The 57671-nt window shown below is 52.7% G+C and carries 40 protein-coding genes and 5 tRNA genes (1 of these 45 running past the window's edge); 18 read left to right on the forward strand and 27 right to left on the reverse strand.

Annotation, left to right across the window (positions count from 1 at the left end; genetic code table 11):
- Window positions 1–485 precede the first annotated feature (485 nt).
- Window positions 486–560 (reverse strand) — tRNA-Arg (locus BMX22_RS05325).
- 147 nt (window positions 561–707) lie between these two features.
- Here BMX22_RS05325 and BMX22_RS05330 point away from each other — a divergent pair.
- On the forward strand, window positions 708–1292 hold the full coding sequence (locus BMX22_RS05330) for a hypothetical protein (RefSeq protein ID WP_074741358.1): 585 nt from the start codon (window positions 708–710) through the stop codon (window positions 1290–1292).
- Here the strand turns inward: BMX22_RS05330 and BMX22_RS05335 are convergent.
- Window positions 1289–1591, reverse strand: a complete 303-nt coding sequence (locus BMX22_RS05335) for a hypothetical protein (RefSeq protein ID WP_074741360.1) — start codon at window positions 1589–1591, stop codon at window positions 1289–1291. The two genes, BMX22_RS05330 and BMX22_RS05335, sit on opposite strands and share 4 nt — an antisense overlap.
- Before the next feature lies 1 nt (window position 1592).
- The gene (gene spoIIP, locus BMX22_RS05340) at window positions 1593–2750 is read right to left on the reverse strand and encodes a stage II sporulation protein P (RefSeq protein WP_074741362.1); all 1158 of its coding nucleotides are present in this window, start codon (window positions 2748–2750) and stop codon (window positions 1593–1595) included.
- Between the two features lie 190 nt (window positions 2751–2940).
- On the opposite strand from spoIIP, the gene BMX22_RS05345 reads away from it, so the two are divergent.
- Window positions 2941–3816 carry a polysaccharide deacetylase family protein gene (locus BMX22_RS05345; protein ID WP_074741364.1) on the forward strand — a complete coding sequence of 292 codons (876 nt, stop codon included), beginning with the start codon at window positions 2941–2943 and terminating at the stop codon, window positions 3814–3816.
- A 40-nt stretch (window positions 3817–3856) separates the two neighbouring features.
- Here BMX22_RS05345 and BMX22_RS05350 read toward each other — a convergent pair whose 3' ends face one another.
- From BMX22_RS05350 to BMX22_RS05385, 8 genes are all read right to left on the reverse strand, one after another.
- Window positions 3857–5167: a GHKL domain-containing protein gene (locus BMX22_RS05350; RefSeq protein ID WP_074741366.1), complete on the reverse strand. Its 1311-nt coding sequence runs from the start codon at window positions 5165–5167 to the stop codon at window positions 3857–3859.
- A complete protein-coding gene (locus tag BMX22_RS05355; protein ID WP_074741368.1) occupies window positions 5164–5871 on the reverse strand; it encodes a LytR/AlgR family response regulator transcription factor in 708 nt (235 codons plus the stop codon). Before BMX22_RS05355 ends, BMX22_RS05350 begins: the two co-directional genes overlap by 4 nt.
- Window positions 5849–6790, reverse strand: a complete 942-nt coding sequence (locus BMX22_RS05360; protein WP_074741370.1) for a hypothetical protein — start codon at window positions 6788–6790, stop codon at window positions 5849–5851. Before BMX22_RS05360 ends, BMX22_RS05355 begins: the two co-directional genes overlap by 23 nt.
- 221 nt (window positions 6791–7011) lie before the next feature.
- A complete protein-coding gene (locus BMX22_RS05365) occupies window positions 7012–12195 on the reverse strand; it encodes an InlB B-repeat-containing protein (protein WP_081349095.1) in 5184 nt (1727 codons plus the stop codon).
- A gap of 19 nt (window positions 12196–12214) precedes the next feature.
- Window positions 12215–15013 carry a dockerin type I domain-containing protein gene (locus tag BMX22_RS05370; protein WP_074741373.1) on the reverse strand — a complete coding sequence of 933 codons (2799 nt, stop codon included), beginning with the start codon at window positions 15011–15013 and terminating at the stop codon, window positions 12215–12217.
- Complete coding sequence (locus BMX22_RS05375; protein ID WP_143055477.1) at window positions 15000–16055, reverse strand: hypothetical protein; 1056 nt, start codon at window positions 16053–16055, stop codon at window positions 15000–15002. Before BMX22_RS05375 ends, BMX22_RS05370 begins: the two co-directional genes overlap by 14 nt.
- Before the next feature lie 210 nt (window positions 16056–16265).
- The gene (locus BMX22_RS05380) at window positions 16266–17942 is read right to left on the reverse strand and encodes an AMP-binding protein (RefSeq protein WP_074741377.1); all 1677 of its coding nucleotides are present in this window, start codon (window positions 17940–17942) and stop codon (window positions 16266–16268) included.
- Window positions 17943–17959: 17 nt separating this feature from the next.
- Window positions 17960–18505, reverse strand: coding sequence for a helix-turn-helix domain-containing protein (locus BMX22_RS05385; RefSeq protein WP_074741379.1), 546 nt, complete (start codon window positions 18503–18505; stop codon window positions 17960–17962).
- Between the two features lie 216 nt (window positions 18506–18721).
- Here BMX22_RS05385 and BMX22_RS05390 point away from each other — a divergent pair, with 216 nt between their 5' ends.
- Together BMX22_RS05390 and BMX22_RS16355 are read left to right on the forward strand one after the other, a co-directional pair.
- On the forward strand, window positions 18722–20392 hold the full coding sequence (locus BMX22_RS05390; protein ID WP_074741381.1) for a putative bifunctional diguanylate cyclase/phosphodiesterase: 1671 nt from the start codon (window positions 18722–18724) through the stop codon (window positions 20390–20392).
- A gap of 43 nt (window positions 20393–20435) precedes the next feature.
- Window positions 20436–21572 carry a tocopherol cyclase family protein gene (locus BMX22_RS16355; protein WP_177172973.1) on the forward strand — a complete coding sequence of 379 codons (1137 nt, stop codon included), beginning with the start codon at window positions 20436–20438 and terminating at the stop codon, window positions 21570–21572.
- A 314-nt stretch (window positions 21573–21886) separates the two neighbouring features.
- Here the strand turns inward: BMX22_RS16355 and BMX22_RS05400 are convergent, their stop codons facing one another.
- The 9 genes from BMX22_RS05400 to BMX22_RS05440 form a co-directional block, all read right to left on the reverse strand.
- Window positions 21887–22537, reverse strand: coding sequence for a V-type ATP synthase subunit D (locus BMX22_RS05400; RefSeq protein ID WP_074741383.1), 651 nt, complete (start codon window positions 22535–22537; stop codon window positions 21887–21889).
- An 11-nt stretch (window positions 22538–22548) separates the two neighbouring features.
- Complete coding sequence (locus tag BMX22_RS05405; RefSeq protein ID WP_074741385.1) at window positions 22549–23925, reverse strand: V-type ATP synthase subunit B; 1377 nt, start codon at window positions 23923–23925, stop codon at window positions 22549–22551.
- The gene (locus BMX22_RS05410) at window positions 23925–25637 is read right to left on the reverse strand and encodes a V-type ATP synthase subunit A (protein WP_413777956.1); all 1713 of its coding nucleotides are present in this window, start codon (window positions 25635–25637) and stop codon (window positions 23925–23927) included. Before BMX22_RS05410 ends, BMX22_RS05405 begins: the two co-directional genes overlap by 1 nt.
- Window positions 25638–25710: 73 nt before the next feature.
- On the reverse strand, window positions 25711–26034 hold the full coding sequence (locus tag BMX22_RS05415; RefSeq protein WP_074741389.1) for a V-type ATP synthase subunit F: 324 nt from the start codon (window positions 26032–26034) through the stop codon (window positions 25711–25713).
- Window positions 26027–26971 (reverse strand): V0D/AC39 family V-type ATPase subunit, encoded by a 945-nt coding sequence (locus BMX22_RS05420; protein WP_074741391.1) that lies wholly within the window; start codon window positions 26969–26971, stop codon window positions 26027–26029. Before BMX22_RS05420 ends, BMX22_RS05415 begins: the two co-directional genes overlap by 8 nt.
- Window positions 26971–27570, reverse strand: coding sequence for a V-type ATP synthase subunit E (locus BMX22_RS05425; protein ID WP_074741393.1), 600 nt, complete (start codon window positions 27568–27570; stop codon window positions 26971–26973). The genes BMX22_RS05420 and BMX22_RS05425 overlap by 1 nt, the downstream gene beginning before the upstream one ends.
- Window positions 27571–27587: 17 nt before the next feature.
- Entirely contained in the window at window positions 27588–28061 is a 474-nt protein-coding gene (locus BMX22_RS05430; RefSeq protein ID WP_074741395.1) for a V-type ATP synthase subunit K, read from the reverse strand.
- On the reverse strand, window positions 28054–30027 hold the full coding sequence (locus BMX22_RS05435) for a V-type ATP synthase subunit I (protein ID WP_074741397.1): 1974 nt from the start codon (window positions 30025–30027) through the stop codon (window positions 28054–28056). Before BMX22_RS05435 ends, BMX22_RS05430 begins: the two co-directional genes overlap by 8 nt.
- A gap of 36 nt (window positions 30028–30063) precedes the next feature.
- The gene (locus BMX22_RS05440) at window positions 30064–30375 is read right to left on the reverse strand and encodes a hypothetical protein (RefSeq protein ID WP_074741399.1); all 312 of its coding nucleotides are present in this window, start codon (window positions 30373–30375) and stop codon (window positions 30064–30066) included.
- A 394-nt stretch (window positions 30376–30769) separates the two neighbouring features.
- Between BMX22_RS05440 and BMX22_RS05445 the strand changes: the two genes are divergently transcribed.
- From BMX22_RS05445 to BMX22_RS05505, 13 genes are all read left to right on the forward strand, one after another.
- Window positions 30770–32089, forward strand: a complete 1320-nt coding sequence (locus tag BMX22_RS05445) for a CCA tRNA nucleotidyltransferase (protein ID WP_074741401.1) — start codon at window positions 30770–30772, stop codon at window positions 32087–32089.
- On the forward strand, window positions 32086–32835 hold the full coding sequence (gene pflA / locus BMX22_RS05450) for a pyruvate formate-lyase-activating protein (protein ID WP_074741403.1): 750 nt from the start codon (window positions 32086–32088) through the stop codon (window positions 32833–32835). The genes BMX22_RS05445 and pflA overlap by 4 nt, the downstream gene beginning before the upstream one ends.
- A gap of 86 nt (window positions 32836–32921) precedes the next feature.
- Window positions 32922–33875 (forward strand): L-lactate dehydrogenase, encoded by a 954-nt coding sequence (locus BMX22_RS05455; RefSeq protein WP_074741405.1) that lies wholly within the window; start codon window positions 32922–32924, stop codon window positions 33873–33875.
- A 58-nt stretch (window positions 33876–33933) separates the two neighbouring features.
- Complete coding sequence (locus tag BMX22_RS05460) at window positions 33934–35019, forward strand: transglutaminase domain-containing protein (RefSeq protein ID WP_074741407.1); 1086 nt, start codon at window positions 33934–33936, stop codon at window positions 35017–35019.
- 1 nt (window position 35020) lies between these two features.
- The gene (locus BMX22_RS05465; RefSeq protein WP_074741409.1) at window positions 35021–36118 is read left to right on the forward strand and encodes a transglutaminase domain-containing protein; all 1098 of its coding nucleotides are present in this window, start codon (window positions 35021–35023) and stop codon (window positions 36116–36118) included.
- Window positions 36119–36280: 162 nt separating this feature from the next.
- Window positions 36281–38260, forward strand: a complete 1980-nt coding sequence (locus BMX22_RS05470; protein ID WP_074741411.1) for a DNA gyrase/topoisomerase IV subunit B — start codon at window positions 36281–36283, stop codon at window positions 38258–38260.
- Between the two features lie 54 nt (window positions 38261–38314).
- Complete coding sequence (locus tag BMX22_RS05475; protein WP_074741413.1) at window positions 38315–40558, forward strand: DNA gyrase/topoisomerase IV subunit A; 2244 nt, start codon at window positions 38315–38317, stop codon at window positions 40556–40558.
- An 86-nt stretch (window positions 40559–40644) separates the two neighbouring features.
- The gene (glmS, locus tag BMX22_RS05480; RefSeq protein WP_074741415.1) at window positions 40645–42483 is read left to right on the forward strand and encodes a glutamine--fructose-6-phosphate transaminase (isomerizing); all 1839 of its coding nucleotides are present in this window, start codon (window positions 40645–40647) and stop codon (window positions 42481–42483) included.
- A 288-nt stretch (window positions 42484–42771) separates the two neighbouring features.
- The gene (locus BMX22_RS16360) at window positions 42772–46230 is read left to right on the forward strand and encodes a pectinesterase family protein (protein ID WP_074741417.1); all 3459 of its coding nucleotides are present in this window, start codon (window positions 42772–42774) and stop codon (window positions 46228–46230) included.
- Window positions 46231–46435: 205 nt separating this feature from the next.
- Window positions 46436–46511 (forward strand) — tRNA-Val (locus BMX22_RS05490).
- Window positions 46512–46513: 2 nt separating this feature from the next.
- Window positions 46514–46590, forward strand: a tRNA-Asp gene (locus BMX22_RS05495).
- A 2-nt stretch (window positions 46591–46592) separates the two neighbouring features.
- Window positions 46593–46668 (forward strand) — tRNA-Gly (locus BMX22_RS05500).
- A gap of 2 nt (window positions 46669–46670) precedes the next feature.
- Window positions 46671–46745: transfer RNA gene (locus BMX22_RS05505), tRNA-Cys, on the forward strand.
- A 155-nt stretch (window positions 46746–46900) separates the two neighbouring features.
- Here the strand turns inward: BMX22_RS05505 and BMX22_RS05510 are convergent.
- Window positions 46901–49771 carry an endo-1,4-beta-xylanase gene (locus BMX22_RS05510; protein ID WP_074741419.1) on the reverse strand — a complete coding sequence of 957 codons (2871 nt, stop codon included), beginning with the start codon at window positions 49769–49771 and terminating at the stop codon, window positions 46901–46903.
- A 406-nt stretch (window positions 49772–50177) separates the two neighbouring features.
- Between BMX22_RS05510 and epsC the strand changes: the two genes are divergently transcribed.
- A complete protein-coding gene (gene epsC / locus BMX22_RS05515) occupies window positions 50178–51137 on the forward strand; it encodes a serine O-acetyltransferase EpsC (RefSeq protein ID WP_074741421.1) in 960 nt (319 codons plus the stop codon).
- Window positions 51138–51173: 36 nt separating this feature from the next.
- Here epsC and BMX22_RS05520 read toward each other — a convergent pair whose 3' ends face one another.
- The 6 genes from BMX22_RS05520 to BMX22_RS05545 form a co-directional block, all read right to left on the reverse strand.
- Complete coding sequence (locus BMX22_RS05520; protein WP_074741423.1) at window positions 51174–52484, reverse strand: ABC transporter permease; 1311 nt, start codon at window positions 52482–52484, stop codon at window positions 51174–51176.
- Window positions 52481–53227, reverse strand: coding sequence for an ABC transporter ATP-binding protein (locus tag BMX22_RS05525; RefSeq protein WP_074741425.1), 747 nt, complete (start codon window positions 53225–53227; stop codon window positions 52481–52483). The genes BMX22_RS05520 and BMX22_RS05525 overlap by 4 nt, the downstream gene beginning before the upstream one ends.
- Before the next feature lies 1 nt (window position 53228).
- Window positions 53229–54653, reverse strand: a complete 1425-nt coding sequence (locus tag BMX22_RS05530) for an efflux RND transporter periplasmic adaptor subunit (protein WP_074741427.1) — start codon at window positions 54651–54653, stop codon at window positions 53229–53231.
- A gap of 269 nt (window positions 54654–54922) precedes the next feature.
- On the reverse strand, window positions 54923–56185 hold the full coding sequence (locus BMX22_RS05535; RefSeq protein ID WP_074741429.1) for a DUF1015 domain-containing protein: 1263 nt from the start codon (window positions 56183–56185) through the stop codon (window positions 54923–54925).
- Between the two features lie 4 nt (window positions 56186–56189).
- Window positions 56190–56759 (reverse strand): Maf family protein, encoded by a 570-nt coding sequence (locus BMX22_RS05540; protein ID WP_074741431.1) that lies wholly within the window; start codon window positions 56757–56759, stop codon window positions 56190–56192.
- A gap of 136 nt (window positions 56760–56895) precedes the next feature.
- Window positions 56896–57671, reverse strand: the 3' portion of a protein-coding gene (locus BMX22_RS05545) for a leucine-rich repeat protein (RefSeq protein WP_074741433.1). It continues 670 nt past the right edge of the window; 776 of the gene's 1446 nt are visible here — the last part of the coding sequence; the start codon falls outside the window, past its right edge; it ends in the stop codon at window positions 56896–56898.

Raw genomic sequence — 57671 nt, forward strand, 5'->3', positions numbered from 1 at the left:
TCATATCTTTTCCTCCTGACATTATTATTCCATAGACAGCAGGCGTGATCTGCTTTCTATGTATCTGCCACAGGAGGCTCACAAATCGTTCACAGCGCCTTTTGCTGTCATCGGTGGTGTAGTTTCTCGACCTGCTGCCGATGCCGTCGAAAACGGCTCACAAATCGCTGATAGGCATTCTATCATTTGTTTTGGGGAAAATAAAAAAAGGACTCGATTCCAGAGTTTTCACAATTAGTGAAAACCACTAAAACCGAGTCCGAAACTTTGTGTACTATTTTTAGCTGAAAAATCTGAGATTAGCCGGTATATCGACCGTTGAAGAGCTCCAAAACTACCTTTGTGGGGGTTCAACTCCCTAAAAAGCCTTAAAACGCCCCAATGTCATCCCTCATTTTTTCAATAACTTTTCTGAAATTTGGGTAGCAAAAAAGCCCGAATATTCGGGCTTTTTTGGGCATGTCATCAATTTTGTTATGCCATCATGGTACGCCTGACAGGAGTCGAACCTGCGCACATGGCGTCGGAGGCCACTGCTCTATCCACTGAGCTACAGGCGCATTTTTTTAGCATTACCTATGATAACAAAATTACAAATACTATTATATCAAAAACTCTTGAATTTTGCAAGTGTTTGTGGTATAATTTATAGAGAAATTTTTCGGAGTCCCAAAAACAGGCTCGAAAATGTTGACGGAGGTGATAATTTGGAGGATTATATCTACGTGATCGTCGCGCAGACCGGAACCGGTCCTGCAAGATTTTTCAGATTTATAACCAAAAAGCCGTTCAATCATGTTTCTCTTTCGGGAGATGTGACACTCTCCGAAATGTACAGCTTCTGCCGCACCTACTGCCCCGTACCGCTTCCCGCAACTTTCAATAAAGAAATTGTCGGCAAGGGCACGCTTGGCAAGTTCGGATATATCCCATGCGAGATCTACCGCATCCCCGTCACAAAAGAGCAAAAGGCTGAGTACAACCGCATTATCCGCCATTTCGTGGATAACCGCAATATCTACTCGTACAATATCCTCGGCCTCCTTGCCGTGTATATGAACATAGAATGGAAGCGCAAAAAGAACTTCGTCTGTTCGCAATTCGTGGCGTATACACTTGATAAGATCGGCATTCCGCTCGAGAAGTCGTTCTGTCTGTATACTCCCGACGATTTCCGCAAATTCCCGAATGCGACCCTCTACTATGCAGGCGAGCTCAACAGCTTCTACGACGATGTGATGTCCCGCCCCGAGAGCAGATACCCGAGAACTTTTACCTCAAAGGCTAACTAACGCCTGTCCGAGAGCGCGGAGGCAAGCAGCGCCGCCGCCCGTAACTCGTCAGGCGTGAGCAGATATGCCGCAAGGAGACTTCTGCTGTCGCTCCCGACGATATAACCGAGGTCAACACTGTGCCCGAGGATAACGAGCTGTGCGGACGCCTCCCCGACTGTGAGGCTCACCGATGATATGCTCTCTTCGCTTAGCTTGTTGTGGGAATTGGCGCACGACAATAAAAACATTTGCAGGCCGCCTGTCAGTACGACGTACGCGAGTACGATACTGACTGCGGTCTTATTTTTTTTCCTCATTTTACTGCTCCTTGACAGAATCGAGCAGGCGGCTGAGCGACTGCCCGATAAGTTGTCCGCTGTATTGTGCCTGCTCAAGGGTATTGCAGTGCGAGCCTACCTCTATGAGCAGACTGCCCGTGGTCAGATCCTGATTGTAATGGCGGTAATCGAATAGTATAGGTCGGGTCAGACCCGGATAGTCCGACTCGAGCTGCTGCTGAAGACAGCAGGCAAAATGAAAATTCTTCATATAGTCGGGCATATCGAGAGTCCCGTCGTCACAGCCCGATATTATCATCACCTGTGCCGCTTCTCTGCCGTTTATGCCGATATACGGCTGGGCAGCTGTCCCCTCGCCCGAAATGGCATCGCGGTGGATGTCAAGAGCGACCTTAATGCTCGGGTACTGTTCGAGGATAGGCAGTATAGTCTCGCGCGAGCGCCCGTACGAGCCGTTATATGACGGATAATCGTGGATATCTGTCGCGTGTATCACACTGTAGCCTGCCGCCTCGAGCTCCGCCTGTATCGCGTTCCCGACCATCACCATATTCTTGGTATCGTCTGTGGTGCGGTAGTTGAAATCAGCGTCATACTTATCACGGACGTACGGCTCGAAGCTCTCGGTCGTGTGTGTGTGGTATATCAGTATCTGCGGCTCGTCGGTGTCCGTAACCGTGAAGTTAGGCAGGCAGCGGCTCTCCGCGATGAGTGTGTCATTCGCGAGCTCTGTCTTGTTGTTGACCTGTCCGCCGTTAGGAAGGTCAAAAAACGAAGTGCCGCTGTATACTCCGTAGGTAGTACGTATGATATCTCCGCCCTCCGTGTAGTCGGTGTCTGACGGATAAGGCTTCGGTCCCGCATTGCGAGAGACCATGTCCCGCGGACTTATTAGCTTCACAAGGGTATCCTCCTCATCCGCGAGGCCATATCCCTCCGAGAGCGTGATGCTGCTGCGGAGTATGTCGGCTTTGGCGTCCGAGTCACTGAAACTGCGTGTGGTCTGCTCCGTCCTGACAGTGCTGTCAGAGCTGCCGACGTGCAGGCTGCCTACACTCACTACTGCCTCTTTCATGGCGGGTAAAGCCTTTGCGGAGACAGCCGCCCCGAGCGGCAGCGACAGCAGAAGCAGCAGCCTTATCGCAGAGGCTGCTTTCCTGCGCTTGTATCTTGTCATACACTCACCTCGTCCGATGAGCTGTGCTCATCCTTATTGCTTCGGCAATACTGTATCAATACTGTCTGCGGTATTGCCTTAATAGTATTTCCATTAATCACATCATATTCGCGAAGTTTTGAAAAAATGCTCCCCGCCCGATGTGATAATCGCGAAATATGACGAATAAGATATTCTGAGGTGATGACAGATGTACAGGTCATACAGTGTATCGAGATTCCTTTGGCTGCTGCTCGCGGACGCTGTGATATTCACGCTCTGTGCGGGCTCCTTCCTCGTGGGCAGGAACTTTCTCACGTCTGCGGACAGCAGCCCCGAGGCTCCCGTAAGGCTGCCCGTGATAATGTATCACAGCATATACGACGGTACGCCGTCCGAATATGTGGTGACGCCCGCTCAGGTCGAGAACGACCTGCGCCTGCTCTGCGAAAACGGCTATAAGTCAGTGACTGCACAGCAGCTGATTGACTATACTCAGGGCAGAGGCGGTCTTCCTCTCAAGCCCGTGATGATAACCCTCGATGACGGCTACTACAACAACCTGACATACCTGCTCCCGCTGCTTGAGAAGTACGATATGACAGCCGTTATTTCCGTCGTGGGTGCTTATACCGACAACGACGCTGCCCGCGACCCGCACATTCCCTCCTATTCGTACCTGACATGGGACGATATCGTACTTCTCGCAGGCTCGGGCAGAGTTGAACTCGGGAACCATACTTACGATATGCATTCCCTCTACAGCGGGAGAATCGGCTGCAAGCGCACGGACGGTGAATCCGAGGAGGAGTACCGTCAGGCGCTCGGTGAAGACATCTCCCGCCTGCAATCCGAATTTTCGGCAAATCTCGGCATGGCGCCGCGCATATTCACTTACCCGTTCGGAGCTGTCAGCCGAGAGAGCCTGCCCGTCATCCGCGAGAACGGATTCCTGATGACCCTGACCTGCCGCGAGCGTCCGAACTACATCTCCCGCGACCCCGACTGCCTCTACGGTATAGGCCGCTATAACAGGAACGGTCTGCTCTCTTCTGCCGAGTTTATGCGGAAAATAGAGGAGGAATGAAAAAGTGCAGAGTATCGCTGCCGATACCCTGCACTTTCTTTTACGTTTGCCCTGTGAGCGATACCGCGGCTGTAGCTATCGCCATTCCGTCTGCATAGCGCAGCGTGAACTCGCCGTCGTACTTCTCGCACAGCCTTTCGAGTATTTTCAGTCCGTAGCCGTGTCCCTCGCGGACATCCGTCTTTTCGGCTGCGGCGTCCTCCGCGCACGTATTCTCGCAGCGCACTATAAAATAACCGTTTTTTGCTGCGCTTTTCAGCCTGATGTACTTCTCCGCCGTGTCGGGGAGCTTCTTGCAGCTGTTTACCGCGTTGTCGAAAACATTCACGATTATGGAGCAGAGCTCATACTCATCGAACGGCACCGAATCACAGTCACGAAGGTCTATCTCGGTGTCTATCGACTTCATCGCCTTGTCCTCAAGCTTTATCGTCAGCACGGAATTGACCGTCTGACTTGCACAGTAGTTGACTGCGCGTATCTCGTTGAGCTTCGCTCTTATACCGCCGATTATGCTCGAGACCTCGTCTGTGCCTTCCGCGTCAAGCGATTCTTCGACCCTGACGAGCTGCTCGGAAAGGTGCTCCTGCAAGGAGGTTATCGCCTCGTACTTATTCTGTGCGAGCTCGTAGTAGCGCTTGTTGCTCTCGGCTTCACCTGCTTCGTTTTCAAGCTTCGCCTCGGTGTTGATAAGGTCTATGGCTTTCTCGGAATTGAAGTATTGCAGGTATATCATGATTATCAGCAGAAGCTGAAAAATAAGGTGGCACCATACAGTCCTGTATGTGAGGTCGTCCTTGTTGACCGAGAAGAACACAAATATGAATACGATGTGCAGGAGCGTGAACAGTATGATGCCCCACAGCCCCTTCATCCGCACGCGGTCGTGCTCTTTCCGCTTGACTACCATACAAAGCATCGTGGTCAGCGGCAGCATGATATCTACAATGATTATCTTGCCGCTTATCAGTACGACATTCATATCGTTCTGCGAATAGTAGACTGTTGTCGGCAGCCTGAACGCAAGACTGGTCAGGAGCATGGTCAGCGGCTCGGCGATGATCGCTACAAAGGTAAAGTATATCGATAGCCTCAACTTTGTCTTTATACTGTCATTGAAGAATGCGAGTACAAAAACAAAGGTCAGGAACTTTGCCGTTGTCTGCAATATCTCCTCGACGGCACTGGTCTCGAAAAAGATAAAGACCCTGTGAACTGCGTAGAACAGGGCTGTCCACAGCACGCTGATAAAGAAGAATCCGCGCTTGGGGTGTCCGAGCTCGAAGAATATGAAGGTGCCGATAGAGAGCTGCAAATACAGATTTGCGATATACATCAACTGGTCGTTCATATCTCACTCCCCAAAAAGTCAATGTAGCGCTGCTTGGACTCGCGGTATCGGCTCTGGCTTATCGGGAGCTCTGTACCGCATTTGAGCGTCAGCGAGAAGCGCCGCAGCGTCATTATCTGTTTCATATTTATGTAGATGCTCTGGTGACAGTGAAGGAAAAACTCGGGGAGCTGCTCCTGAATGTCGGCAAGCGATATCCCGTAGTATTCGCCTATGCATTTTCCGCTGAGGTCAAATACGGCAAGTCTGCGGCGGATGCTCTCGATATAGGAGATGTCGCTCAGCGGGAGCGCTATCATCTTCCGTCCCGAATTTATCTTCAGCACTCCCCCGCTCTGCTGCTTATACTCAATTATCTGCATAACGCGCCGCACCTTTTCAAGTGTGAACGGCTTCAGAAGGAATGCGTCGGGACTGGTAGCGAATATGTCCTCGCAGTATCTGATATGCGCTGTTATGAATACGAGGCTCATACCCGAATACTGCTTCTGAAGTCTGTCGGCAAAGGTGATGCCGTTATTCTCGTTTTCAAGCTCGATATCAAGAAACACTGCCGTAAAGCTCTCACGCGAGAGCAGCCGTTCAGCCTCCGCTGCATTTACCGCCACGCTCACCTTCGGAGACGGCTCGCCGAGCTCCTCCAAAAGCTTTTTGAGCTCATTGCAGTGCTCTATCCTGTCATCATATATCAGTATTCTCTGCATATGCTTCTCCTGCCTTCTTCTCATTTTCGTTCCCAGGCACCTTTATGGCATAGGTGCGCCTCTTTATCTCATTCAGCAGCTTTCGTGCTTCTGCCCTGCACTCGGGCTGTCCCGCAAGAGCCTCGACCGCAGTAAGGTGGTTCACGAGGTCGTGGCGTATCATGGATATCTCCGTGTACTTCTCCTCTGCTGCCTTGTAATAGTCGATCTCACGCTCGCGCTCCTTCCTGATGACCTCAAGCTTCTTTTTGGCTTTCTCGAGCTGTCTCACCTCGCGGCCTTTGTAGAACTGGTGGAACATCATCGCTATCAGCAGGGTCTGCATACCGAACTGTATGATGTTGTTTGCCTCACTGTAGCGGTTCGCAGGGTCGGTGTAGAATATGAAAAGGTATATCATATGGATCAGATCAAAGCCGATTATGAGAAGAACATCGCGTATGAGGAACTCCTCCTTTATATGGCGGAAGGCAAATACCAGACAGGTCACAAATGTGAAAAGGAACAGCGTATCTATGGCGTAGACCCTTCCGATCGCGACGATCACGTTCTCGTCCTGAAATACATAGAATTCCGTCGGAGACATATCGAAAACGAGGCACAGGATGCCGAGCGTCAGCAGCTCTGCTGCTCCGCCCAGAATTATGAACAGACAGGCTGTGCAGAAGCGCTTGAATCTGCTCCCCTCAAAGAAGAAGAGCACAGCTGTCTGGTACAGCATACAAATGATCATCTGCACATACGGCGAAGGGGCTTTTTCTCCGAGCAGATGAAACAGAATGAATGAAACAGAATAAGTCGTGAACCACACCGAGCACGGAATGATGAAGTGCGTTTTCAGGCGCAAAAACTGTGAGTAGAAAAACACGCCGAGTATGGTCTGGTCTATCAGAGTCAAAAAATATACGATATAATTCATATTTCGTCTCCTGACATTTTGGATGTATCCATATTATACTACATTTTCCGCGTTAAGACAAGTACCGTCAGCGCCGTACAACATGATAACGGGCTGCTTGTGACACAAGCTTCACGGGATAGTCCGAACTTCAATGATAATCAGCAAAAGTCGGCTTCGGATACCCCGAAGCCGACTTCCTGCCTGTCAGCGTTCATGCATCATTAACTGCTCAATCGCTCTTATATCTCCTCTTTGCCTACAAGATAGCGTGAGAGAAGTGCGCAGTCGCGGTTGTTGATGCTTCCGTCTCCATTAACATCAAGTGCTGTCATCTGCATATCGTCAGCCTCTACGGTCCCTGTCTTTGCTACGTATGCATTCAGCTTGGCAAGGTCCTTGTTGTTGACATTGCCGTCGCCTGTGTAATCGCCCGAGATTATGATGATAGCAGAGTCGATGACTGTACCGTCCGAGTCTGTGAGATTTACCCTCGCTCCTGTTCCGACAACTGCGTCGTCAGCTGCAACGGTGCCGTCTGCTGCGGTTATAGTGACTTCATCGTTGGCAAACTGCGCCTTTATCTGTGCGGCTGTATTCTCGCCTGCCTTGATGCCTCTGAGGTTCCTTGCACTGTCAAATCCCGCTGTAGCCTTGCCGCTGAGCGTCAGACCCGTAACGTGTACCTTTACGGAAGCGGACGAGCCTGTCTCGACGATAGTAACCGTGATCTCGGTATCACCTACGCCGTTAGCCGTTATCTTGCCTTCCTCGTCAACGTCAGCTGCGGACGGATTGCTCGATGTCCACCTGAGCTCGTATGCCGAGAGCTCTGACGGTGTTATCGTTGCTGCAAGCTTGTTGTAGGCGCCGTCAACCGTGATATAGATGTCCTTCCTGCGGTTGAGGGATACCTCGGCATATGCCTCCTTGGCGATGTACTTTGCTGTTATTGTAGTGTCTGCGGAGATGCCCTCGCCTGACTTGTCCCAGCCGACAAATACCATGCCCTCGTGCTCGGGAGCCTTCGGAGCCTCTGCGTTGTTGAGGTATGCTACCTCCTGCTCCGAAATGACCTTTCCTGCGTCGTCAACATATGTAACCTTGTACTTCTTTGATACGTACTTGGCAAAGAGAGTCTGGGTCTCGCCTATGACCTCTTCATTCTCGAAATACTGCTCCTTGAACTCCTCATCGAAGTAGAGTGAATCGTACTCATAGCCCTCGAACTCGTCGGATGTGAAATCCTTGAGCTTTGCTCCGTGTGCAACGAGGTATACCTTTGTAGAGCCGTCGATACCAGTATCAACATCAAATACATTTGTGACTGTAACGATGTGATATACCGTTTCGCCATTGTTGATAACGTAGATATAGCTTGATTCGGAGCTGTCGTTGTGGTTCACTGCTCCCGCATACATCCTGAGAGTGCAGGACTTGCTTATCTCAACGGGCTCCTTGTACTCGGCTGCTGTTGAGGATGTTCTCGGGTCGCTGCCGTCAAGTGTGTACCAGATGACAGCGTTCTCCGTATCGCTGCTGAGAGTGACCTTCTGAGGAGTTGTGTACTCGCCTGTAGCAATGTCGGATACAGGGTCCTCTGTGGTCTCGTTGAAGGAATATACAGGATAGAGCACTGCCGACTCGTATGCGGTGGTATCACCGACTGCCTCGCCTGTCTCTGCGTTTATCCAGCCGAGGAACACGATGTCGGGGTTTTCCTCGACCTTCTCCTGAGCCTCTTCAAAATTGATGTTCTCGCCGTTCTCAACGACTACCTCGGAAGCTACCTTGTAGTCCTCGATGTCCAGTGTCTCGGATGCCTCTATCTTTTCGGCTATCTTTACCTGTGAGTCGCTTGCGAGGAATGTGACTGTGTACTTCTTGGGGGTGCTTCTTGTAACGATTATCATATCGGATGTGACTGTCTTGCCCGACGCGTTGAACTCGTCGATGGTCATTTCATCCTTGCCGTCCTGAACGACCCATTCGGTGATGAATCCGTCCTTGCCTTCTGGCATACTGTCTGCAACGAGCTGCTCGCCGTAGCTGAACTTCCTGAGCTCGACGCTCTTGACTTCCCAGTTTACGAATGCAGCGGTATAGACCTCTGCCTCGCTCTCGGGCTTAACGACCATATCGCTTCTGATGTTTACGACCGATTCAGACCAGTTAGTGAATCTGCGTCCTGCGGGAACTGTGAGCTTGGCTCTGTCGGGAAGCTCTGCATTCTCGCCTTCCTTGACCTTCTGCTCGCTGATAACGGTCTCGCCGTCGAAGTCAACGAACTTGACTGTGTACTCGGGCTTGGGTGCCTTTATCGTTCCGAGACTTACTGACTGTGTCTGTCCGTCTATCGAAAGAACGATGCTGAAATCTCCCGTATCAACGGAAGGAGCCTCGAGAAGTGCTGCCTTCTCGACCTTGACCGTTCCGTCTTCGCCGACCTTTGTATCCTTTACGAACTCGGTCGTGTAGTCGGATGCCTGGTCGTACTTGTATACCCAAACAGTTGCGTCCTTGCCTGCGGAGGCAGCATCGACCCTGCCGCTGATGTCAATTATTCTCTCAGCCGATACAACGGGCTCTTCAAGAGCTATCTCCTTATCGGACTTCGCTCTGTAGCGGTACTGCTTCTCGGTCACTGTCTTTGTCTCGACGCCTGCGTATGTCTTGTTCTTGTCGTCGCCTGTTGCAGCGCCCTCAACGGGAAGGGATTCGCCCTCCTTGAGCTCTGTCCATTCGGTGTATGCGCCGACCTTGCTGTAGTTGTAAAGCTTCTTGTAGGTGGTGTAGTTCTGCCTTGTGACGTTTATCCTGCCCCACCAGTATGTGTCTGCACAATGGTCGATGTCAGAATACTTGTAAGCGTCCTTCTGGGGGGACATCTCTGTCACGTTCTTTGTGGAATAGAATGCGTGGAAAGTTGTGTGTGTGCCTGTCTTGCTGTAGTCGATAGTCCTGTTGTAGGGCTTTTCGAGCTTCTTGCCCGAGCACCAGTGCCAGTAGATATAGCCGACCGTCGAGGTCGAATCTACCTTCACGAGGCTCGTTGCATTCTCGGAAGCCTTGACAGGCGTCTTGTTATACTTGGTATAAACTGCATTGGACTTGTTGAATCCCGACGGCCACGATGATACGTAGTCGATAGTACCCGTGCTGTCCTTTACGGCTGTGTAGCCGTCCTGAGTGTATCCGTCAAGTGTGGTAGCATAGTTTGTCGTGCTCTCCTTGACCTGATAGCGGTAGTATGTCTTCTCAACGGGATTGAGACCGCTCTCTACCTCGAGCGTATCACTGCTCTGGGGCACCTCGGAATCATCGGTGTATGTTATATAGTCTGTCCAGTCTGTGAGCGTGCTGTTGTCAGCAGCGGCATAGGCTGTCTTGGAGAGCTTGCCGAGACTGTCGTAGCTGTCCACTGCGTAGACCTCTATCTTGGAGGCAAGATTGGGATAGAGGACCGTGAAGCTGACTTCCTTGTCAACAGGTGCGCCGTCAGCTGCTCTGTCGACCGCGAATGCCGCAGACTCCGCCTTGGCAAGGATAGTGCCGTTCTCGGAGAGGAGCACTGCCACAAGTCTGCCGCTGATTATTTCGTCAGTTCTGTTTGTAACGGTCGCTGTAACGTCATAGCCCTTGTCAGTGATGTTCTTGCGTGCCTTGTCGATCTTTACGGTAGCGGAATGGTCCTCGTCCGCCCACTTGTAAACAGTGCTTACGCTGAGGTCGGACTTTACGTTGGAGAAGTCCTTGTTCCACGATGTGAAGATGTAGCCCTCGGGAGCTGTTACCTCGGGAGCTGTCGCGGAAGCGCTGTATCTTATCCTCTGTGTGCTGAGCACGGTGTTTGTGAAGCTGTCGATGAACTTTACCGTGTAGTATGCGCAGTCGTACTCTGCAACCACTTCAGAATCGGCTGTTACTGCCTCGTATGTGCCGTTCCACTTCGAGAACGTGCAGCCCTCGTGCGCGGGAGACTTGGGCAGGTCAGCATTATGACCGTAGTGAACGCTTACAGTCTCGATGAGGGTTTTGATGTCCTTGCCCTCGGCGTCTATGGAATCATAAAAGCTCACCTTTACGTCGGGCTTGACTGTGATATCAGCAGAAACGCCCTCCGTCTTACCTGCTGTATTGATAGCGGTGATTCCTACTGTATATACGCCCTCCTTTGCAAAGCCGTCGAGCGCATAGGAAAGACCTGTGATGCCTGTCTTGGTCTGGACTGTGTTGCCCTCGCTGTCCTTGACGATGATATCATAGCTCTTGGCGTTGGAAGCCTCGTCCCAGAGGATACCCGCCTGGTCGCCGATACCGATGATATCGCTACCCTTGGATACCTTGACTGTTGTCTTGCCTGGAACGCTGTTGGAGGTCGTTACGCTGCCGACGCCCGTTGAATACCACTGACCGTATACCTTTACCGCAACCTTGTAGTAGTATGTGGTATTAGCCTGTAATTCCTTTTTCTTATAGGTCTTTACGTTGATGTTGACGCTCTTCTGACTTTTCAGATTCGAGCCGTAGTCATATGCTCTGACATATTCAACGCTTCCGTTGTTCTTATGGTTCTTGCAGTTGGTTGCGTCAGTCTTGGATATAGCGCTCTTGTCCGTACTTATGAAGTAAGACCATGTCTGAACGCCGAAGTTTCTGTCCATAGTAGGCTTGAGCGTTACTGCTGTATTGCTTGAAGCAGGTGAAGCGCTGCTTGAAAGCTTCGGGAAGTATACGGGAGATACCTTGTCATAGTTCTTGGCACGGTATCTCTTCAGATAGTAGACCGTATAATCGCCCTTCATGAACCATTTGTGTCCGTATCCATGATTATAGTTTGTCGAACACTCTCCGCGCATATTGTTATCGTAGCAATACATTGTCTTAGACTTAGCATCATAACTAAGGAAGATAACATAATGATGTCCTCCCTTATACTTGTACCCCCATTCAATAAGGTCACCCTTTCTGCATTGAGAAAAGAATGATGACATTCCATTATCAGTGATAGAGGTTGTCTTTTCCTCTATAGAATTAGTTTTAAAATTCTTTCCAAATATGTATCCATATAAAAAACTTGCAAATGAATAACATGAATAACCGTCTGAGTATACCGCAGGGTCGTATTTCAATCCAAGCGATTTTATCTTCGGATTACTCTTCATTATATTCGGCAGATAACAGTTAGAATTTGCATTGGCGTTTTTATCTTTAGGATTATTCTTATATCCGTTTGCAGTAAATGCTGTACCTGTCGGGAACAAACCTTTGATAATATTAATCTTATCAGTTATCGGGTCGCTTGCAGCATCCGCTGTTATAGCCGAATCTCTGAAAATATTCTCAGGGAACGACTGAACTACCGTAAACATCATCAGCAGCGAAAGAACCACTGCCAACAAACGTTTTGGTGTACTGTGTCTCATGTGTTTATTCCTCCTTTATTCATTGGCTGTTTGCCATGTATTCCTTCATGCTGCCGCTTCCGCCCGTCTGTAGGAACGAGTAGAACGCGAGTATCGCGGAAGCGTCCTTGGCGTCGACCTTGCCTTCACCGTTTACGTCTGCAACTCTGCGCTGCTTATCGGTGAGACCGTCATCCGCGCCCGTGGACAGCTTAGCGTATGCCATCAGCACAACGGAAGCGTCCTTGGCGTCAACTCTTCCGTCCTCGTTCACATCTCCGATGTCGTCGTCGGGAACAGCGGGCGCTGTAGCTGTAGTTGCCGCCGTAGTCCCGCCCGATGTCTCTGCTGTAGTCTGAGTTTCGGTAGCTGTAGTCTCGACTGACGTTGTGCTGGACGACGTCTCAGCCGCAGACACCGTAGTGCTCGCCGCGCTTGAAGTCGTCTCCGTCTCGGTGGTGACTGCCGACTCCGATGCAGCAGTTGTCACGGTCTCGGATGAAGTCGTTGTGCTCTCGGAAGCTGTTGTGTTCTCGGAAGCGGAAACCGTTGTTGTGGAGCTTGCCGCGGACGAGGTCGTCTCGGTAGATGCGGCTGTCTCCGCAGAGGCAGTTGTCTCTGACGAGGTCGCTGTCTCGCTCTCAGTCGTTGTCTCGGCGGAGGTGCTGACTGCGGCTGTAGTCTCGGATACAGTGCTTGAAGCCGAAGTCGTGCTCTCGGATGAAGAAGCAGTTGTTGTCTCGGACACAGCAGTCGTCACGGACTCGGTCGCAGCTGTCGTTGTGAGCGTTGTTGCTGCGGAAGTCGTTGAAGTCTCCTTCTCGTCGACCATATCCACGCTCTCGGCGTCCGCGCCGCTGACAGTCACCTTTCCGCCGCTGACAACAAAGACGATATCGTCAGCTAAGAGATAGCCTGCGGGAGCTGCTTCCTCGTGGAGAGTGTATGTACCGTCCTCGGCGAGAACGATGGTCGCCTCTGCGCCGCATATCCACACGAGCGAGCTGCCTACGCCGTTTATGAGCTGACCGTCTGCTACCTGTATGCTCTCGGAACTGAACTCTACAGCCGAGCCGTCGTTCTTCACGCCCGTGAGACTGAGCTTAGCCCCTGCGAGCTGTGTACCGTCCGTGCCGAGCTTGCTTATCTTCACGCTTGCAGTAACAGCAGAAGTGGTCGCAGCTGTCGACTCCGAAGCTATCGCTGTCGTGGAAGCTGTGGTGGCAGTCGTTGTGGTCTCCGACTCGCTCACTGTCGTGCTCGATGTTGCAGTTGTTGAAGCTGCAGTCTCGCTCGCTGTCGTGCTCGATGTTGCAGTTGTTGAAGCTGCGGTCTCGCTCGCTGTTGTGCTCGACGTTGCAGTTGTCGAAGCTGCGGTCTCGCTCGCTGTCGTGCTCGATGTTGCGGTTGTTGAAGCTGCGGTCTCGCTCGCTGTCGTGCTCGACGTTGCAGTTGTTGAAGCTGCGGTCTCGCTCGCTGTCGTGCTCGATGCCGTAGTGGTAGTCTCCGACTTGTTCAGCGCGACTGTGATGTCCTTGCAGATGAGAGCAACGTCGTTATAAGCCTCATCGAATGTGTCTTCGGGACTGTAGCTTATGCCGATGACGGTATCCGCCTCAGCCTCGCCGATTACGTTGAATCTCAGCGTGATGAAATCGCCCTCGGCATCGGTGTTCTCGGTGTTAGACCACCTTATGATGAACTTGCCCTTCTCGACACCTACGTTATTGTTCATCGAACCTGGAAGCAGCTTCGTCGATTCAGCGCTCACGATCTCGAGCACCGTATCGTCGAAACTGAACTCAGTGATGAAGCCCATCAGTCCCGTATTCCTGCCGACAGCGACAGGTACCGTGAGCTCCTCGCCCTTCCTTGCGGAAAGACCTTCGGGACCGCTTATTATCGGAGAAGCGCCCTTTATCTCGGAGCTTATCTCTGCCTTGCAGCCTGTAAGACTGAAGGCTGTCTCACCTGCGCTGCCTTTGCCCTTGAATGTGTATGAGCCCTCGGCAGCTGCTTCGTCCACCTTGAAAGTGACGGCGAATGGCTGAGAAGCCTTGCCCTCCGCACCTGTGATAGTGAAAGCGAGCCTGCCGTCTTCGTCAATGACGTCGGAGACAGTGCCCTCAAACGCTGATACCTCGGGAGCCGAGAACGTCCATTTGTCGTAAGTGAGCTCAAAGCTCATATCTCCGAAACTCTCGGGCTTCCTTGCATAAGCTGCGGCAAGGGTAAGACTGCCGCCTGCCTCGGACGGCTCAGCCGACAGCACAGCGCACGGCAGGCTGTCCAGAGCCTCATTTGTGATAGTCAGCTCCACGTCCGTGCAGTTCATAGCTACCGCCTCATCGTCGGCATTGAACGTGATATCGGGGTTGGGATCATAGCTGAGCCTGACTGCCGTCGAGCCCTGAGCCTCCTCGCTTATGCCGCAGACAAGATCAAACATCAGTCCGTCGGCGTCTGCATTGGTATAGTCCGACGATGTGAAGGTCACCTGAACGGTATTCTCAGGGAGATTTTTCAGATGTCCGCCTATCGAATCGTTCACATCGCCCTTGCCCGTGAGGACACTGCCCTCCGTGGAGACCGACATCGGCGTCAATACGTCGGGGTCGTACGAAAGGTAAATGTTGAAGCTCACAAAGCCCGTATTGTTCTCGATAAATATGGGAATGTGAGCCTCCTCACCTGCCGCCGCTGTCTGCGCAGTCGAGTAGACGTGATTCTCAGCCGCAGCAGAAGCGGGCGCAAGCTGTCCGAACATTGTCAGAGCAGCCAGTGAGAATGCTGTATATCCCGAGACCATGCGTCTCAGCAGCTTTTTACTTTTGTGCATTTTTCCTCCTCCTAACATAGTATAATAATATACCTGAACCCGCCACCGCAGCCGCAATGCACGCCGCAGCCGCGATATACGGCAGGTTATCAGCTTTACCATGCTCGGAGGGAGCTGTCTTGGGCATCTCCGCGCCGCTCTCCTCCAGTATCTCCTCGTACGCTTTTGCGATATCATCCTTGTTTATATATCTGCCGTAGTCGCTGTCGAGTCCCTCTGCTTCGAGGCGTTCCGTGACTGCACCTGCATTATCGGCAGTGACCTCAGCCTCGCCGCGTTCGGTCAGCACTTCGGCAATTATCTCCCCCGCCGACAGGTCTGTCGGGAGCTTCTCCGCCTCCTCGGGCAGCTTCCCGAGCAGCAGAGCTCCGTACTCGCCGCATAGCTCGTCAAAGTCCGCGAAGTGGTCTTTCTCGCCCGTTGCGCGCTCTATACCGTCATTTGCCCTGTCAAGCAGCTCCTGCTTCCGAGCGTCTGTTAGTTCGCCCTCGGGAGCCGACTTCATCACGCTCTCGGTCATCAGTGCAGCAGCGGAGCTCCCCGCGTCGGTCACGGAGCTGCCTGTTTCGGCTTTATCAGCCGTATTTACGGGCTCGCATACGAACACGACGTCCTCGTATTTTTCGTTGAAAGTGTCCTCCTGCGAGAAACTGACGTCCACGGTGAAAGGCTCGCCTGCTCTCAGTATCTCCGCAGTTATCACCGCGAGCTCGCCCTCCGCGGGTACCTCCTCGGTGTTGTTCCAGAGGATATCAAAGCTCCCTTCCTCAACGCCGATATTGTCTGTGAACGTACCATTTGCGGTGATGCTGCCCTTGCCTGCGGCTGACGGACGGAGCTTGTCCGCGGGATAGTCAAAATGCAGGCGGAAGCCCATTATGCCGCTTCCGCCGTGTGCATAAACGCGGAACACGCAGTCCCCCGCAGATGAGTTGTCGATGCTGTCGGAGACTATGCTAACGCTGTCGGCAGCACGGGAATCCATGATCGGCAAACACATCAGCACAGCCGCCGCAATTATCAGCCGACACAGTCTTTTCATCGCATATTCCCTCGCTTTTTATTTGGTTTTATATATAAATTTATATTTATTCTATATACTACAGCCTAATTTTAACATATGCAGGTACAACATTCAATTTTCACCGACAAATCCAACCACTTTACCGACATTTCCAATCCCCTGCTTTTTACGGGAATAAGCAAAAAAGGCACCCTTCCGAAAAAAGGTGCCTCATACAGCTGTATTCGGTTATTTCGCGGCTGCTTCCTCGTCGGTGTGACGTATCTGCGCACGCTTTATCTTGCCTCCGAGCGTCTTGGGGAGCTCGTCCACGTACTCGATAACGCGGGGGTACTTGTAGGGCGCAGTCTCATGCTTTACGTGGTCCTGCAACTCCTTGGTGAGCTCGGGAGACGGAGTGTAGCCCTTCGCAAGCACTACGGTAGCCTTTACTACCTGACCTCTTATCGGGTCGGGAGCGCCTGTTATCGCGGACTCTACTACGGCGGGGTGAGTGAGCAGAGCACTCTCTACCTCGAAAGGTCCGATACGGTAGCCCGAACACTTGATAACGTCGTCATTGCGTCCGACGAACCAGTAATAGCCGTGGGAATCACGCCATGCAACGTCACCCGTATCGTAATTCTCGCCGCCGAGAACTGCCTTGGTGAGGTCGGGGTCCTTATAGTAGCCGCAGAACAGACCCGTGGGGTGCTGCTTGTCTATGCCGCACGCCATGATGCTGCCCTCTTCACCGTCGTCACACTCGGTGCCGTCGGGACGGAGAAGGTGGATATTGTAGAGCGGCGAAGGCTTGCCCGTTGAGCCAGGCTTGGGGTCTATCCACGGGAAGTTCGCGATGAGGACCGTTCCCTCGGTCTGACCGAAGCCCTCGCGCATCTTCTTGCCCGTAAGCTCGTAGATGCGGTTGAATACCTCGGGGTTGAGCGGCTCGCCCGCATTGCAGAAGTTCTGTATGGAAGAGAGGTCGTACTGCGTCATATCCTCCTGAAGCATGAATCTGTACATTGTAGGAGGAGCGCAGAATGTGGTCAGCTTGTAGTGGCTGATGACCTCAAGGATATCCTTTGCGTTGAATCTGCCCGTGAAGTCGTAGGCGAACTGTATCGCGCCGCATATCCACTGTCCGTAAAGCTTGCCCCAGCCGAACTTCGCCCAGCCCGAGTCCGAGATGGACATATGCAGCTTGTTCTCCTGTACCTGATGCCAGTATTTTGCGGTAACGATGTGACCGAGCGGGTGTGCGAAGTTGTGGCACACCATTTTCGGCATTCCCGTAGAGCCCGATGTGAAGTATATGAGCATGGTATCGGTCGCCTTTGTTGCCTCATCGCCTGTGGGACGCTCGAACGTATCGGGGTACTTTGCTATCTCGTCCTCGAAGAAGTCCCAGCCCTCACGGGGTTCGGCTACAGCTATCTTGCGGCGGAGCGTCTTTATCTCGGGAGCCGCCGCATCTATCTGACCGCGTATGTACTCGTCGTCGCAGGCGATGATCGCGGATATCTCCGCCATATTGCCGCGGTATGCGATGTCATGGGTAGTGAAAAGGAGGTTTCCAGGGATGAGTATGACTCCGAGCTTGTGGAGCGCGGTGGCAATTACCCAGTACTCCCAGCGGCGGCGGAGGATAAGCAGCACTACATCGCCCTTTTTGAGCCCGAGGCTGCGGAAATAATGGCAGGTCTGATTCGAGAGCTTCGAGATGTCGGTGAAGGTGAAGGTGCGCTCCTTCTTATCGTGGCTGAGCCATACAAGAGCCTTCTTTTCGGGCTCCTGCTTTGCCCACTCGTCCACGATGTCCCAGCCGAAGTTGAAGTCCTCGGGAACGTTTACGCGGTAATTCTGTACGAAATCCTCGTATGAATCAAATTCGATACGGGGCAGATATCGGTCTAAAAGCATCTATATTAACTCCTTTGTTATTCTGCTATCATTGTGAGAAAGCGCGCTTTGGTATCACCGTTGCAGCGCTGTCCGTGCGGATACTGAGGGTTGAAATAAATGGAATCGCCCTCGTTGAGGACTATCTCCTTGTCCTCGAATATAACGACGATGCTGCCCTTGAGCACGAGGTTGAACTCCTGACCCGTGTGAGTAACGAGCTTTGCAGGCTCGTCCGAGGGCTCGAGAGTAACAAGAAGGGGCTGCATTATCTTGTCCGCATAACGGAATGCCAGATCCTTGAATCTGTATCCCGGGAAGCGGCTCACACTCTTGCCGTGTCCGCGGCGGACGACGTGATAGGTGTCGATACGGCTGGGCTCACCCGTGATGAGCTCGTTGAAGTCCACCTTGAACTTGTTTGCTATCTCATAGATGACGCTTATGGGGAAGTCTCCGTTCTGCTCATAGCCCGCGTACTGCTCGGTGCTGAGCCCGAGCTCCTGCGCAAGCTGTTCCTGTGAATAGTCGCATACTTCGCGAAGCTCGCGGATACGAGCAGCTATCTCGTTAATGCTTTCCATACTGCAACCTCCGATAATGTGAATATTTCCGCAGAGCACCTTTGGTCTCCGCTTATCATACAACTTTTATTATATCATAAAGCATTTGCACTTGTCAAGCTTTTGCAACGACAACTCCCGTCAAAAAAATTTCCCGCGCTGCTTGATATTTCCGCGGAGATGTGCTATAATTAATTAATAGTTTTTTTCGACATCTGCCGCAGAAAGGGTGAAATTATGGAGAATGACAAGCTGATACGCTACTATGAACTGCTCGAAAAGCTGATCGCGACTATGTCCGACAGCGAGCACTTCACGCCGGAAAGGCTCAACGAGCCACTTGCCGGCATCTGCAAGCTTTTCCGCGTGTGCAAGGGCGTGACCGAATTCTACAAAAGCACGAGCCATGAAAAATCAGGACGCGGCGAGGTTTTTGTCTGCTATGACAGCGGCGAGAACGGAAGCGAGGTCATGGGCAGGAGGATCGTTACCAAGTCTATGGCTGTCGCGAAGTGCAGGGTATATATGCCCGCGGGCGCCGAGCCTCTTAACGACGAGGAGCGCGAGAAAGTCGACCTGATAATGAAGACTGTGCTGAGCTTCGTCGGAAATATCAAGCTTCAGAAGATCGTTGAGCGCCTGACCTTCTACGACGACAGCGGCTACCGCAATATGCGCTCGTTTGTGCGCTATCTTGAGCAGCTCAACGATAAAAAGATCCTCGGCACACACACCGCCGCCTACTTCAACCTCCGCCATTTCTCGCAGATAAATCAGGAGATAGGCAGGAACGCAGGCGATATGGTCATGAGGAACTATTTCACCATGCTTGAAGAAGTCATCGGCGACGACGGTATCGTGTGCCGCGTCGGAGGCGACAACTTCGTTGCCATATTCGATGACGGACTGCTCATAGATGTCCTCGAGATTCTGAAAGGCGTGCCCGTATCCTACGACGCAGGCAATTCCAAGCGCGTGACGGTCTCCGCGAGCACTGGCGTTTTCCGTATCCCCGACGGCTTTGTTTACGATGACCCCGGCGATATCATGGACAAGATAGTCGCCTCTACAAAAACCGCCAAGAACAGCGATTCCGAGAACATCGTCTTCTTCGACAGCAAGACCGAGGCAGGAAAAGAACAGCTCGCCAATATACGCAAACTGTTCCCACAGGCGCTCGAAAACGGCGAATTCAAGGTATACTACCAGCCAAAGACCGACATTCAGTCCGAGGAGATAATAGGCGCGGAGGCTCTCTGCCGCTGGGAGCACGACGGCGGAGTAATAATGCCGTCCGACTTCATCCCCGTACTGGAGCAGAGCTCGGATATATGCAAGCTCGATTTCTTCATGCTCGAACGCGTCTGTCAGGATATCCGCCGACGCATAGATGAGGGAAAACCCGTGGTGCGCATATCCGTCAACCTCTCCCGCAAACATATGCTGGACGCTGACCTCCCCGAACACATTATCGAGATAGTCGACAGGAACCGCATACCGCATAACCTCATAGAGATAGAGCTCACCGAATCCACGACGGATGTGGAGTTCAAGGAAGTCAAGCGCGTGGTGAGCGAGCTGCAGCAGGACGGGATATGTACTTCGGTGGACGACTTCGGCATGGGTCAGTCCTCACTGAACCTCATACGCGAGATACCGTGGAGCGTGCTGAAGCTGGACAGGAGCCTTCTCCCCGCGGACGAGGAGAACCCTCACAGCACCCGCAGCGTAATGTTCAAGTATCTGGTAGCTATGGCAAAGGAGCTTGGACTGGAATGTATCGCGGAGGGCGTAGAGACGGAGAATCAGGTGCAGATGCTGAGAAACAACAGCTGTTCTCTCGCTCAGGGCTACTATTTCGACAAGCCCCTCCCCAACGAGGAATTCGAGAAAAAACTGGATGAATAATATTAGGAACGGACCTGCGGGTCTGCTCTGTCAGGAGAAAACAATGGAACTGTTCAATAAACACGATATCACACGAAACGCCTGTATGCTCAAGGGCAGACTGGCGAAAAAGGGCTACGACTGGTGGTGGCACTCGTTCACGGGCATCGACGAGGAAACGGGCGAGGAAAAAGCATTCTTCATCGAATTCTTCGTCTGCAACCCCGACCTTGCCGAACCCGTGCCCGTCCTCGGACAGCTCCCCGAGAACCAGTTTGCGGGGAAGAAGCCCTCATACCTCATGGTAAAGGCAGGCTGCTGGGGAAAAGGCGCAAAACAGCTCCACCGCTTCTTTTCGTGGAACGACATCAGCGTGTCCGAGGGCGTTCCCTTCTCGATAATCGCCGACGACTGCTGGTGCTCGGAGGATAAGCTCTGCGGAAGCGTCAGGGTTACTCCCGAGGACGCCGCCGCTCACCCCGAGTATATGTGCGACAGCGGCGAGATGTCATGGGAACTGAAATTAGACAAGCAGGTAGCCTTCAACGTGGGCTACGGCGCGGGAAACACCATGCGCTCGCTGAACGCCTTCGAGATGTACTGGCACGCCGAGGGTATGAAGACGCTCTATTCGGGCACAGTCACCATAGACGGCAGGCGCTATGCCGTCACACCCGAGACAAGCTTCGGCTATGCGGACAAGAACTGGGGAGCAGACTTCACCTCGCCGTGGATATGGCTGTCGTCATGCTGCATGGAGAGCCGTATCACAGGCAAAAAGCTCGAGAACAGCGTATTCGACATCGGCGGCGGCAGACCGAGAGTGTTCGGCGTATCCCTCGACCGTATCCTCCTCGGAGCATTCTATTACGAGGGCAGAGAGATAGAATTCAACTTCTCGAAATTCTGGACTCAGCCCAAGACCAAATTCAGATGCTTCGAGACTGACAAGGAGATTGTGTGGCAGATAGAACAGTCGAATCAGAAGTATATTATGAGGACGTGCATACACTGCCTCAAAGAGGAAATGCTGTTCGTGAACTACGAAGCTCCCGACGGCTCGAAGCAGCACAACCGCCTCTGGAACGGCGGCACAGGCAAAGGCAGGATAAAGCTGTTCGAGAAGAAGCACGGTTCGGCGGAGCTCATAGACGATATAAACGTATCGCACGTTGGCTGCGAATACGGAGAATTCTGCTAAAAAAAGAGCAGACCGTAAGGACTGTATTCATACAGAAGCAATACGGATATTTATTGAGGGAAACCCTTTTGAAAAAGGGTTCTCCCTCAAACTCCCTTCCTAAAACTTTCAATTTAAATTTTGCCCCTATGGGGTACTCTCCTGATATGAAAAGAGTTAGTCTTTCTTTTCAATGAGAGTACCCCATAGGGGCAAAATTTGGACTAAAAGTCTTTGGAAAGGGGTTCGGGGGAGAACCTTTCTTCAGAAAGGTTTCCCCCGATATATGTCCCGTAATACTTCCGTATAGGTACAGCCCTTATGGTCTGCCCTTTTCATTTGAAATCGTGGCTCTGCTTGAGCACCATATCCTTGACCTTCATCAGCGATGTGGTCGTGGAGCGCTCGTTCTCGGAGAGCTTCATCGTGATGAACTTGATAGTCTCCTGATAGTCGGGTATCATGATGTGCTCGAGTGCATTTACGCGGCGGCGGGTCTTTTCTATCTCGTCCGCCATTAGCTGGCACGCCTTCTCGACCTCTGCGAGCCTTATCATCTTAGGGAAGATGTCGCTCAGTGCGCTGACTGCACCGTCGAGGTCGGTGGAGGTGAATGCCGTTCCGTAGGAGTAGATGTCGTTTGAATCCGCTGTACGGTACTTCGGGCTGAATACGGGGATATACACGCTCATTACGTTCTTTTCCCCGACCTCGAGCTCTACCTCCTGCTTCGGGAGCATAAGCGCCGTCTCGAGCGCCTCCCTCTGCATTACTGAGCCCGCGACCGCCATATATCGGTCAGCCTCGGCAATTGCCGCCTCGACCTCTGTGCGGAGCTGTCTGTTCTCCTTTATCATTATCATGAACTGACGCATCAGCTCGTCGCGCTTGTCCTTGAGGAGCTTGTGCCCGCGCTGTGCGGAGACGAGCTTCTTTTTGAGCTTGCTCAGCTCCATACGCGTAGGATTTACGTTTAGTCTTGCCAACTGCGCTCACCTCAGTCCTTCTTGTCGTAGTACTCTGCAAGGTACTCCTCTCTGATACGTCTCAGCTCGCTTCTCGGGAGGAGCTTCAGGAGCTCCCAGCCGATAGAGAGGGTCTCCTCGATAGAGCGGTTGTTGTCGAAGCCCTGCGAAACGTAGCGCTTCTCGAACTCGTCCGCGAACTTGGCATACAGCAGGTCTGTCGGAGTAAGTGCCGCCTCACCGAGTACGACCATGAGCTCCTTCGCGTCTTTTCCGCGTGCATAGGCTGAGAAGAGCTGGTTCATGGTGTCGGAGTGGTCGGCGCGGGTCTTGCCCTTGCCGATACCCTTGTCTTTGAGTCGCGAGAGCGACGGGAGCACGTCCACAGGCGGATTTATGCCCTTGCGGTAAAGCTCGCGAGAGAGGATTATCTGCCCCTCGGTGATGTAGCCTGTGAGGTCGGGTATGGGGTGGGTCTTGTCGTCCTCGGGCATGGTGAGAATGGGTATCATGGTGATAGAGCCGTCCTTGCCGTCCTGACGTCCCGCGCGCTCGTAAAGCGAAGCGAGGTCGGTGTACATATAGCCTGGATAGCCGCGGCGTCCCGGAACTTCCTTACGTGCAGCGGATACCTCACGCAGAGCGTCCGCGTAGTTTGTTATATCCGTGAGGATAACAAGTACGTGCATACCCTTCTCGAAAGCGAGGTATTCGGCGGCAGTAAGCGCCATTTTCGGAGTTGCAAGACGCTCGATAGCCGAGTCGTTTGCGAGGTTCACGAAGAGCACGGTACGGTCGAGAGCTCCCGTCTCGCGGAAACTTCTGACGAAGTATTCGGACTCCTCAAAGGTGATGCCCATAGCGGCGAACACGACCGCAAACTGCTCGTTATCTCCGAGAACACGCGCCTGACGCGCTATCTGAGCGGCAAGCTGAGCGTGCGGGAGTCCGCTCGCAGAGAATATGGGGAGCTTCTGTCCGCGGACGAGAGTGTTCAGTCCGTCTATCGCGGAAACGCCCGTCTGAATGAACTCCTGCGGATACTTGCGGGCTACGGGGTTCATCGGCAGACCGTTTACGTCCATTCTCTTGTCGGGGATTATCTCTGGACCGTCGTCTATCGGACGTCCGAGACCGTCGAATACGCGGCCGAGCATATCCTCGGATACGCCGAGCTCCATCTGATGTCCCGAAAAAACGACTGCGCTGTCCTTGAGGTTGATACCTGCGGCGTTCTCGAAAAGCTGGACGAGAGCGTTGCTGCCGTCTATCTCGAGTACGCGGCAGCGGCGCTTTTCGCCGTTTGCGAGCCTTATCTCGGCAAGCTCACCGTATGTGACGTTCTCAACGTCCTTTACAAGCAGCAGAGGACCTGCTGCTTCTTCAATTGTTCTGTATTCTCTTGGCATCAGTCTTCCTCCTTAGTCAGAAGCTCGTTGAGCTCCGAGGATATCTCGACGGAGACCTTCTCGAATTCGCGGTCGGTCTCGTCCTCGGGAACGTACTTGAAACGTCCTATCTTCTCACGCACGGGCAGCTCCGCGACCGCTTCTATATCTGCTCCCTTGCCTACAGCAGCCTCAGCCTCGTCATTGAAGGCAAGTATCAGCTTCATCATGTAGAGCTGCTTTTTCAGGCTGGTGTAGGTGTCTATCTCGTGGAACGCGAGCTGGTGCAGGAAGTCCTCGCGGATAGAACGTGCGGTCTCCATTTTGAGGCGGTCGCCTGCGGAGAGCGCGTCCATACCGATGAGCTTTACTATTTCCTTCAGCTCGGCTTCGTCGTGGAGAATGGACATGAATCTCGCACGCGATGTCATCCAGTCCTTGGAGACGTTATTGTTGTACCAGTCCGCGAGCGAATCCGCATAGAGCGAGTAGCTCGTCAGCCAGTTGATAGCGGGGAAGTGTCGCTGGTATGCGAGATTGGAATCAAGTCCCCAGAACACCTTCACGATACGGAGAGTCGCCTGCGAAACAGGCTCGGATATATCGCCTCCCGGAGGCGAAACTGCTCCTATAACGGAGAGTGCGCCCTCTCTTCCCTCGGTGCCTGTCGAGATGACGCGTCCCGCACGCTCGTAGAACTGAGCAAGACGGCTTCCGAGATAGGCGGGATAGCCCTCATCGCCGGGCATCTCTTCGAGACGTCCCGACATCTCACGCAGAGCCTCTGCCCAGCGCGATGTGGAATCCGCCATAAGAGCCACGGAATAGCCCATATCACGGTAATATTCGGCAATGGTGATGCCCGTATATACGGACGCCTCACGCGCCGCAACAGGCATATCGGAGGTGTTCGCGATGAGAACGGTGCGCTCCATGAGGGACTTGCCCGTCTTGGGGTCGATGAGCTCGGGGAACTCGTTGAGAACGTCGGTCATCTCGTTGCCGCGCTCGCCGCAGCCGATGTACACGATTATATCAGCCTCTGCCCACTTTGCGAGCTGGTGCTGTGTAACGGTCTTGCCGCTGCCGAAAGGTCCCGGGATCGCCGCAACTCCGCCCTTTGCTATCGGGAAGAGGCTGTCTATAACTCGCTGACCCGTTACGAGCGGCATATCGGGCGACAGCTTCTTAGCGTAGGGTCTGCCGCTTCTTACGCCCCATTTCTGCATCATGGTGAGCTCGCGCTCGCCCTTTTCGGTCTCGAGCACGCACACCGTATCCGTAACGGTGAACTCGCCCTCCTTCACGGACTTCACCTTGCCCTTGATGCCGTTTGGCACCATTATCTTGTGGAGCACGATGTCCGTCTCGGGGACAGTTCCTATCACGTCGCCGCCGACTACCTCGTCTCCAGCTTTTACCGTGGGAGTGAACTTCCACTTCTTGTCTCGCTTGAGCGACGGCACCTCGACTCCGCGCGCAAGATTGTTGCCGCAGACCTTGCGGATGTCGTCGAGCGGACGCTGTATACCGTCGTAAATGCTGCCGATAAGACCAGGTCCGAGCTCGGCGCTCATGGGTTCGCCCGTGGATTCAACAGCCTCACCCGTACCGAGACCCGCTGTCTCCTCATATACCTGAATGGAGGCGCGGTCGCCGTGCATCTCGATTATCTCGCCGATAAGACGCTTTTCGCTGACGCGTACAACGTCGAACATATTGGCGTCTCTCATGCCCTCCGCAACAACGAGAGGACCTGATATCTTGACTATATTTCCTATGCTTGCCAAAGCAGATTCTCCTTTCTCAGTTAAGGATATCCGAGCCTACAGCCTTTTCGACTGCCTCGTGCAGAGCTCTCATGCCGTCGCCCGTGTTGCCCTCGATAGCGGGTATCAGCACGATCGACGGGAGCCTGCTGCTCCTGTATTTTTTGATGGTTTCAGCCGCAAGAGCCGCGGCGGGCTCGGTGATGTATATCACCGCGAAATCATGGGCTGCGAGCCTGTTTATGAGCCTTGATATCTCAGCTCCGTCCGTCTCGCAGAAAACGGACAGACCGAGTGCCGCAAAGCCCGATACGCTTGCGGTATCGCCGATGACGGCGGTCTTGAAGTTCGTATCAGACATACAGCTTTCTCATCCTTTCCGTAATAGTGTCCCTGTCGGTGCCCGACTCCTTGCACACGCTGATTATGCGCAGATTTTTCAGCTCCGCTTCCGCCGCGATGTAGTAGGCAGCGAGCGGGTCGGCTCCGAAAGCCTCCATGCGTGCTGTCTCGGCGAGCTCCATGATGACGTCGTCGCACCACTTCTCGAACTTGGCAGGCGACTCCGCGAGCATCCTTGCCGCGTCGCCGAAGCTCGTATTCTCAAGGAATGTGAGCAGCCCCTCGGCACCTCCGAGAGCCGCACGCACGAGCGAGTCCCTGTCGAGTTCATCGCTGCCGCAGACAGCAGTCTCGATGAACGAACGCTGCTTCTTCATGCGGCTGCACCTGTAAGCCGTCTTGATATCCGCACAGACCGTGGTGAGCTGTGCGTACTTTTTCATAAATGTGCTTCCCGACTTCTCTGCTGCCCTCTGCATAGCGCGCATACAAGCCGTATCCGCGAGCGAATCGGCAAGCTGTCCGTCGAGCGTCCTTGTCAGGAGCTCGTAAGCTTCCGCGGCGGTGTCTCTGATGTGCTCGGGGAGCTGTTCATACTCCTTTGCCGCGAGTGCGGGATAGAGCGCATCGAGGTCGAGGTTCGTCGGGCGGATGTAGTAGCCCTGCGGCTCCTTGCCCGCTATCATCGACTTCAGTGCCGCTTTCAGGTTGTGGAAGTCGTTTTTGTACAAAAGTATCTCCAGCTCCCTGCAATCGGGAGCATAGCCGCGTATGGTCTCCCAGACGCTCTCAAGCGTGAACTCCTCCGCGCCCGCGCCTCTCTTTGAGGCGACTATGTTATCGCGCTCGGACTTGGTCGCGGCGTTTATGAGCTGGTCGAGGTCACTGCGGCTGAGGAGCGAATTCTCCATAGCGCGTATCGCCGCGACTGCATTTGCATATCTGACAGTGCTCATCATACCACCTCGAACAATACTCTTGCGGCGGTATCTCTCACGCCCTCGCGCTCCGCCTCAACAACGGCGCGGAAGCTGCAATTCTCGGAGATGAGCCCATAGGTCAGTATAAAGCCGTTTTCGATGTCAGCGGGAACAGAGCCGAGCTTCACGCTTCCGCCGACCTTCTCGGCTGCCGCCGCGAGCTCCTTCATGAAGCTGTCGGGGACGCGCCCGAGGTCTCGTCTGCTGAGGGAAAGAACGCCCTCCCCCGCCCTCAGCCTCTTCGCCGCGAGTCTGCCGAGCACTGCGAAGTATTCGCTGTCGGGGAGCCCGTCGAGCTTCCTGAGAGCCGCCTCAACGGTCTCGTCGATGAGCTCGGTCTTGCGCGTGAGGATACGCCGCTTCATAGCCGCATCTGCGGACGAGCAGGCGTTGTCGTAGTCATGCGCGAGCTGCTCCGTCATCTTCTTTATGTGCTCCTCGTAAGCCTTTTCGGCTTTTTCGTTCCCGTCATAGATTATCGCGGAAGCTTTATGCTCTGCTGCGGAGACGAGGTTCTCTTCGGTCTGCTTCTGCTGAGAGTCGATAATGTTCAGTATCTCGTCGATTCCAGGCATATCCTGCACCTCCGTGTTCAGATATTGATGTTGTAGATGAGAAGGATAGATACGAGCAGAGCGAGGATAGCGTAAGTCTCGACCATTGCCGCCATAATGATACCCTTGCCGTTATGCTCGGGCTTCTTGGCTGTGATGCCGACGCCTGCTGCCGCTGTCTTGCCCTGGAAGATAGCGGAGATAAGACCTACGACAGCTATCGGAAGAGCTGCGATGAAGAAGCTCCAACCCTGTGCAGCGGTAAGCTCTGCGGCATTTCCGCCGATGACGCCGATACGGCTGAGCATAAGGATGGCTGTGAGAAGTCCGTAAAGTCCCTGTGTACCGGGAAGAAGCTGGAGTATCAGCACCTTGCTGAACTTCGACGGGTCAACAGATACTACGCCCGCGGCAGCCTCACCCACGAGTCCTACGCCCTTGGCAGAGCCAATCCCTGCGAGAAGTGCGGCAAGAGCCGCTCCTAAGATAGCAAGTACAAGTCCGTTAGTCATTTGAGTTTTCCTCCTTGAATTTTAAATATTTGGTATTAACGGTCAATGGTTCAAATTCTCTGCCGCCGCCCGTGTAGAACTTCGAGAACAGCTCAACGAACTGCAATCTGTCCGTGTGGACGTAGGCGCCGAGAAGATTTATAGCAAGGTTAGCAGTGTGTCCCACGATGAAGACGACTATCAGCATAACCAGCTTGACTATTTTGTTTTCGGGCATCGTGCCTATGAGGTTGATAACGCTCGCGATAGAACCCGTTGCAAGTCCGAGAGCGAGCAGTCGCGAATACGAGAGTATGTCGCTGAGCCAGCCCGTAGCCGTGTTGTACAGCGCGTACAAGCCGCCGAAGAGCTTGCCGAAGATGTTCTTCGAGCTCCTTCCCGCGGTCAGCACAAGCAGTACCACGCCCGCAATGAGCATATATCCGCCGACGGTCTTGAGCGTTGAAGGCACTTCTGTGAGGATGCCTGCTCCGAGCGGTGCAACTCCCAGTATGATGAGATATATGGGCACCGCATCTAAGATCGCGTCGAGCTTCCGCCCGTCCCTCCACGACATATAGAACGCGACCGCCACTCCGAGGAACAGGTGAAGAATACCTATCCCGAACGAGAAGAGCAGCAGCTTTATGGGGTCGTCGAGCGGCTGGAACCAAAGCGCGATGCTGCCGATGTCCTTATCAAAGAACTGCTTGCCGACGACCTGTACTATATCGCCGAACCAGCTTCCGAAGAGAGCGCCCCATATTACGGTCGATATGCCGCAGTTTCGGAACATGATGAGCGTTTTTCTCATGCTCTCCTCGAGCTTGAACTTTTTCAGGGCTATCATGGTGCCGATGACCATGAGGATACCGTAGCCCGCATCCGAGAGCATCATGCCGAACAACAGGTAATAGAAGAACGCCATAACGGGGGTCGGGTCGACGTCGTCCTTGGACGGCATCGCGTACATCCTTGTTATGCCCTCGAGCGGAGCCGAGAACCGCCCGTTTTCGAGCAGCACGGGCACCTCCTCGTCCTCGGACGGGTCGGTGAACTCGATATAGGCGACGTATTTTTTCTCTATCTCCTTGCGGAGCGAATCACAGTATTTCTCGGGGACAAATCCCGTCAGCACAAAGGTACTCTCCGTGAAGCCGAGCGAATTGAGCGCGTCGTACTTATCCTTCCTCATTGTGAGGTAGTCGACCGCGAATTTGAGGTCTTTCCTCGATTCCGCGAGCTCGGCTATGCGCTTTTCCGCTGTATCTCGCTTCTTTCCGAGTTCAGCCGAACGCTTTTCGAACTGCTCGGTGAGCTCGGCGGGCGTGAGCTTCTCGCTCTCGCCGAGTGTCGCAAACATCAGCTTTCTCAGCTCGTCCTCGCACTCCTGAGCATTGTCGTCGCAGCAGAGCACGAACAGATTTGTCTGCTCCTTTGTCGCGAGCACGACCTCCACGCTCGTACCCTCGGGCAGCTTAGCCTCGAGCTCCGCAGACGTCGTCGGGTACGGCACTGTACCGATGAATGCCGTCGTGGTGTCGGTACCGTGGAAATTGAGCGGCACATCGAGAGCCAGCCACGGTCTCAGCGTGTCGCACTTCGTCGCGAGCTGCTGCTGCTCGGCGTCGCAGTCGGCGACCGTCCTGCCGCATCGGAGTATCTCTCCCGCTGTATTCATCGTCTTTTCGAGCTGAGCCGCGCGCTTGCCGAAATCGTGTATCTCCACCTCAGTCCGTCCTCCGAGCATATCGGTCAGCGCCGTTTTCTCGGGAGCGTACTTTTCGAGCGTATCAAGAGCCTGCACAGCCGTCGCACGGAACTTGTCGAACGAGCCTGTTACAGCGGTGACGTTGGTCTGCTCGAGACTTTCGTCCTCCGTCCTGCACAGCTCCACGACTCCGCGGCGCTGCAGCAGCTCTATGATCTTTTTACTGTCGGTAAGGGGCGCTATCAGCTCTATCCTTTTCATTCTGAGCTTTGCCATCTGCTATATCACCCTCCTTCAACTAATTCAGATGTTTCAGCTGAAAAAGCCGCTGATAATGGCTTCAACAGCCTTATCCGAATTGGAAGCGGCTGTCTTTTCGAGTTCGCCGAGCTTCGCGGCGCACTCCTTTTCCGCTTTATTTGTGTACTCCTCGAGCCTGCGGCGGTTCTCATCGCGGAGCTTCCCCGTCTCGGTCTTGGCGTCGGTCAGACGCTTCTGCACGGCTATGGACGCCTTGCGCTCCGCTTCGGTGACGATACCGTCAGCCCTGACACGCGCCTCCGCGGAGCGTTTATCCGCCTCGGCTTCGGCTTCGAGAATACGTTTAACTGCCTCGGATGCCATACTGTACCTCCTTTGCAAAATGACCATTGGTCATTTATACTCAGTATTATACCACTCCTATTCTGCTTTGTCAATAGTTTTCAGAAAAATTATTGACCGATGTTCATTTTTTATCGAACAGCATATATTTCCCGCAGAATACAGAAAAAGAGCTATCCCTACAGACAGCTCCCCATTGCGCAATTTCATTACGACGTTAATATTATAACACATCTGCCCTGCATTGTCAACAAAAAACTTCTTATATTCCTTAACTTTTTTTGAACATCATACATGAACCGCTATTTTCGACTGCTTTCCGACATTTCCGCTCTGTATCGGGCTTGTTGACGGTTTGCATTTTTTGACTTTATATGGTATAATGAACAGTAATGAATTATAAGGCGGTGATGACATGGAAAACGTGAACGAATACGCATATCTGCTGAACAAGCTCGAAGCTGCGGGCTTTGAGGCATATATCGTCGGAGGCTGCGTGCGCGACAGCCTCCTCGGACGCCCGATAAATGACTTTGACATAACGACCAATGCCCTTCCCGAGCAGATAATGACTGTTTTTGAAGAGCTGAAAGTTGCTCCCACGGGGCTGAAGCACGGGACAGTCACCGTCATATACAATGATATTCCGTATGAGGTCACGACATTCCGCATAGACGGGAGCTACAGCGACTCCCGCCGCCCCGACTCGGTGAGCTTCACCTCGTCACTTGAGGAAGACCTTGCACGCCGCGATTTCACCGTCAACGCAATGGCTATGGACGTCCGCGGCGCACTGCACGACCCTTTCGGCGGACGCGGCGACCTCTCCGCACATATTATCCGCTGTGTGGGCGACCCCGAAAAACGTTTCAGAGAGGATGCACTGCGGATACTGCGAGCCGTCCGCTTCGCTGCGACGCTCGGCTTCGATATAGACGAGCGCACCTCCGCCGCCGCAAGGGAGCTGCGCGGGCTGCTTGACATAATTTCCCGCGAGAGATGCCGCGACGAGCTGGTCAGAATGGTAATGGGTGAAAACTTCGCCGAGACTGCGCTGAAATACCGTGATATCATCGCACAGGTGATACCCGAATTCTGCGCCTGCTTCGATTTCGAGCAGCGCTCATGCTACCATAAATTCAATGTGTACGAGCATATCGTCCGCGCTGTGCAGGCAGCTCCGCAGGACACGACTGTCCGCACTGCCATGCTCTTCCACGACATCTGCAAGCCGCAGATGTTCACTCTCGACGAAAACGGCGTCGGACACTTCAAAGGACACGCCGAAGTCAGCGCAAGGGCGGCAGAGAACATCATGCGGAGGCTCCGCTGGGACAACGATACTGTCTCCGACGTATGCACGATAATCGAGCGCCACAGCGACAAGATAGTCTCCGAGAAGCAGATAAAGCGCATGATATCCAAAATGGGCGAAGAGAACTTCTTTCGCCTGCTCGAAGCCAAAAAAGCCGATAACTGCGCCAAAAACGAGTTCGTGCTCGAGGAGAACAAGTGGTTTGACGAGTGTGCGGAGCTCGGCAGACACTTCATTGAGGAAAACGCGTGTTTGAAGCTCCGCGACCTCGCAGTCAACGGCAACGACATTATATCGCTCGGAGCGCAGGGCAGACAGGTCGGCGAGTGCCTGCGCACGCTGCTCGACCTCGTTATAGACGGCGAGCTCCCTAACGAGCGCGAGGCTCTGCTCAGCCGCGCAAGGGAGGTGCTGAGATGACGGGACGCATTCATTCCACCGAGAGCTTCGGCACGGTCGACGGACCAGGTATCCGCTATGTCGTGTTCTTTCAGGGCTGTCCGCTGCGGTGCAGATACTGCCATAATCCCGATACATGGGACTTCGGCGGCGGCACGGAGGTCACAGCGGAGGAACTCATGCGCGAGTACGATTCGTACAAGGAGTTCCTGACGTCGGGCGGTATAACCGCAACAGGAGGCGAGCCGCTCGCACAGCCCGAATTTCTCGCAGAGCTGTTCCGTCTCGCGAAATCGAAAGGAGTCCACACCTGTCTCGACACATCTGCGGGGGTGTATTCGCCCGAAAACAGTGCAAAGATAGACGAGGCACTGAGATACACCGACCTTGTAATGCTTGATATCAAGCACATCGACAACGAGAAGCACAGAGAACTAACTGGGATAGGAAACACCAATATACTGCGGTTTGCCGAGCATCTCCGCGAGCTTGACATACCCGTGTGGATACGTCACGTAGTCGTGCCCGACATCACGGACAGCCACGACGAGCTGTTCCGCCTCGGGGAGTTCCTTTCGACGCTGAAAAATCTGAAAGCGCTGGACGTACTGCCGTATCACGACATGGCAAAGCCTAAGTATGAGCGGCTCGGGATACCCTATCCCCTGCCCGACACGCCGCCGCTCCCGAAAGAGAAGGCAATAGAGGCGCGGAAGATAATAATCTCGGGGATAAAGTCAGGGCTGAAAAAGCTCCGAAAGCAATAAGCATGTTACAAACAGCAAGAATTAGCTTGACACATGAGCCAAAATAGTATAAAATTAAATCAAATACACTGCAAAGGAGCGGGAATATGAACAACGACAGAAGAAAAGTTGTCCTCATCGGCACGGGAATGGTCGGCATGAGCTTTGCCTACGCACTTGTAAATCAGGGCGGTATATGCAACGAGCTCGTCCTCGTGGATGTGAACAAGGACAAGGCAATGGGCGAGGCTATGGACCTAAACCACGGACTTGCTTTTGCGAAATCAAATATGAAAATATACGCGGGCGACTACCACGACTGCAAGGACGCGGACATTATCGTCATCGCTGCGGGAGTCGCACAGAAGGAGGGCGAGACCCGCCTCGACCTGCTCCAGCGCAACACGGAGGTTTTCCGCTCGATAATCACGCCCGTCGTGAAATCGGGCTTTGACGGCATCTTCCTTGTCGCTACGAACCCCGTTGACATAATGACGAGAGTGACCTACGAGCTCTCGCGTTTCGGCGCCTCGCGCGTCATCGGCACGGGCACATCGCTCGATACCGCAAGACTTCGCTATCTGCTCGGCGACTACTTCACTGTAGACCCCAAGAATATCCACGCCTATGTCATCGGTGAGCACGGCGACAGCGAATTCGTTCCGCTCTCGCAGGTGATGCTCGCGACCAAGCAGGTATCGGAGATACTCTCCGACCCCCGCAACTCATATACAGCCGACGACATGAATAAAATAGAGGAACAGGTACGCACTGCCGCCTACAAGATAATCGAGGCGAAGCGCGCCACCTACTACGGCATCGGCATGGCTATCACAAGGATAGTGAAGGCGATACTCGGCGACGAGAACAGCGTGCTGACCGTCTCCGCGAAGCTGTGCGGCGAGTACGACAGCCGCGGCGTATTCATCGGAGTACCGTGCATCATCGGCAGGAACGGCGTCAAGGAAGTCCTCGAACTTTCGCTCACCGAAGACGAAAAGGAGAAGTTCCGCAGCTCGGCGAAGATACTCGACGAGAGCTTTGACGGACTGAAAATGTGACCGTTATGAAACGGTAAGCACAAGAATCGCACTGAAGGGTAAATATAGGAGAGAAACTATGAAAACAAGCAGAATATTCACAGCAATGACCGCATCACTCTTACTGCTCACAGGCTGCTCGGCTCCGACGAAGGAGCACATCAAGGAGCCCGTCGAGCCCGTCACCAACACAGTCCCCGAACTCACGATAACAGGTGCGGATATGCAGGCAAACGAATGGTATCACGAGATGTGTGACGAGATACTGCAATTCAATTCCACCTGCATCGTACACACCCGCATCACCAATCAGGACGTCAAAAAAGCTCTCGCCCACCTGCCGAGCGACCACCCCGAGATTTTCTGGCTCGGCAAGAGATACTCTGCCGTGACCGTCACCGACGGCTCGAAGGTGAGCCTCGGACTGCTCGACGGACTCGAAGAGGATGAAGTACCCGATATGGCTGCAAAGCTCGACGACAAGGTCAACGAGATAGTTGCAGGTGCTCCTTCGGGCAGTGACTACGACAAGATACTCTACGTACACGACTATATCGCGGACAACACCACCTACGACCACCAAGGAGCCAACAGCGGTGACCCCGGTCTCTGCCACACATCATACGGCTGTCTCGTGGACGGCAGTGCTGTATGCGAGGGCTATTCGGAGGCATTCACGCTCATAATGAACGCCCTCGGTATCGAGAGCGGCATCTGCACGGGCTCGAATCACGCATGGAACTATGTAAAGGTCGACGGGAAGTATTACTGGCTCGACACCACATGGGACGATATGGACAGCTACGGCAGCGGCTATCAGGCAGAGCACACCTACTTCCTCGTGAACAGCGATATGCTGCTCCGCTCAAGGAATGTGGACTGGACACAGGGCTACTTCCCCGACTGCACCTCCATAGATGAGAACTACTACGTCAAGAACGGCTCGTACTTCAAGGAATACAACAGAGACGACGTTATATCCTATATTGAGAGCTGCTCCGACAAGAAGCACTGTGAATTCATGTTTGCGGACTACGCGGCCTACAAGGAAGCACTGTACGACCTCTTCGACGACAACAAGATATACAAGGCTTCAAACATCGAACCCGACACAATGAAATATTACCGTGAGGACAATATGTTCACGATAAATATCAATTTCTGATATGGCAGAGAAAAAATACATAATGCGCGCGGCAGCGCTCGCAGCCGCAGCGGCGTGCGTGATGATGACAGGATGTATGTCGGGCGGCATCACCGCACCCGTCAGCACATCAAATCCGCAGACAAAGACGTCTTATACATCCGATGAGGTGTTCGAGAAGTTAAGCGCTGCTCTCTCGGAATATAACAACGACACCGAATTTGACGCGGTGCTGTCACAGGAAGCTGTCGACGGAGCGGTAGACAAGGTATGCCACTTCTATCCCGATTACTTCTGGCTGAACGGCTACACAGTCACCACAAACAAAGATTCGACCTCGGTCAGCTTTATGACGCTCAACGACTACAGCGCTGATGAGCTCCGCACCATGCATGAGGAGCTTATACGAGCCGCAGACAAGATCACTGCACAGGTACCCGCAGGCTCCGATGATTACGGCAAGGCTCTGTTCGTACATGACTACATCGTGAACAATACGCGCTATGCCTCCGAAAAGCTGGGGCTCAGCTACAACGGACTATGGGGCACCGCGTACGGCTGTCTTGTTGACGGCAGCGCTGTGTGTCAGGGCTATGCGGAGGCTTTCAGCCTCATCATGCAGAAGCTCGGCATAGAATGCGGCGTCTGCGCGGGACAGAGCGACCGCGGCAGCCACGCGTGGAACTACATAAAAACAGACGGCAAATACTACTGGGTAGACCTCACATGGGATGACCCCGAAGCTGAGAGCAGCGGGGATTTCGGCAAGCTCCGCCACAACTACTTCATGATGAACGACGAGCTGCTCCTGCGCACACGGACACTGAACGAGAGACAGTATTACGTGCCTGTCTGCGATTCACTCGACAGGAACTACTTCGTAATGAACAATGCCTACCTTAACGGGTATTTCCCCACTGAGGTGGGACGCGTGCTCGCTGAAAACGCGGACGAAGGGGTCGCGGAGATAATGTTCGCGGACGAGACAAGCTTCCGAAGCGCGGTGGACGGACTGTTCGGGAATGATGAGATATGGGAGCTGTCGGGCTATACCGAACTCGGCTACTCGCTCAACTACTCCTGCGACGAAACGATGTACGTGCTGCATATAACATACTGAATGAACTGCCCGAAGACAGCGGGCAGTTTTTTTCATAGGACGGGCGTAAAAAAGCAAAACGTAATAAAAAAGCTTGCAAAACAGAGCGTGATATGGTATAATATTAAGGATTATTTTTTCTGAGGCGAAAGGAGCGTCGGCATCGGCCGACGGCAGGATATCATGGCAAAAAAGAAGGATTACAGCAACGAAAGTATAACGATGCTGAAGGGCGCGGACAGAGTAAGGCTCCGTCCTGCGGTCATCTTCGGCTCTGACGGTCTTGACGGCTGCGAGCATTCCGTTTTCGAGGTCATCTCCAACTCTATAGACGAGGCGAGAGCGGGCTACGGAAACAAGATAATCGTCACCCACTACAGAAACAACGACATTGAGGTCGAGGACTTCGGCCGCGGCTGTCCCGTCGATTACAACAGCACCGAGCAGCGCTACAACTGGGAGCTCGTCTACTGCGAGCTCTACGCGGGCGGCAAGTACGACCCGAGCGGCGAGAGCTATGAATTCTCGCTCGGTCTGAACGGACTTGGTCTGTGCTCGACGCAGTACGCCTCCGAGTATATGGACGTCGAGGTCGTGCGTGACGGCTTCAAGTATGAGCTCCACTTCGAGAAGGGCAACAACGTCGGCGGACTGAAGAAGGAGCCGTCAAAGCGCAAGCAGACAGGCACCAAGACCCGCTGGCGCCCCGACCTCGAAGTATTCACCGATATAAACATATCAGACGAATTCTTCCACGATATCCTGAAGCGTCAGGCAGTCGTAAACCCGAATATTCTGTTCGTATTCCGCTCCGAGAACGAGGCAGGCGGCTTCAATGAGACCGAATTCTTCTACGAGAACGGTATCACCGACTACGTAAGCGAGATAGTCGGCGATAACTCGCTGACCACGATACAGCACTGGACAGCCGAGCGGCGCGGCAAAGACCGCGAGGACAAGCCCGAATACAAGGTCAAGTTCGACGTGGCGCTCACCTTCTCGAACAAGGTGAAGATGAAGGAGCACTACCACAACTCAAGCTTCCTCGAGCACGGCGGCTCACCCGAAGAGGCAGTCAAGCGCGCGCTCCCAGCGCAGATAGACGCCTATATCAAGTCAGTGAACGGCTACCAGAAAAACGAGAGCAAGATAAAGTATGAGGACGTCGAAGAATGCCTCGTACTGATATCCTCCAACTTCTCCACGCAGACCTCATACGCCAACCAAACCAAAAAGGCTATCACAAATAAATTCATACGCGAGGCAATGACGGAATTCCTCCGCCACCAGCTCGAAGTCTACTTCATCGAAAACCCCGACGAAGCCAAGCGGATATCCGAGCAGGTGCTGCTGAACAAGCGCAGCCGCGAGAACGCAGAACGTACCCGCCAGAATATGAAGAACAAGCTCACGGGAAAGATAGACCTCGCGAATATGGTCGAAAAGTTCGTGGACTGCCGCACTAAGGACGTAACACGCCGCGAGATATACATCGTGGAGGGCGACTCGGCGCTCGGTTCGGTAAAGCTGGCAAGAGACGCCGAATTTCAGGCAGTCATCCCCGTCCGCGGAAAGATACTCAACTGCCTCAAGGCGGAATACTCCAAGATATTCAAGAGCGAGATAATCACCGACCTCATCAAGGTGCTCGGCTGCGGAGTCGAGGTCACCTCGAAAGCGAACAAGGAGCTCTCCTCTTTTGACATCAACAACTTCCGCTGGAACAAGATAGTTATCTGCACCGATGCCGACGTCGACGGCTTCCAGATACGCACGCTGATACTGACGATGCTGTACAGGCTGACTCCAAAACTGATAGAGGAGGGCTACGTATACATCGCAGAATCGCCGCTCTTCGAGATAAACACGAAGGAGAAGACCTACTTTGCCTACACAGAGCAGGAGAAACAGCGAATACTCGAGATGATAGGCGACAAGAAGCACACGATACAGCGCTCGAAAGGTCTCGGTGAGAACGAGCCCGATATGATGAGCCTCACGACGATGAATCCCGATACCCGCCGCCTCATCAAGGTCACGGTCGACGACATCAAGGATTCCGCAGAGGTGTTCGAGATGCTCCTCGGCGACGACTTGCAGGGACGAAAGAACTATATCTCCGAGTACGGCGCCGACTACCTCGACCTCGCCGACATCTCATAACAGCGCAGACCCTGACTCCGCATGATAATCATAACATAACCAAAGGAGAACACAATGGCAAAGAAGAAAAACTCCTCAGACAAGGCGCCCGTATTCAAGCACGAGGCGTATATAGAGGGCTCGGGCAGCGTAGTTGACCAGCACATCACGGACGTACTGAAAAGCAACTATATGCCCTACGCGATGAGCGTCATCGTATCGCGCGCCCTGCCCGAAATAGACGGCTTCAAGCCGTCTCACCGCAAGCTGCTTTACATGATGTACAAGCGCGGGCTCCTCTCCCCCGACAAGGAACGCTCGAAGTCGGCAAACGTAGTCGGCGAGACGATGAAGCTCAATCCGCACGGCGACCAGGCTATATACGAGACTATGGTGAGACTCACCCGCGGCAACGAGTCGCTGCTCCACCCATACATCGACAGCAAGGGAAACTTCGGAAAGCAGTATTCGAGCAAGACGCGTTTCGCGGCAGCACGATACACCGAGGTCAAGCTCGAGAAGATATGCAATGAGCTCTTCCGCGACATCGACCACGACACGGTCGATTTCGTCCCCAACTACGACAACACCATGCAGGAACCTACCCTCCTCCCCGCGACTTTCCCGACGGTGCTCGTGAACTCCAATACGGGTATCGCCGTATCCATGGCGAGCAACGTCTGCCCCTTCAATCTCGCGGAGATATGCGAGACCACGATAGCCCTGATGAAGGACCCGAACCACGATATCCTCAGCACACTGAAAGGACCCGATTTCCCGGGCGGAGGCTTCCTGCTGTATGACGAGGCAGAGCTCGGCAAGGTCTACGAGACAGGCAGAGGCAGCCTGAAAGTGCGCTCCAAATACAGCTTTGACAGCGATTCCAAGTGCATAGAGGTCACACAGATACCGTATACGACCACCGTTGAAGCGATACAGGACAAAATAATCGAGCTCATCAAAGCAGGCAAGATACGCGAGATTTCCGATGTCCGAGACGAGACCGATATCAACGGTCTCAAGCTCGCAATAGAGGTAAAGCGCGGCACCGACCCTGACAAGCTCATGCAGAAGCTCTACCGCCTCACCCCCTTGCAGGACAGCTACCCCTGCAACTTCAACATCCTCATCGCGGGAACTCCGAAGGTAATGGGCGTGCGCGAGATACTCACAGAGTGGACAGCCTTCCGCGAGGAGTGCGTGATGCGCCGTACCTACTTCGACCTCCAGAAGAAGAAGGAGAAGCTCCACCTGCTCGAAGCACTGTCGAAGATACTGCTCGACATCGACAAGGCGATAAAGATTATCCGCGAGACCGAAGAGGAAGCGGACGTCGTACCGAACCTCATGATAGGCTTCGGAATAGACGAGATACAGGCTGAATACGTGGCGGAAATAAAGCTCCGCAACATCAACCGCCAGTACATCCTCCGCCGCGTCGAGGAGGTCGACCAGCTCCGCAAAGACATCGCGGAAATGGAGGACATACTCCGCGACAAGAAGAAGATACGCAAAATAATCATCGAGGAGCTGAAAGAGGTCTCGAAGAACTACGCTCAGCCGAGACGTACATTCTTCTACTACCAGTCCGACGTCGAGGAGGAAGAGGACGTAGACGATACGCCCGATTACGCGGTCAACCTCTTCGTCTCCGAAAGCGGCTACTTCAAGAAGATAACGCCCCAGTCGCTCCGCATGAGCAGCGAGCAGAAACTCAAGGACGGCGACTATATCAGCCAGACCTTCGAAGCGACGAACAAGACCGACCTCATCTTCTTCTCGGACAAGGCTCAGGCGTACAAGTCCAAGGCAAGCGCATTCGACGACACAAAGGCGAGCGTCATGGGCGACTATGTCCCCGCCAAGCTCAGCTTTGACGAGGGCGAGAACCTCCGCCTGATGATACCGACCACCGATTACAGCGGCTACATCATATTCTTCTTCGAGAACGGCAAGGCGGCGAAGATACCGCTCAAATCGTACGAGACCAAGACCAACCGCAAGAAGCTCGCCAATGCATATTCGGACAAGTCACCGCTCGTTGCGGCAGTTTTCGTGAACGAGGATGCGGACATACTCATCCGCACTACATCGGGACACGCCCTCGTGTTCAATTCGGGGATGATACTGCCCAAATCAACGCGCGATTCACAGGGCGTACAGGTAATAACGCTGAGGAAAAACGCTCAGCTCGCTTCGGCAAAGACGATAACGGAGGAGGAAGCTCCCGAGCTCGAGAAGTACCGCGCAAAATCCGTGCCCGCGGCAGGCAAGCCCGCAAAAGAGCTCGGCGACAGCAACCAGCTTAGCTTCACATAAGGAGCAAACGCGGTTGACAAACCCGCCCAATACGTGTATAATAGAATAAACTGCGGCACGCCGCAGGTCAGAGGAGGACAACAACTATGTGTGGAATAGTCGGATTCACAGGCTCCGCTCAGGCAGCTCCCATACTGCTTGACGGACTCTCAAAGCTCGAATACAGAGGCTACGATTCAGCGGGAATAGCAGTCCGCGACGGAAGCAATGATACAGAAATAGTAAAGGCAAAGGGCAAGCTGAAAGTGCTTGAGGAAAAGACCAACGGCGGCAAGGCTGTAAAGGGCTGCTGCGGCATAGGTCATACACGCTGGGCTACTCACGGCGAGCCCTCGACACTCAACGCTCACCCTCACGCCAGCGACGACGAGAACGTCATCGCCGTACACAACGGCATCATCGAAAACTATCAGGAGCTCAAGGAGAAGCTCACCAAGAGCGGCTACGAATTCAAGTCGCAGACCGATACAGAGGTCGCAGTGAAGCTCATAGACTACTACTACAAGAAGTACGGTCTCGGACCCGTTGACTCCATCGCGCGCGCAATGATACGCATACGCGGCTCGTATGCGCTCTGCGTGATGTTCAAGGACTACCCGAACGAGATATACACCGCGCGCAAGGACAGCCCGATGATAATCGGCATCGCAGGCGGCGAAAGCTACGTTGCCTCCGACGTCCCCGCGATACTGAAATATACACGCAATGTGTACTACATCGGCAACATGGAGATAGCAAGACTCGAAAAGGGCGCAGTAACGTTCTATAACATCGACCGCGAGGAGATAACCAAGGAGCTCGTTGAGATAAAGTGGGACGCCGAAGCTGCCGAAAAGGGCGGCTACGAACACTTCATGCTCAAGGAGATACATGAGCAGCCCAAGGTCATCCGCGACACCATCAACTCCGTAGTAAAAGACGGCAGGATAGTCCTCGACGAATTCGGACTCACCGACGACGAAGTCAAGGAGATACAGCAGATATACATCGTAGCGTGCGGCTCGGCATACCACGTTGGCATGGCGATACAGTACGTCATCGAGGAGCTCACCACTATCCCCGTCCGCGTAGAGCTCGCGTCGGAGTTCAGGTACAGGAAGATGCCGCTGAACAAGAAGAGCCTCGCTATAATAATCAGCCAGTCAGGCGAGACCGCCGACAGCCGTGCGGCTCTCACGCTTGCAAAGGAAAACGGCATCAAGACGCTCGGCATTGTAAACGTCATCGGCTCGAACATCGCAAGAGACGCCGACAACGTCTTCTACACACTTGCAGGTCCCGAGATATCGGTCGCTACGACTAAAGCATACAGCACACAGCTCATCGCGGGATATCTGCTCGCAATGCAGCTCTCGAAGGTGCGCGGCGAGATAACAGACGAGCGTTTCGCTGAACTTCTTGATGAGATACAGACCATTCCCGACAAGGTCGAGAAGATACTTGAGGATAAGGAGCGTCTTCAGTGGTTCGCGGCGAAGTTCGCGAATATCCGCGACGCATTCTTCATCGGACGCGGCATAGACTACGCAGTCAGCCTCGAGGGAAGCCTTAAAATGAAGGAGATAAGCTACATCCACTCCGAGGCATACGCCGCAGGAGAACTCAAGCACGGACCTATCTCCCTCATCGAGAACGGCACTCTCGTTATCAGTGTGCTCACTCAGCAGGCACTTTTCGAGAAGACGGTGTCGAACATGGTCGAGTGCAAGTCCCGCGGCGCATACATCATGGGACTGACCACCTACGGCAACTACAGTGTTGAGGACAACGCCGATTTCACAGCATATATCCCCAAGACAGACCCGCTGTTTGCGGCGAGCCTTGCGGTAGTACCGCTTCAGCTTCTCGGCTACTATGTATCGGTAGCAAAGGGGCTCGACGTCGACAAGCCGCGAAATCTCGCAAAGAGCGTTACAGTTGAATAACCACAAGGGAGCACTTAGGCTGCTCTCCTTAGCGGAAAAAAGTGGGCTACCGAGCCGTAAAGTAACGGCTCATATTTGGTATCCTGCGAAACCGCCAAAGGGGGCTCCCCTTCGGTGCTCCCTTTTTGCTGCCACTCAGGGGCGTACTGTGTATAAAAAATCAGTCTCATAGCACAAAAAGTCATTTACAAGCTGTTCACATTATGATATAATATGATAAATAGTATGCTTTCGAGAGGATAAATTGTTTAATTTATCCAAATAAGCATATGGAAAAGGAGTATTATTATGAACAGCAGAGCAAGAAAACAAACTCTGACTGTTGTGGCAGTTTTTGCCGTCGTGTGTATGCTGGTAAGTCAGCTCCTCGCCTTCCCGCAGAGGACTGCCAGCGCCGCGGGCACTGACCTGTATGTAGGCTATACAGGCAAGGCAAACAACTTCTCAACTGTTCAGGACGCCGTAAACAAGGCGGCAAGCCTCAATCCCTCAAACGAGAACAGCCGCGTGACTATCCACATCGCTCCAGGTACTTACCGCCAGCAGGTAGTGGTACAGACGCCATACATCTCATTCGTCAATGACGAGCCGCAGAAGGGCGACGCTGTCCTCACATGGTACTACGGCATAGGCTACAAGTACTACAGCGCCAACTCCAAGGGCTATTATGACGCTTCACTTGCAGCTTCAAAATCGGGCAAGAACGTCGCGAACTACCGCTGGGGCGCTACTGTACAGCTCTGGCCCAAGGCAACGAACTTCAAGGCGCAGAACATCGTGTTCGAGAACTCCTTCAACCGCTATATCACGAATGAAGAGCTCGCAGACGGCGTTGAATGTACAAATGAGACGCTCACCGTACAGCGCAATCAGGGCGTTGACGTGAAGTCAAAGGCTTATACCGAGCGTGCAGCTGCTTTGTCAGCCGATACCTCATACTGCGAATTCCTGAACTGTAAGTTCCTGTCCAGTCAGGACACGCTCTACACGGGCGGAGCACCGCAGTATTACAAAAACTGCGTTATCGAAGGACAGACCGACTACATATTCGGCGGCAGCAACGCCGTATTCGACAGCTGTGAGCTGCGCTGGAAGGGCTACAGCTCGGGCACTACAGGCGGCTACATCACAGCAGCAAGAAGCGGCAGCATCACCAATTACACGGGCTACCTCTTCAAGGACTGCAAGGTAACAGGCAGCACACAGCTCGCTGTTACCCCAGGCTACCTCGGCAGACCGTGGGGTCAGGACGCGAAGGTGCTCTTCGTGAACACCACCCTCCAGAACGGCAACATGATACGCGCCGAGGGCTGGTACTCCATGAGCGGCGTTCAGCCCGAGACAGTCAACGGCTTCAAGGAGAACGGCACAAAGCTCGCTAACGGTCAGCGTGTCGACCTCTCACAGCGAAAGGGTCATACCGTCTCCGACAGCGACGCAGCAAATATCAACATCATAAACTATATGAACAACTGGACTCCCTCCTACATCAACGGCAGCGGACAGCAGCCTCAGCAGCCCGATAATCCCTCGGTTTCCGATGCTGTCAAGCTCTGCGGAGGCTGGTTCGAGGAGGCGTTCGTCGAGTGGGACAGCTCCAAGCTCGGCAGCAATGTAAAAGTAAGCTTCGCACAGTCGGGCACAGGCTCATTCACGCCCGTTGATTCGCAGCTTATCCGCAATAATCGCGTTGATATCCCCGGGCTCAAGGGCAATACCAAATATGACATAAAGCTCGAAGGCTCGGGCGGCTCGGCAGTATGCACAGTCACAACTATGGCTTTCGACCGCAGCGGATATGCTCACTACAATTACAAGGGTGTGGGAGCCTATAATGACGACGGCACCCTAAAATCCGGCGTTACCGTCATCTACGTCACCAACGCCAACAAGGACACCATAACCTATGGCGGAAAAACAGGACTTTATGACATCTTTTACAGTGCGAAGCCTTCAAACGTAGTGTTCCGATTCATCGGCACTATCGGAGTTCCCTCGGGAGCAAAGGCTAACGACGGCAAGCAGAACGACGGTTCAAGTATGCTCTATCTCCAGAATGCTGAGAATGTTACCATCGAGGGTATCGGATATGACGCAAACCTCGATAAATGGGGATTTGAAATGAAGCGCAGCAAGAGCTGCGAGGTTCGTAATCTCTGGCTCGGCAAATACCCCGATGACGGTATCTCCATGACAGGTTCGTCCGATAACAAGTCATCACATATGTGGATACACAACAACAGCATCGAATCAGGCTATAACGCCTATGCAGGCAACGGCACCGTCGATGCGGATAAGGCTGACGGCGACGGCTCGACAGATATCAAGTGGACAGAATATGTTACGATTTCATATAACGTTTACAAGGACTGCCATAAGACTTCACTCGTCGGCGGCGGTACGACTCATATGCAGGACTGGATAACCTACCACCACAACTGGTTCAACAATACGGAATCACGTAATCCGCGCGCGAGAAACGCACATATCCACAGCTTCAACAACTACTTCACAACAAACAAGCAGTACGGTATCGGAGCTTCATACAACTCAAAGGTGTTCTCGGAAGCAAATTACTTCGAGAAGACAAATCTCCCGCTCGATGCTGTAAACATGGGCAGCGACGCTTACTCGGGAACTATCAAGTCCTACAACGACAAGTTCGACAGCTGCTCAATGGGCAGCGGTCTCGCATACAAGATAGTCAGCAGCCGAAACGAAGCAGCTCAGATAGGCAACCTCAAAGCAGGCGGCGACGGCTACGACAACTTCGACCTCAATATGTACAGCTATTCCGCTCAGACTCCCGATCAGGCAAAGGCATCTGTCATCGACCTCGCAGGCCGTATGCAGCAGAAGGCGTACAATGCTGGCAGTGTATCGCAGGGTCAGCAGGGACAGGGTCCCGACCAGCCCGAGGAAGGCATAAAGAGCACGCTCATAAGCAAGCTCGAACCCAAGGACGCTTCCTACGGCTTCCTCTGGAACATCAAAGAGAATGTGAATTCGGGCGATAAGGCATTCGCAGACCGCGAGCACACTATCGCTTCTCTCCCCTCTTACATTGCAGGCGGCGAGCAGATACTCACAGCGTGCGACTCCAAGAAGACGGACTCCGACCTCGCAGTTATCACAGCGGCTAAGGATATCACGGTCTATGTCGCACTCGACCAGCGCGTCGAGAATCCTCCTTCATGGCTCGGAAGCTTCCAGCGCATGAATGACGTAGTAGAAGTCAACGACGGCGAGTCGATAAAGGCATTCACACTCTATGCCAAGGAGCTGAATGAGGGCGGAACGCTCACTCTCGGCACCAATGGCATGAGCGGCGCGTGCATGAACTACACAGCCTTTGCGGCAGAAAAGCCCGCAGAAACAACTACTTCAACGACCGAGACTACTACAACGACTACAGAGACGACTACCACTACAACGACCGAGGAAACGACCACCACGACAGAGACTCCCACTACATACGAGGAGACGACCACAGAGACCACGACGACTGCAACAGCCGCCGACGAGACACTCTACGGAGACGCCAACCTCGACGAAAAGGTCTCTATCGCAGACGCAGTCGCTATCCTCCAGCACCTCGGCAACAAGGACAAGTACGGACTGAAACCGCAGGGGCTCATCAATGCGGACGTATGCGGCGGCAAGGACGGCGTAACAGCAATGGACGCATATACTATCCAGAAAATAGATGCAGGAATGCTCACAGAGAAAGACCTGCCGATAGCATAAAAACAGCCGAAAGTCAAAAGGGAGAGCAGCAATGTCTGCTCTCCCCTTTTATATGGCGGAAAAAAGAGTAATTTTACACCAAAGTAATGCATATGATTGAGTGTATGAGGTCTCAAAAAATTTTTTTGAAAAAATGAAAAAAAACGCTTGACAAAATGCCCGGGACGTGGTATAATATACAAGTCGTCAGGCGACAAATACGGTCGGGGGTTTAGCTCAGCTGGGAGAGCATCTGCCTTACAAGCAGAGGGTCATAGGTTCGAGCCCTATAGTCCCCACCATTGGCCCGGTAGTTCAGTTGGTTAGAACGCTAGCCTGTCACGCTAGAGGTCGTGAGTTCGAGCCTCATCCGGGTCGCCAATGCGGATTTAGCTCATCTGGTAGAGCGCCACCTTGCCAAGGTGGAGGTAGCGAGTTCGAGCCTCGTAATCCGCTCCAACGGCGCTATAGCCAAGTGGTAAGGCAAGGGTCTGCAACACCCTGATTCCCCAGTTCAAATCTGGGTGGCGCCTCCACGCCAAGCAGGCGTACACAATTTCGCGGTTCAGTTTTCTGAGCCGCGAATTTTTTTATCCCGAACCCCCCTCGCAGAGCCAGGGGGGTTCGGGATACAACCAAAAAACGGAGCGGCATAAAAGCCGCTCCGTTTTGATGTCATTTCACTTTTCAATTAACCTTTCAGAGGAAGGTCAGACTGTCTGTAAGTACCTGCATCGACCTGCTGGATGACCAGAGCGTCCTTAGCAGTAACGCCCTCGTTGCCGTCAACGTCAGCGTTTATCAGACCCTGAGCCTTGAGACCGTACTTATCGCGGTTGCCGAGGTGCTGGAGTATCGCTACAGCATCAGCAACGCTTATCTTACCATCGAGGTTAGCGTCGCCGTAGTCAGCATCAGCGGGAGCAGCAGTTGTAGCTGTTGTAGTGGTTGTGGTAGTAGTTGTTTCCTTAGTAGTTGTAGTAGTAGTCGGCTCTTCTGTAGTAGTTGTAGTAGTTGTTGTGGTGGTAGTAGTTGTTGTAGTTGTTGTGGTAGTAGTTGTGGTTGTTGTAGTTGAAGTAGTTGTCGTCTGCTTCTCTGCTGCTAAAACCTGAGCAGGGATAGCAATGATGTCCTTGTAGAATGACTTAGGCTGGCAGTTGCCGTCGAAAGGAAGGGGCTTACCGCCGTCCTCGTAACTATTTCTCCAGCTTGCAGAGTCGCAGTGACCCCAGAGTGTAACGCTTGAGATATTGTTGTGACGGATAGCTGCCTGTCTGAAGATGTCAACGAAGAGGTCAGCACCCTTCTGGTCAGCACAGTTTGTAACGTCGAGCTCAGTTATCTGAACGTCGAGACCGAGGCTGTTGAAGAGGTCGATAGCGTCAGCGTAAGTGCCGAACTTGTTGTCAGTAGACTTTGTAGCGCTGCCCGATTTACCGAAGTCAGCAGCGTGCATATGAGACTGCATACCGATACCGTCGATATAATCGCCTGCTGCCTGTATCTTCTTAGCCATCTTGTAGAGGTCGTCGCGCTTCTTCATGAAGTACTCGTTATAGTCGTTCATGTAGAGCTTGCAGCCCTCGGGAGCGTACTGTCTCGCATACTTGAATGCGTTGATAACGAACTCGTCGCTGTGGTAGCAGCTCCACCAGTTTGAATACTCGCCGCCGTCTCCGCGGAATCCGCCGCCGTCGTTCTTGAAGAGCTCGTTGCAGACATCATATGAGTAAAGCTTAAGGTTAGGATAATCTCTCTTGATAGTATCAAAAGTGTTCTTGATCATGCTCTCGAGGCGCTTGTTCATGCGCTCGGGAGAAACCATAGCGCCGTTATCGCTGAAATTCTCTCTGAAGATCCAGCCTGGAGTCTGCGAGTACCATACGAAAGTATGACCGCGGAGACCGATGCCGTTCTCCTCGCAGAACTTGAGGATAGGAGCAGCTGAAGAGAGGTTGATAGCGATGTTGTCGCCTGATGAACGGCTGCGGTCGCAGATAGAATCGGGCTTCATCTCGTTCTCACAAGTGATAGAGTTGAAGTTCTGCTTGATGAACTGCTGAACCTGCGGGTTCTGGATATTGCGGGCATTAACAGCCGTACCGAGACGGAAGCATTCGCCGTAGTAGTCCTTGAAACCTGTACCGTTCTTGTCGTAAGTGTAATTGTTGTTCTGATGAGCAGCGATACCCTCGGGAGAAGAGATAACTGCCTGTGTAGTTGTGGGATCGGAATAGCTGCTTGTAGCAGTAGTAACAGTGGGAACGGAAGAACCGTCAACTGTACCGCCGCCTGTCTTTACGGAAGAAGCCTTGCCTTTCTCGGAAATCTGGAGAGAATCTATCCAGAGGTCTGTGAGGCTGTCGGGAGCTTCGATGTAGAGAGTCATGCTTGAAGCGCCTGAGGGAACAGTGAACGAAGTGTTCTCGAGCTTAGTCCACTCGCCGCTCTTAGCGGTCTCCTTAGCAACGTCAGCCCAATCCTGAGTGCCGCCTGATGTGTACTCGAGGGAGAGCTTGAGAGTTGTGGACGAGCCGCTCTGCTGGAGACCCGCTGCACTGATGCTGTAGGTCTGACCGGGAGCTAAAACAGAGGAATCAAGCTTGATAGCAGCGCCGTGCCAGTTATCGCCTCTGTTGGAAGCCTTGAGCGAGCTGCTGCCGTCGTAGTAATTCTTATTGTCTACGGAAACAGAAGTGCCGTTGCCTCTGCCTGCGAAGTCGCCCTTACCGTTCTCGAAATTCTCGGTGAGGAAGTCGCCGTTCGCGTCAGCCTTGGGAGGATCAACGGGGTCATCGTGGTCGGGAGGGATAGTCTCTGTGATGTTGAGTGTCTTAACGTCAGCCTGACCGTCGCTCTCCCAGCCCTCAACGTTGAAGGCTACCTCATAGAGACCGCCCATCTTCATGCCGAGGGACTCCCAAGCCTCGAAGTGCTTGGAAATGCTGATAGTACCCTTTGTTCTTGTATCGCGGCGAACGCTGATGTACTGTGTGAAAGCCTTGTTTCCCTCGATAGTGTAGGAATTCATTGGGTTTGTGAATACATCGTAAACGCTGCCGTCAATAGTTACCTGCTTAGCGTTGTTTGAAGTCGGACGCCAGTTTTTCCAGTCCTCGATGATGTAGAACTCAACGAGAGGATTCTGAGTCCAGCCGTAAATGCAGATACGCGAGTTACCCGAGGAACCTGCCGACCAGCTGCAATCGAAATCGCAGGTGAATCCGCCGTAATCCTGCCAGTGCTTGGGGTTGTTGAGTCCGTAGAAGAGTCCGCGGCGAGCGAGGAAGTTTCCTCTCGAGCCGTTAGGACCGCACTTCCAGCTCGTTCCGAAGCCGCCTCCGTTGTCATAGAGCGTCATAGTGGACGAGTTAGGAGTGTCCGCCTGCCATATCTCGTGGTGGTAGCCGTTGTAGGTACCTGTATCCTGAGTATGGCTCGGGCTTGTCTGCAATACCTTGTCAGCGTGCGCGCTCATCAGTCCGCCGAGGCTGACGGACGACATACAAACGAATCCAGCGACCACACCGCTCACAAAGCGTCTGATACCGTTCAATCTCATGTGAATCATTCCTTTCATTAAATGATAGAATCATACCGCGTCGGGCGCAGAGCCCTTCTCTGTGTCCCTCCCCTACGCAGATTCTGTACATATTTTATTACGTTTTTATGAATAATTCAAGTCATTTTTTGCTGTATAATTTTGAATCGGTTATTTCTTGCTATTTTTTCCTGATGTAAGTGAAAAAAATCCTTAAATTTATGCTGCTCTCGGCTAATCACCGTCAGCCCCTTCCACAATATTTGGTCAGTTGTACTTACAAATCTGAATACTTGGTCTGTACAATCCTGCAAGAATATCTATCATTAAGACAAAAAACGCAGCTTTGCCTCCGCGCCTGTTGCATTTTTTATGATTATGTGATATAATATAGTGAAACGATAGGCATTACAAGGAGGAACCGCATATGTCTCACAAACTTGAGGACAGGATAAACCACCTCGTAGATACACTCATAGACGACTACGGTCACAACCGAACGATAGACAAGACCGTTGCATTCGACCACCCCGACAAGGAAAAAGTCATCGCGATCATCCTGCGGCTTCGCAACATCATCTACCCAGGCTACTACAAGAACGACCGCTTCCACTTATATACGGTAAGAAGCAATATAGCCGTGCAGCTTGAGGACATCATACACAATCTCTCGCAGCAGATATCGGTCGTGCTGCGCTACAATCCCAAGTACGAGAACGCGCCGCAGTGCGAAATAGAGCAGTCTGCAAAGGAGATCACGCTCGACTTTCTCGAGAAGCTGCCAAAGATACGCGACTACATCGCAACAGATGTCGAGGCAGCCTTCAGCGGAGACCCCGCCGCCTTCAACAAAGAGGAGATAATCTTCTCATATCCGGGTCTGTTCGCAATACTCGTCAACCGCATCGCCCATGAGCTTCACCTGCTCGGCGTACCGCTCATCCCGCGCATCATGACAGAGCACGCCCACAGCGTCACGGGCATAGACATACACCCTGGCGCCTCAATAGGCAAATACTTCTTCATCGACCACGGCACGGGCATAGTTATCGGCGAAACGACAAAGATAGGCGACAATGTCAAGATTTATCAGGGCGTTACTCTCGGAGCTCTTTCCACACGCGGAGGACAGCTTCTGAAAAACCGCAAGCGTCACCCCACCATAGAAGACAACGTCACGATATATTCGGGAGCGTCCATACTCGGCGGCGAAACTGTCATCGGACACGACGCTGTCATCGGAGGCAATGCGTTCATCACAAAGTCAGTCCCTGCGGGAGCAAGGGTCAGCATAAAAAATCCCGAACTTCGCGTGAACTTCTCGTCGGATAAGCCTGTCCAGCAGACCGAGCTCACGCAGGACGAAACATGGTTCTATATCATATAAGCAAAAAACCGATGCAAAAGCATCGGTTTTTTTGTATCAGTCGTAACGCAGTGCGTCTATAGGATTCATCTTTGCAGCCTTGCTTGCAGGGTAATATCCGAAGAACACGCCCGTGAGCATGGAGAAGATGATAGAGACCACGATAGCCAGCGGCGAAGGTACCATAGTTATAGTGCCGAGCACCTGCTTAGCCGTCGGGATACTTCCGATGATGAGGTTCGCGATAACTCCCGCGAGGAAGCCGTTGAACAGACCGAGGAACAAGCCGATAAGACCGCCGATAAGGCACATTATCATAGCCTCGGTAACGAACTGGAGCTTGATAGTAGACTTCTTTGCGCCTAGTGCCTTGCGGATACCTATCTCGCGGGTACGCTCGGTGACGCTTACAAGCATGATGTTCATAACTCCGACGCCGCCTACGATGAGCGAGATAGAAGCGATTACCGCTACGAAGATGGTGATGACATTGATGACGATGTCGATTATCTTCATTGTATCCTGATTGCTGAATACGAGTGTCTCGAAGTTTTTGTTTGCGGGATATTCCTTCTCAAAGAACGCTGCAACATTAGCCTTGGCAATCTTGCCGTCAGTCTTGGGGTCAAACGAGAGCAGCCAGTACATATATCTCTCCTCGCCGTAGCTGCCCTGCATCTCTTTCGCTACGGAATTGGGGATATAAACGGGAGTTTTGATATCCTCCTCCCTGCCCATGGCTACGCCTGAAAACAAAGAATTATAGTTGCATACTCCGACAATTGTGAACTCATACGGAAGTCCGTTATCAGCAGCGACCAGCTTGATGGTCTGTCCTATCGGCTCCTCATGGTTCTTGAAATACTGCCGCACAAAAACATTCGTTACCACGCAGGTGTACTTCTTCTTAGAAACATCGTCCATGGATATCATACGTCCTGCAAGCAGTCTCGAACCATCGTTGTCGAGAGTACCGTTATAGGCGCCTGTTATCTTTGTCCCGACGTCTTTGCCGAGAGAATTCTTGCTGGATGCTTCGCAGACGTAATTCGATTCAGCTATGCGTATATCGGGATATTCCTTGACGAGCTTCTCGACCTGTGAATACGTGATGAAGTCGTCAGGTGAAATCGAATCATAAGCGACGTCAGAGTCGACACTCGGTTTTGGCGACACATATACCTCCATTACGTTCGAGCCGAGAGAGTTGAGCGTTGTCGTGATAGTCGAGCGAAGTGTCGTTCCGAGCGTTGTTATCGTGATAACAGCGCAGATACCGATGATTATACCTATCATCGTCAGCAGTGAGCGCAGCTTGTTAGCCATTATGGAGCTAAGTGCCATTTTAAGGTTTTCCCAGAGGTTCATTCAGCGCTCACCTCCGTTTCACTGTTCAAAGCATCAGGCTTTTCCTTATTCTTATCGCCCGTATCCGAAATTATCGAGCCGTCGCTTATAGTAACGATACGTTCTGTTTCAGCGGCAAGCTCGGGGCTGTGAGTGATGAGGACGATAGTCTTGCCCTCCTCATCGTGAAGCCTGTGGAAAATATCCATTACCATATGTCCCGTCTTGCTGTCGAGAGCGCCCGTAGGCTCGTCGGCGAGAATTATCGACGGATCGTTTGCCATAGCTCTTGCGATGGCTACACGCTGTTTCTGACCGCCCGAGAGCTCGTTCGGCTTATGCGTGTATCTGTCCTGCATATCTACGAGCTTCAGGAGCTCCATAGCGCGCTCCTGACGCTCCTTCTTCTTCATGCCCGCATAGAGCATGGGAAGCTCAACATTTTTAAGTGCATTAGCTCTTGGGATAAGGTTAAAGGTCTGGAAAACGAATCCTATCTCCTTATTTCTTATCGTGCTGAGCTGCTTGTCGTTAAGACGGCTCACGTCGGTGTCGTTGAGGAAATATGTACCCTCGGTAGGTCTGTCGAGCGCGCCTATCATATTCATGAGCGTACTCTTGCCCGAACCCGAAGCACCGACAATGGCAACAAATTCACCCTCGTGTATATCGAGGTCGATGCCGTTGAGTATCTGCAGCTCATTCGGCTGACCGATATAATAACGCTTGATGATATTTCTCATCATTATCAGTTTTCTTGCCATATTACTCACCACTGTTTTCGTCGGGATCCGTATATGGCTCTGCGATAGAAACATCCTTTCCGTCAGTTACGGCGTTTGCGGAAACGTCGGTAAGGATAACATCGCCGTCGCTGAGCTCGGAGGAAGTTATCTCGGTGAGGTAATTTGTCTCCATGCCCTTCTCGACCTTTACTTCCTTTGCCTTATAGCCCTTATCGCCGTTCTTCTCGGCGATGAAGACGGAGAATGTGCCGTCGTCGTTCTGCTTTATCGAATCATAGGGAACAGCGAGCACGTTTTCCTTCTTGTCGAGGATTATCTTAGCCTTTGCAGTCATACCGATGAGGAGCTTGTCGGCACCGCTGTCGATAACGATCTCCGCGGAGTAGCCGCCGCCTTCCTTCGTGCCTGTATACGCATTGGTGTACTGACCGCTCATGATGTTGACAACGCGCTCTACCTTGCCCGTGAACTCCTCTTCACCCGTAGCAGTGGTAGTGATGACAGCCTTCTGTCCCTCCTTGACGCTGAGAATATCAGCCTCGTTGATGGAAACGTTTATCCTCAGCGAAGTCGTATCCTCGATCGTCATGAGAGCCTCTGTCGTCGGGAAGCTTCCTTCGGCAATGCTCAGAGAAGTGATGACACCGTCCTTGGTAGCCTTGACAGTACACTTGTCTATGCTCTCCTTGAGTTTATCAAGCTGATCCTGTACCGTGTTATCGGTGCTGAACTTCTCATCGTCGATAGCCTCCTGAGCAGCCTGTATAGCAGCGTCAGCAGACTTTGAAGTGTCGTTGTAGGCATCGCGTGCAGACTGTACAGCCTCATCGTACTGGCTGAGAGAGTCGCCGAGAGTCTCGTACTGCTCATATATGACCTTGTACTGCTCATAGAGCATAGCGGCAGCAGCGTTGTCGGTCTCATTTTCGTACTTCTCGTATGCCTCATCTACCTCTCTTCCGAGCTTATCATACTTGGAATAAGCAGAATCTCTTGCAGAAACAGCATTGTCGATACCGCGCTGAGCCTTTTTAAGAAGGTCGGTCTTCTGGCTCTTGGCATCCTGAAGAGCGCGCTGATTCTTCTCGTGGAAGCTGTCCTGTCTCGCCTGCGAGTTATCGGCAGTCTCCTTGAGCTTATCATACTGCTCCTGATAATCCGAGCTGTCGAATACACAGAGCACATCGCCCGCCTTGACAGCGTCGCCGACGCCGACATTCAGAGTCTTTACCTTAGCGGTAAGGTCGCTTGTGACCTTAACGATATTCGAGCCTTCAACGGTACCCGAAACGCTTATAAAGTTCTCGACGTCGGTGTGCTCGACGGTATATGTAGTAATAGGAATATTTATAAGGTCGTTGATCCCGCACGAAGCAGCTCCGCACAGAAGTGCCGCAGATATGGATAAAGCTGCAGCGGTTCTCAAAATAGTGTTTTTGTTCATATGAACAATACTCCTTTCGTCTTGATATTGACAATTATATCACACACTTTAGAGTTTGTCAATATTTTCACGTATTATTACAAAAAAGTAATTTTGCGAAATACCGCTGAAAAAAATGTCTGTTGGTCATTTACTGTATCAGCCGTATTAGTACAGGTATATTCTATCACAGTGTTATGTTTTTGTCAAGCAAAAAAACTCTGACCGCAATAATTGGTCAGAGTTTTTGTTTTCATCATCTAACAATTTATACAACACCGCACAAAGGCTTACTCGGTTATCCTTCTTGCCTCGATGTAAAAGCGCTTATCGTCGGCGTGACCCATAGAGAAGGTCTTTCTCGGGAGAGCGCCGTCCTTGATGACGGTCGGGAAGAGCTCCGACTTGTCCATATCGGGAAGAATGAAAGCGATACCGCTGTGCTTCTCCGCGAGCGCCTTTACGTTCTCGATACCGTGGATATAGTCTATCTTGCCGCCGTTAGCCTTGATATAGCCGTCGAGATAGTTCTGGAGCGAGCCTACCGAAAGGTTTGAGGTGGCATTGTGGATGTAGAGCTTCTTCTCATTTCCGCGGCAGACGATGTCCACCCACTGAGCGGAAGGCTCCTCGGAAAGAGCGAGAGATTCGGTAAGTCCCGCAATGAGCTTGTCGCAGTCAACATCGTAAACAAGGCGGTATATAGCCTCGAACTTGAGAGCCTCGCTGTGCAGGTCAACTATCTCCGCGAGAGCAAAGCGAGCAGGGTGGTTCGAGAAGTCCTTGTCGGGATTCGCCTTTTTCAGCTGCTCGTAGAACTCCTTGGCTGTCGCGAGGGAGTGGTTGCCGTCGCCCATAGCGTAAAGGAGAACGGGCTGTCCGCTGAGGCCGTACTTCTTGTTGAAGGTGTCGGGCTCCGCGAGAGCCGTGAGCGCTGAATCTATCTTCTCCTGAGCCGCCTCGTCCACGAGGTAGCCGCTGATGCTGCCGCCGTTCTGCATGAGCTTGGTATCGTAGAGCTTCTTCATCGAGGACTTGTCAAGCGCGCCGATGACGGTGTCCTCGGGGTCATCTATGAGTATCATAATGTGCGGGAGCTCGAGAGGCGCACCGTTTCTCACCTTTATTCTGGGCGGAATACGCTCGATAACGGTAGCCTCCGTAGCACGCACCTCAGAGGTGCTGCCCTTGGAGAAGTCATATTTTTCGAGGTCTATCGCGCCGATAAGTCCCTTGCGGACAATGCCGTTGCTCTGAACGCGTTCAACGTAGACCATAGCGTTCTTATACTCGGTGAAAATGCCTTCGGCTATGTACTTGTCCATAGCCTTGTGTATCCCGTCGATACGCTGTGCGACGTCGCTGTCCTCGAGGTAAAGCTCGGGAAGTATAAGGCTCAGGGTCGAAGGTGCAGCACCGACCTCAGCCTTTACCGCGTCCCAGTATTCGGGCTCGCTGGTATACTGGTCGCAGGCGATGACCGCCCACTTGCTCATATCGACGGTCTCGTTCGGGATAAGGATATCCGCGTTGTGGAATGCAGTTGAGTTCATATTATTACTCCTTTATTGATGATATAAAATTATTCAGTTCCTGATTCAGACGTGAAACCGGAAGTCCCACCACGTTGAAATAGTCGCCGTTTATCTTCTCCACGAGCAGTGCTCCCCTGCCCTGAATGCCGTAACCGCCCGCCTTGTCGTAGGGTTCGTCGGAGGAGATGTACGCCTCTATCTCGTCGGCAGTAAGCTTGCGGAAGGTAACGTCGGTCGTCTCCGAGAAGGAGGAGGTAGAGCTGCCGTACATCAGCGTTACGCCTGTCACGACCTGATGAGTGCGTCCCGAGAGGAGCTTCATAAAGCCGCGGCACTGCTCTGTATCGGCGGGCTTGCCGAGGATCTCACCGTCAGCGATGACGGTCGTATCGCAGCCGATGACAACGGCATCGGGATTTTTCAGCGAAGCTCCGAGTGCCTTTATAGTGGCGAGATACTCGGAGGCGAGCATAGGCGGGATGCCCTCGGGGACAGTCTCATCCGCGTCGACCGAAACGGCGGTGAAGTCCTCGGTTATGAGCTTCATCAGCTCTCGCCTTCGCGGCGAAGCGGAAGCAAGTATAATATCCATAGTATTCTCCTTTGCAGTCAATAGAATAATTCTATCACATTTGCGGCGCCGTGTCAATCGTTTGCGGAGGCAAAAATGTAGGGGCGCACGAATGCACCCCCTACACATATTAGTACAAAAGATTTTGAAAAAGATATCACCTTGCATTTTCTACAATGACGTCGCAAATATCCTTGAGTTTCTCCCAATCATACTTAAAGAAATCATGTCCATTACTTAGAATGGCTATATTCTTATTATCAGGTTCATAGCCCGATTCATCAAAACTAAAGTCCATTCCATAGAAACGGAGATAGTTTTTATCGGGATACAGAATGACCTCGTCTCCATAATCATTGGTATAGCTCAGGCATTTATCAGACCATGTGTGTTTAGCATCATGGTAGAAATCCAAATAATGCATATATGCGTCAAAATAATAGATATTATAATGATAATAGTGATATGGTGTATCGCTTTCAACGGATGTTATGTGATTAAAGTTATCGAGTGTGTAATAATATATCCTCTGTTCCATAGTTCCAAATGGTTCAGGCCATTCATAATTCAGTCCGTCAAATTCAGGGTCAGGGTTTTCAACAGCCTCAAAAAGCACATCTTTAGCTTCCTCATATCCGAGATAGACCTCGATAGTATCAGCACCGCCTGTCGAGACGTAAGCGTAGTAGCCCAGCATTGCGGATGCGTCCTTTGCGTCAGCCTTGCCGTCCTTGTTGATGTCTGCGGCGTTCTGTTCAGCCTCTGTCAGCGACGATTCCCCGCCCGTGGAGAGCTTAGCATATTCAACGAGCAAGAATGATGAATCCTTTGCGTCAATTTTTCCGTCGCCTGTCGGGTCGCCGAAAGTCGGTTTTACAGAAGCCTCACCGAGAGATTTGAATTTCCTGTCGTATAGTTTAGCATATGCTTCAG

Origin of the sequence: Ruminococcus sp. YRD2003 (genome assembly GCA_900109435.1) — a bacterium.
GTDB lineage: Bacteria > Bacillota > Clostridia > Oscillospirales > Ruminococcaceae > Ruminococcus > Ruminococcus flavefaciens_G.

Coding starts and splice junctions, on each gene's coding strand:
- BMX22_RS05345 (WP_074741364.1), top strand. CDS start 2,941: ATGTACAGGTCATACAGTGTATCGAGATTCCTTTGGCTGCTGCTCGCG.
- BMX22_RS05405 (WP_074741385.1), bottom strand. CDS start 23,925: ATGCCAAGAGAATACAGAACAATTGAAGAAGCAGCAGGTCCTCTGCTG.
- BMX22_RS05360 (WP_074741370.1), bottom strand. CDS start 6,790: ATGAATTATATCGTATATTTTTTGACTCTGATAGACCAGACCATACTC.
- BMX22_RS05440 (WP_074741399.1), bottom strand. CDS start 30,375: ATGGCATCCGAGGCAGTTAAACGTATTCTCGAAGCCGAAGCCGAGGCG.
- pflA (WP_074741403.1), top strand. CDS start 32,086: ATGACGGGACGCATTCATTCCACCGAGAGCTTCGGCACGGTCGACGGA.
- BMX22_RS05510 (WP_074741419.1), bottom strand. CDS start 49,771: ATGAGATTGAACGGTATCAGACGCTTTGTGAGCGGTGTGGTCGCTGGA.
- BMX22_RS05425 (WP_074741393.1), bottom strand. CDS start 27,570: ATGCCTGGAATCGACGAGATACTGAACATTATCGACTCTCAGCAGAAG.
- BMX22_RS05535 (WP_074741429.1), bottom strand. CDS start 56,185: ATGAACTCAACTGCATTCCACAACGCGGATATCCTTATCCCGAACGAG.
- BMX22_RS05445 (WP_074741401.1), top strand. CDS start 30,770: ATGGAAAACGTGAACGAATACGCATATCTGCTGAACAAGCTCGAAGCT.
- BMX22_RS05385 (WP_074741379.1), bottom strand. CDS start 18,505: ATGGAAAGCATTAACGAGATAGCTGCTCGTATCCGCGAGCTTCGCGAA.
- BMX22_RS05390 (WP_074741381.1), top strand. CDS start 18,722: ATGGAGAATGACAAGCTGATACGCTACTATGAACTGCTCGAAAAGCTG.
- BMX22_RS05365 (WP_081349095.1), bottom strand. CDS start 12,195: ATGAGACACAGTACACCAAAACGTTTGTTGGCAGTGGTTCTTTCGCTG.
- BMX22_RS05455 (WP_074741405.1), top strand. CDS start 32,922: ATGAACAACGACAGAAGAAAAGTTGTCCTCATCGGCACGGGAATGGTC.
- epsC (WP_074741421.1), top strand. CDS start 50,178: ATGTCTCACAAACTTGAGGACAGGATAAACCACCTCGTAGATACACTC.
- BMX22_RS05415 (WP_074741389.1), bottom strand. CDS start 26,034: ATGTCTGATACGAACTTCAAGACCGCCGTCATCGGCGATACCGCAAGC.
- BMX22_RS05420 (WP_074741391.1), bottom strand. CDS start 26,971: ATGAGCACTGTCAGATATGCAAATGCAGTCGCGGCGATACGCGCTATG.
- spoIIP (WP_074741362.1), bottom strand. CDS start 2,750: ATGACAAGATACAAGCGCAGGAAAGCAGCCTCTGCGATAAGGCTGCTG.
- BMX22_RS05470 (WP_074741411.1), top strand. CDS start 36,281: ATGGCAAAAAAGAAGGATTACAGCAACGAAAGTATAACGATGCTGAAG.
- BMX22_RS05370 (WP_074741373.1), bottom strand. CDS start 15,013: ATGCACAAAAGTAAAAAGCTGCTGAGACGCATGGTCTCGGGATATACA.
- BMX22_RS05435 (WP_074741397.1), bottom strand. CDS start 30,027: ATGGCAAAGCTCAGAATGAAAAGGATAGAGCTGATAGCGCCCCTTACC.
- BMX22_RS05475 (WP_074741413.1), top strand. CDS start 38,315: ATGGCAAAGAAGAAAAACTCCTCAGACAAGGCGCCCGTATTCAAGCAC.
- BMX22_RS05525 (WP_074741425.1), bottom strand. CDS start 53,227: ATGGCAAGAAAACTGATAATGATGAGAAATATCATCAAGCGTTATTAT.
- BMX22_RS05530 (WP_074741427.1), bottom strand. CDS start 54,653: ATGAACAAAAACACTATTTTGAGAACCGCTGCAGCTTTATCCATATCT.
- BMX22_RS05465 (WP_074741409.1), top strand. CDS start 35,021: ATGGCAGAGAAAAAATACATAATGCGCGCGGCAGCGCTCGCAGCCGCA.
- glmS (WP_074741415.1), top strand. CDS start 40,645: ATGTGTGGAATAGTCGGATTCACAGGCTCCGCTCAGGCAGCTCCCATA.
- BMX22_RS05410 (WP_413777956.1), bottom strand. CDS start 25,637: ATGAGAGACGCCAATATGTTCGACGTTGTACGCGTCAGCGAAAAGCGT.
- BMX22_RS16355 (WP_177172973.1), top strand. CDS start 20,436: ATGGAACTGTTCAATAAACACGATATCACACGAAACGCCTGTATGCTC.
- BMX22_RS05350 (WP_074741366.1), bottom strand. CDS start 5,167: ATGAACGACCAGTTGATGTATATCGCAAATCTGTATTTGCAGCTCTCT.
- BMX22_RS05460 (WP_074741407.1), top strand. CDS start 33,934: ATGAAAACAAGCAGAATATTCACAGCAATGACCGCATCACTCTTACTG.
- BMX22_RS05375 (WP_143055477.1), bottom strand. CDS start 16,055: ATGAAAAGACTGTGTCGGCTGATAATTGCGGCGGCTGTGCTGATGTGT.
- BMX22_RS05355 (WP_074741368.1), bottom strand. CDS start 5,871: ATGCAGAGAATACTGATATATGATGACAGGATAGAGCACTGCAATGAG.
- BMX22_RS05335 (WP_074741360.1), bottom strand. CDS start 1,591: ATGAGGAAAAAAAATAAGACCGCAGTCAGTATCGTACTCGCGTACGTC.
- BMX22_RS16360 (WP_074741417.1), top strand. CDS start 42,772: ATGAACAGCAGAGCAAGAAAACAAACTCTGACTGTTGTGGCAGTTTTT.
- BMX22_RS05540 (WP_074741431.1), bottom strand. CDS start 56,759: ATGGATATTATACTTGCTTCCGCTTCGCCGCGAAGGCGAGAGCTGATG.
- BMX22_RS05430 (WP_074741395.1), bottom strand. CDS start 28,061: ATGACTAACGGACTTGTACTTGCTATCTTAGGAGCGGCTCTTGCCGCA.
- BMX22_RS05520 (WP_074741423.1), bottom strand. CDS start 52,484: ATGAACCTCTGGGAAAACCTTAAAATGGCACTTAGCTCCATAATGGCT.
- BMX22_RS05380 (WP_074741377.1), bottom strand. CDS start 17,942: ATGCTTTTAGACCGATATCTGCCCCGTATCGAATTTGATTCATACGAG.